We start from the raw sequence: 57,671 nt of genomic DNA, 5'->3' as shown, positions 1-57,671 counted from the left end.
GAAGTTCATAATAAAAAGCTTCACGTAAAAAATTAAACGCGAAGCTCTCTATGAAAATACAAGTTTGATTTTAATTTATACTATTCTTATTTTTCTATGAAAAAATGACTCCGCCATCAATCATAACAGCTTGCCCTGTCATGTAATCCGAGTCTGTTGAAGCAAGATAAGACACAAACTTCGCAACATCTTCAGGTGTCTCAGGTCGCCCAAGTGTAATCGATTCAGAAAACTTTTTAAATGCCTCTCCTCTTTCTAGACCCATATAATGTCCCATTTTCTCATCGATTAAATCCCACATTTGTGTGCCGACAATTCCCGGACAATAGGCATTCACTGTAATCCCAAACTGTGCCAACTCTTGTGCTGCAGCCTGCGTAAGACCTCTAACAGCAAATTTAGTAGCCGAGTAAGTACCTAACAGGCTGAATCCTTTATAGCTCGCAATACTAGCTGCATTAATGATCTTTCCGCCTTTTTGTTTTTTCATCTGTTCTGCAGCAGCTTGAAGACAATATAGAACACCGTTCACATTTATATTAAATATTTGATTCAAATCCTCTTCCGTTACCTCAAGTAAAGGTTTGATTTGGGCAATTCCTGCATTTGAAACCATAACATCCAATTGTCCAAAACGCTCAACAACTTGATTAACCATATGAAAAACTTCATTTCTATTACTAACATCAGCTTGAACAGCGAAGCTTTCACGGCCAAGTTCCTTGATTTCACTTACTACAGATTCAGCGTTGTCTAAATTAACATCGTTGATTACCACATTTAATCCATCCTGAGCTAGACGTAACGCAATAGCACGACCAATCCCACGACCTGAGCCAGTCACAATTGCGATTCTTTGACTAGTAACCATATAAATTCCCCCTTAAAATAATGATTATCAATCAAACATGTACAGCATGCCCGCTCGTACTAAGCAATGCTTCGTGAATCGATTCGGACAATGTAGGATGAGCCATTATAAGGTTTTCCAGCACATCTGTCGTGATCTCGGCATGTAACATAACCGTTCCTTGGCCAATTAATTCCGTTGCATGAGGACCTACAATAGAAATGCCAAGTATCTCATTGTATTGAGGTTCTACTAAAACCTTTACTTTTCCAATCGTTTCATTAGAAATTCGTGCTTTTCCATTTACGGAAAACGGAAATTCTCCTATTTTAATATCTCCATATTGATGTTTCGCCTGTTCTTCCGTCAAACCTACACTAGCAAGCTCAGGAGAGGTATAAATACAGCGCGGAACCGCGCGATAATTTACTATTTCAGCTTGACCGCAGGCATTCAGAGCGGCCACTCTACCTTCGTGAAAAGCGATATGTGCAAGCTGAATTCCACCGATCACATCACCGCAGGCATAAATAGAAGGAATGTTAGTTTGCATATATTCATCAACAGCTATTCCTTGCTTAGAGAAATCCACTCCAATTTCCTCTAAACCTAAGCCGTGTACTCTTGGTTTCCTTCCAATTGCAACAAGTACATAATCTGCCTGCAACTCTTGAATAATACCATCCTGAAGCTGTATAAGGACTTGCTTTTTATCCACGTTCAAATCCGTTACAGAGGTGGAGGTATGAACAGTAACACCTTCATCCGCCAATTTCCTATGTAATATTTCAGCAATATCTCGATCTTCACTCGGTAAGAGTTGTTTTCCCATTTCAACTATCGTAACCTTCGTTCCCATCCTGCTATAAATACTAGCAAACTCGCAGCCAATTACACCTCCTCCAATAATCAAAAGAGAGGAAGGAATCGATGGAAGCGACATCGCCTGACCACTATGAATCACCCACTCTCCATCAAATGGCGCAAACGGTAAAGAGATTGGTTCTGACCCGGAAGCAACAATGACTTTACTTACTTCGATTTCTTCTTGTTGTTCATTATTGTCAATCCTTAATCGTTGATTCGTTATGAAAGATGCGCTTCCTTGAATAACGCGAATTTTATTCTTTTTCATTAAATATTGAATGCCTTGAACAAGCGTTGTAACAATTTCTTCTTTCCTTTGTTGTACGACACTCCACTCTATCTCAACGGACGAAGAAAGACGAATTCCTAAATTCTCTGCATTTTTGACCAATTCATACGTATCGGCACTTTCCAATAAAGCTTTAGTGGGCATACACCCCTCATTTAAACAAGTTCCCCCTAGCGGCCCCTCTGTTATTAACAGTACATTTTGTCCCTGCTGGGCAGCAGTAATTGCTGCTACATACCCAGCAGGTCCCCCTCCTATAACGGCTATTGGTTTCACAGAATTGCTTCCCCCTTTCTATAAAAGCATCGTCAATGGCTGTTCTAAGTATCGTTTCACTGTTCGGAAAAAGGCTGAAGCAGGCGCTCCATCCAGTACGCGATGATCGAACGTTAAGCTAAGCGGCAAAAGAGTTCTTCGCTTCAATTCTTCTCCGATATAAACAGGAGCATCATAAGCAGCTCCTACACCTAGAATTCCTGTTTCAGGTGTATTCAAAATTGGAGTAAAGTGCTCAACACCGTATGAACCAAGATTGCTAATCGTAAAAGTAGAACCAGTCATTTCTTCGCTAGGAAGCTGCCCTTCACGAGCACGCTTAGCAAGTTCCTTCCCTTTTTTCGCTAGCTGTCGAACTGTACAAGCTTCCGCATTTCTTATCACTGGAACAACTAACCCTTTTTCTAAAGCAACAGCTATACCAAGATGAACAGACTCAAACAAATGAATTGTTTCATCTATATAAGCGCTGTTCATTTGCGGATGCTCTTGTAATGAAAGTACAACTGCTTTAGCAATAAAGTCTGTGATAGTAATTTTATTTTCATCATCAGTTTGGATGATTTTTGCAGATTGCTTCTGTAATTGAATTAAATCTGTTACATCAGCTTTTAGCGTAATCGTTAATTGAGCACTATTTTGTAAGCTATCCTTCATACGTGCAGCAATGACTTTACGCATGCCGGTAACAGACATTTCTTTTCTCTTCTCTACAGATGCTTGAGGAGAAATCGTTCTTTCTTGTTTAATTAGGGGCTCGGATTCTAGTTTCTTGATGGCTTCCTGTACATCTTCTTTCGTAATTCGTCCTCCTGGTCCAGTACCTTGAATCTTACTAATATCAAGATTAGCGGCCTGTGCAATTTTCCGTGCAACCGGGGAAATCTTCACGCGATCATTCGTTTTACTAATCGGAAGACTTGATGGCTCTGAAGTGTTGGATATTTCAGTCTGTTCCTTTTCTACTTTGTTTATTTGAATATCGGACTCCTTCGTCACTATTTTTTCATTTGTATTGCCGATATAACAAATTACCGTCCCAGGCGGAACACCTTGCCCTTCTGGTACAGCAATATTTAGTAATGTTCCTTCTGCCGGGGATTCAATGTCCATTTCTATTTTTTCGGAATTAATACTAGCAATTAATTCACCCTTTTCAACAGAATCTCCCACTCCCTTATTCCACTCGGAAACGACGCCCTCTTTCATAGCCATACCTAATTTGGGCATTACTACTTCTACTGCCATACTGCATTCCTCCCTTTACTTAGTCATGGGGCTGTCTAAAATGTCCTAAAATAAAAAGCATCAACGAAAAGCCAATGGACAGCCCCATTCCTTTACTGGATTTCTGAATATTGTCCTTCACGACTCCGATGAAGGACATTTTCCTGTCTGGATTCCTGGATGTTGTCCTTCATGACTTTGGGGACAGCCTTATGTTTTTCTTAGACTCCAAGAATTGATGGTTCTCCTAATAACTCTGATACAACCTTGATCACTTTTTCTGGTGTTGGTAAATAAATATCCTCTAGCGGTGGAGAAAATGGTACCGGCGTATGTGGTGCAGTAATTCGTTTGATTGGAGCATCGAGCGTATCAAAGCCTTTATCCGCAACTAATGCTGCAATATCAGTAGCTATACTGCACCTTGGGTTCGCCTCGTCTATCACAATCAATCGATTTGTCTTTGCAACAGAAGATAGAATCGTATCTTCATCTAAAGGTGATAAACTGCGTGGATCGACGATTTCCACTTCGACCCCTCTCTTAGCAAGCTGTTCTGCAGCCTGCTGAGCCGTTTGAACTTGCTTTCCAATTGCAACGATAGTCAAATCTGAGCCTGCTCTCTTGACCTCTGCTTTTCCAAGCGGAATTGTGTAATAACCCTCTGGTACTTCACCTACTGCATTATAAAGCGTCTTATCTTCAAAAAAGATGACAGGATCATTATCCTCAATTGCTGCAAGTAACAACCCTTTCGCATCATAAGGTGTAGATGGTACAACTACTTTCAATCCTGGTATACTCGTAAACAATGCATATAAGCTTTGTGAATGTTGAGCAGCGGCTCTAAACCCGGCACCGTGCATCGTACGGACTGTAACCGGTACCTGCGCTTTCCCTCCGAACATATAACGGAACTTGGCGCCCTGGTTTAAGACTTCATCCAAACAGCTCCCAATAAAATCATTAAACATAAGCTCTGCAATCGGACGTAATCCAGTTGAAGCAGCAGCCATCGCCGCTCCCATATAACCAGCCTCCGCGATCGGTGTATCTAAAATCCGCTCTCGACCAAATTCTTGCACTAACCCTTTTGTAACTCCTAATACACCGCCCCATGCTTCATCATCCTGCAGATGATCGACTTCTGCACCCCCAGCTACATCCTCTCCCATAAGAATGACATCTTCATCCCTTCTCATCGCAATCGCCATCGCTTCATTAATTGCTTGAGACATACTAATTTTTCTACTCATTCCCCATTCCTCCCTTTCAATGTTTAATAGGATACATATACATCTTTTAGTAAATCGTCTGCCTCCGGATAAGGACTTTCCTCACTGAACTTCACCGCTTGTTCAATTGCTTTTTCTACTGAACTTTCAAGAGAAATCAATTCTTTTTCAGATAAGAGCTGCTGATCCAATAAATAGTTTCTAAATTGTACAATGGCATCTTTCTCTTGCTTATGTTCTTTCTTTTCTTGGTCCACTTTATATTTCTGAGCATCTCCTTCAAAATGCCCATAATTTCTATAGGTTACGCATTCAATTAATGTAGGCCCTTCTCCTCTTCGCGCTCTTTGAACAGCCTCTTCAGCCGCCTTGTAAACAGCCATGACATCTTTTCCATCCACGCGAACACCAGGGATATTATAGCCAATCGCCCGGTCAGCTATCGTTTTACAACTAGACGCATAACTAAATGGAGTGGCTTCTCCATAGCCATTGTTTTCCGCAATAAAGATAACAGGTAGTTTCCAAATCGCCGCAAGATTAATCCCCTCATGGAAAGTCCCGTGGTTATTGGCACCATCACCAAAGAAGCAAACGCTTACATTGTCAGTCTTTTTATATTTAGCCGTTAATGCTGCACCACAAGCAAGAGGAAAACCTCCTCCAACAATGCCATTCGCCCCTAACATTCCTTTATCTAAATCAGCAATATGCATTGAGCCGCCTTTTCCTTTGCACAGCCCAGTTACTTTGCCGTAAATTTCAGCCATCATCCCATTTAAATCACATTCTTTTGCAATACAGTGGCCATGACCACGGTGAGTGCTTGTAATACTATCTTTTTCATTAAGGTGGGCACAAACACCAACAGCTACAGCTTCCTCTCCCGCATATAAGTGAACGAAGCCTGGTAAAATCCCTTTTGCAAATTGCTCATGAACTTTATCTTCAAATTGACGGATTTCTAGCATTTTTTTATACATCCAATACGCTTTTTCCTGAGATAACTTCACTTCTTTATTTTGGATCGTTTCCATTTTCCAGCCTCCTTAATGTTAATTCATTAAAGATTAATGCAAGTAATATGCCAAAGTGAAAAAACTTGAAATCAAAGAGAAATGTAGTTTTTTAATAAAAACAAAGTGAGACAAAACGGGACAGTTGTCTCGTTTTGTCTCACTTTGTTTCCCTTTTTGCTATTCCTTTGATTTTTCAAACATTCTCTAGAGACAGGACTTCAAAAATAACAAACAGGAAATAATTCCACTCTCACTATCTACTATTCTGACCTAGCATTATAAGATGGGTATGGTAAACTTGGTCTGAAAGAAGAAATATTTCACGAAGGCAACTTCCTTTTTTCTTTATATATACTGTCAGGGGTGGGACTCGCTTGTTACAGAATTTAAATCATTTTCTTGAAAAAGCGATGCCTATTATTACGCCAGCTAGTGTTGTACTCGGTGTAATCTTCGCTTATTATTTAGAGTCCTATGTCTTCCTCGTTCCTTGGATTTTTGCCTTTATTACATTCACGGGAAGTCTAGGTTCTAATTTCAAATCATTAAAGAATATTGCAACTAATCCAATGCCGATTCTTGTTGTGCTCGGAATTCTTCACGTCATTATGCCTGTTTGGGCATGGACACTTGGACATTTAGTGTTTCCTGGAGATTCCTTGACAGTTACAGGATTAGTGCTAGGTGTTGTCATTCCAACTGGGGTAACTAGCTTACTTTGGGTCACCATCTACAAAGGAAATGCAGTTTTAGCGCTTACGATTGTATTAATTGACACTTTATTATCACCAATTATCGTTCCATATAGTGTTGCTTTCTTCAGTGGTACAACAGTTGAGATGAATACAATGGCCTTAATGAAAGGGCTGATTGGCATGGTCGTTATTCCTTCTGTGATTGCCATGCTGCTCAACCAAGTCACCAAAGGGAAAAGCAAACCAATACTCGGTCCAAAGCTAGCCCCTTTTTCAAAAATGGCTATCGGTGTTTGTGTGACGTTAAACAGCGCAAAAGTAGCTCCTTATTTAAGTAAAGTCGATGCCAAGCTTATCAAAATGGCCATCATGGTCTTTCTTATTGCCTTTTCAGGTTATCTTCTATCTTGGATGATTGCCAAGTTCTTAAAATGCGATAAGGAAGAAATTGTCAGCGTTATGTATACAGGCGGCATGCGAAATATCGCAGCAGGAGCTGTTCTAGCTGTTGCCTATTTCCCAGCTGCTGTCGCTGTGCCTGTTATTCTTGGTACTCTATTCCAACAAGTTTTAGCATCCTTTTACGGAGCATGGCTTAACCGTTATTATCATAATTCCGCGAAACAAAAAGCCGCATAATGAAAAAACCGACCTTCATCGGTCGGTTTTTTCGTCTTAAAATGATTACCTATCTCATTTTGCAACTGTAATTTCACCATTGATAGTCCTTAATTTTACAACATATTTCCCTTTTCCAATTACCGTAGATCCTTCATATTTATCGAGAATACTAATGTCTCCATTAGCAACTTCCACATCAAAGGTTGTGTTGGTCGGTTCCTTTTCTGTTCGAACGATAATTTCTCCGTTTGCAGTTGTCAATTGCATCATGCGATCCAAGTCTTTCGTTTCAACTAAAATTTCACCATTCGTTGTAGATCCAATAATATCTCCTTCTACACCTTGTAAGTAAATTTCACCGTTCGCCGACTCAACGTTCACACGCTTAGCCATAATCGTATCTAATTCTATCTCTCCGTTTGCTATTTTCACTTGTAGATTATTTACCCTCATTTGTTCGATTTGAACTTCACCATTCCCGTTCTTAATGGTAAAATCTTCATATTGTTTTTCCGGTAAAAAGATTTTTAAATGCTGTGATTGGGTATGAAACCCAAAACGAAACAACCATTTTTCTTTTAATTTAAATGAAACGGAAAGGATGTCTCCTTCTACTTCTGTTGTAAAAGTTGATTCGCTCCCTTTGTATCCTTTCGTCACGAGTTCTATCTTAGCTGCAGAATCTTTTGTAGGAATAATTTCTACTCTCGCATTGTCACTATCTACCTTCAAGGCCGTAAATTCCTCTTTAATAACTTTTTCTTCCATCGTTGCATCCGCTTCAATCGTTGAAGGATAAGTGAAAAGACCTCCGACAACACCAATTGCTAACAAAATAAGAGCGATAATCGATAATTTTTTTATATTAATCATGCTTCAGCCCTCCTTTTACAAGCGATACATTAAATTGCAAATAGCGAATAAACCCTTTGGTTAACGCCTTTGTTGCGAATAACATTCCAATTCCAACAAAAATACCGATTCCACATAATCCGATAGCGCTAAATACATCAAACAACCAAAAGTCACCCATTATAATATTAAACAGCACACCTAATGGAGAAAGAATGAACGATAAAGAAACAACCCAGCCAGCAAAAAGAAGAGCTAATAACCCAATAAATGGACCCAATACAATCACAAGGTTAAAAAAGCCTAACCCGATCACCGCCCAAACAGCACGCATAATATTTCCGGCAGATGCTGAATGCTCCACTTTTTCAATGCGCGCAGAAGCTACTAGCTCTTTCGCGATTTGCTTAGGAGAACCAAGTGCCTTTGAAATTTCCTCTTCAGTCTTTCCTTCCTCTAAACCAATTGCAAAATATTCCTCATAATCTTGCAGAATCTCTTGACGTTCCTCTACCGATATATTGCTTAAAGATAACTGTAATTGATGTAAAAACTGTTCTTTATTCATGATTTACACCTTCTTTTATTAATTGATTCACACCGTTTGAAAATTGAACCCATTCTGCCAAAAGTTCATGAAGATAATTCCTGCCTTTGTCGGTTAACGCATAATATTTACGCGGCGGACCTTCTGTCGATTCCTTTAAATACGTTGTGAAATATTCTTCTTTTGTTAATCGTCTTAACAATGGATATACCGACCCTTCGGAAATTTCGATTTGATCGGAAATCTTTTGCACCAGCTCATAACCATAGCAATCTTTTTTATCCACTAAAACAAGGACACATAGTTCTAAGACCCCTTTTTTAAACTGAACGTTCACAATCTCACCACCTCTTTCTTTAAACCCTTTAGTACTATTCATTGTATAGTACCTATCAGCATCTTATACATTGATTTTAATGTATCATATGCTACTGTTCATTACAAGGTATTGTTTTATATTTTTCCAAAAATGAACTATTTTTACAAAAGAACCGATATACTAATTAAAGATGAAAGGAGTGAATGATGTGGTCAAAAAAGCTGTAAAAAAGAAGGACTATGAATTTCTATCACATGAAATGCACTACCTTGAAACAGCAGGAGTGATTTCATCTGAAGAAAAAGAGAAAATCTTAAACACGTATGAAATAAAACCGGGATCAAGTTTTATTCAGATTGTATTAACAATCGGGGCCTTACTTCTAGGAATCGGGGTTTTAAGTTTCGTTGCAAGCAATTGGATGTATCTCCATAAAGGAATTAAATTTTTCTTAATTATTGCTGGTATCATTGGGTTTCAACAAGCTGGGCTTCGTCTTGAAGCAACCTATCCCAAAACAGCTCGAAGCCTCCATTATATTGGACTATTAATTTTTGGAGCGGGCATTTTCCTTGTAGAACAAATGTTTAATCTTAGCATTAATTTTAATAACTCCTTTCTCCTATGGGCACTTGGAACCATACTTATTGGTTATTATTTAAAAGATGTACTCATTTTACTTTTTACAACACTTTTACTATTCATTTATATAAACGGCAGTATGTTTTTAGACGAAACAGCTTATCCATTTGCCATTCTGATTTTTTTACCGGCTCTTTACTGGATGTTAAAAGAGTTCCGTTTCCCAAAACGTTTCACCTTCTCTTTAAATGCACTAGCGATTAATACAATTATCTTATTGTTATTCGAATTCGTGCCGAAAATAATCGATGCTTATGAGGAAGAAATTGTTCTTTCAATTTTATTCGTACTCGGATTAGCCCTAGCCTATCTGCCGGTTCCAGAACAAGTACAAAAGATTACCCACTTACAAGGTCATCTGTTACATGGCATAACAGCGCTGTTTCTTACGTATCATTATTCGATTATCTTTGCAATTGCCTATCTTATTTTCCTTCTATATCTCGTGAATAAAGGAAGCTTAATTAGCATTGCTATTATTTGTGCACTAATCTTACGCTATTACATGGATTTCTCCTTTGATTTCTTACCAAAATCGCTTGTTTTTATCATCGCAGGCATCATTTTAATCGGTTTTGGCTTCTTCTTTGAGCATCAACGAAAGAAAGGAGAAACGAATCATGAAGAATAACCTTTTCATGCGAATACTAGTCTTTTCGATTCCTGTTTTACTCTTAATTGGATTAGCAATTCCACCTACATGGACCTCTTTAACAGGAGAAGAAATTCGATTAAAAACCGAGCCTATCGATCCGACCGATTTATTTCGCGGCAGTTATGTTACTTTGTATTATGAAATTGAACAAGTGACATCGGAACAACTATCTGACTCTGTTGTTAAAGAAATGGAGCGTAAATCAGAAGGCGATATACTTCCTGTGTTTGTTCAATTAGAAAAAGGAAGCGACGATATTTACAACGTCAAAAAGGTTACAAACAAAAAACCGTCAAGTGGCGTTTATCTAAAAGGCACCTTAAATATTCCATATGAAATACAAGTCACGCCTCCAGAATCATTTCATATTCAATACAATCTGGATAATTACTACGCTCCCAAAAAAGATGCGGAAGAAATCGAAGCTGTGACCTCCACTAAACCAGCATTAGCGATTGTCAAAGTAAAAAACGGCCGTGCTATTTTAATGGATATTATTGTTCCGTAACAAAGCCATTATAAAAAAAAGAGGGTAAATCAAATGTAGATACTTTTGATTTACCCTCTTTGTCTTGCCCCTATTCATTCACCTCCCCTCATTATTAAAAATCAGTAAAATACTCCATAAAACTAGTAACATAAACCAAAGTTTGGTAACTTAATAGAAGGAATGAATTTAATCGAAACCATAACTGCTCTTTGTCTTCTATATTGCTATAAGATAGGTCCTACTATCTATATAACTTTCAATAATAAGTCCGAAGTATTATATATACGCTATATTTTTTAATCATTATGACTGAAGCAAGATTAATATGAAAGCAAGGTGAAAAGAATGAAAAAACTAGGAAAAACACTCATTTTATCAACAAGTATTTTGATAGGCGTACCAACCGTCTCTATGATGCCACTAGGAATAACTACCGTTGAAGCGAGTTCTACTGAAAAGATTAGTAAAACCTCCTATCAAACAACAGCTAACTTAAATTTACGAGCTGGGGCCAGCACAAAAACGAAACTCATCCTTACGATTCCAAAAGGAAAAATCGTCACGTCTACTGAAAAGAAAGGGACATGGTCTAAAGTATCTTATACATACAAATCGAAAGGAAAAAATATAACGAAGACAGGCTGGGTCAGCAATAAGTATTTAAAAGAACATTATCAATATTCAACGATCAAAGCAGCCTATTTTTTCACTCAAAAACGAACAAGCCTATACTCCACACCTGACACAAAGAAAAAACAAGTGATAACCGTTTCAAGTAATAATGGCTTTTATTCGCAACAAAAGATCATTAATAGTACGGGTCAAACATGGTATCGTATTGCCTATAAAGGAAAAACCATGTACGTAAATAGCAGCGATGTGAAGAAAAACACCTTCACCTCTTTTTCAGAAAAAAAATATAAGGCAAAAAAAGACACATTTTTGTATGAATTTTATGGAAATGCCCATAAAAAACTAGTTCAAGTCCCTAAGGATGCCATTCTTTCCTCTAGTAAGAGAATTGGAGATTGGTATAGTGTAAGATATGCTGGAAAAACAGGATATGTTTATATTGGGGAATTTTCTGAGTACGCTGATGAAATCACCTATACGTATACGGACACTAGCGAAACTTTCTACATAACAACAAAAGAAGCTAATCTATATGCCGCTGCCGACTCTACAAAGGAGAAAATAGCTACTATTGCTGCTAATAATAGATTTGCTTCTACGCAGAAGGTAGAGAATAGTCTTGGCGAAACATGGTATCGTATTTCGTATAATAATCAAGATGTATATATCAACAGCCAAGATGTACGTACCGATTCCTCTTCTGACATAGACATAACAGAAGAAATAATCCCAGAAACTACATTTGTCACAACAATAGATGTAAACTTACATCAAAAGCCCGACGCAGCTTCATCTATTGTAAATACGATATCGAAAGACACAATCATTGTCGCAACAAAAAAAACATCTAATGGATGGTATCAAGTAAACAACGCAGGAAATATAGGTTATGTTTCTAGCGATATATTAAAACAAGTGAGAACGGGTGATCCAATGAACGATAGAGAAGGTTATCAATTCATAGATTTACGTACACAATCGCTCGTTACAGCCAAACAAATTGATGACTATATTGAAAAGAATTATAAATCTCATGGACAAGTCAGCGTGTTAACAGGAAAAGGTCAAGTATTCATTGAGGCAGGAAATAAATATGGCGTGAACGCTCTTTACCTAGCCGCTCATGCAATCCATGAAAGTGCTTTTGGTACCTCTCAAATTTCGTTAGGCAAAAATAATTTATTTGGTTTTGGTTCATATGATGCCAGTCCATATATCGCATCATATCGCTTCCCTTCCATCGATGAGAATATTATGTACATTGCACAACAAATGAAAGCTACGTACTTGAATGAAGTGTCTGGAGGCTTCCGCTATAAAGGGGCTTATCTCGGCTTCAGTACCAAGGATTTGAATAATAAACGGTTAGATGCTAATAGTGAGGGAATGAACTTCTATTATGCAAGTGATCCAAACTGGGGAAAAGGAATCGCAAGACATATGCAAGCAATTTTGCCATATGATAAATCCTATTACAGCAAAGCAGCAGCTAATAAAGAGATTCAAACATCACCACCCACTCCGATTGGCAGTGATATTTTCCCGGACAACATCCAAGCAAAAGCCAATCAAGATTTAGTCCTTTCTAACAGTAAAGGGGCTAATGATCGTGCATTAACACTAAAGAAAGGCTCTACTTTTACTTTACTTGAAAAAGCAAATGACTATTGGGTGAAAGTTATGGTAGAAGATAAGATTTACTGGACCAAAGATATTAACTTTGTAGAGTATAAAAAGTATATCTCTGTTCAAAACTTAGGTAGAACAACGGCAAATGATCTAAAAGTCAGAGAAGGTGCAAGCACTTCAACTGATGTCATTACTGCACTAGATATGAATACGTATGTCCACTTAGTGCTTAATGAAAATGGAACTTTAACGATGGACAGCTCAAAGAAATGGTATAAAGTCGAATTGACGGATGGCACAATTGGATGGGTGCATTCTTCGTATATTGCAAAAGAATTAAATTAATGATAGACAGGCAAAAAAATCCGAAGAGAATGTAAATTTCTCCTCGGATTTTTTCATTAAACAATACCGTTAATGAGTTCCATGTATTAGATAAATATTCTCTAAGATCTACATTACGGAATCCACTTGCTCCCATCTTCACCGTACTGCTCCCCATCGCTTATAATCTATCACCAAACGTGGTACTATAAACACATGAAGGAAAAAGGAGGAAATAATTTGAAAGCTGAAATAATCGAACGATTCACTTCCTATGTAAAAATAGACACTCAATCCAATGAAGCAAACGCAGCATGTCCATCTACTCCAGGACAATTAATCCTTGCAAATCAATTAGTGGAAGAGCTAAAAACGATTGGCATGGAAGACGTGACTATTGATACAAACGGATATGTGATGGCCACACTGCCTTCTAATACAACGAAACAAGTACCAACGATTGGATTTTTAGCCCACGTGGACACAGCCACTGATTTTACAGGGAAAGATGTAAAACCGAAAATTGTGGAAAACTACGACGGCAAGGAGATTAACTTAAATAAAGAACTCTCTGTCATTTTATCTCCGAAAGAGTTCCCTTCACTCTCTCAGTATATCGGACATACACTCATAACAACGGATGGAACAACACTTCTTGGAGCCGATAATAAATCCGGGATTGCTGAAATTATGACTGCTATGGACTATTTAATAAAACATCCGGAAATTAAACATGGAAAAATACGTGTAGCTTTTACACCTGATGAAGAAATTGGTCGAGGCCCTCATAAATTCGACGTAGATGCCTTTAACGCCAAATTTGCCTACACAGTTGATGGCGGTCCTCTCGGTGAATTAGAATACGAAAGCTTTAACGCAGCTGGTGCTAAGATTACGATTAAAGGGACGAATATCCACCCTGGAACAGCGAAAGGAAAAATGGTCCACTCTTCCAAAATTGCGATGGAGCTGCATAGCAAACTGCCTATAGCCGAGGCACCTGAATATACAGAAGGATATGAAGGTTTCTATCATCTTCTCTCTTTCAACGGAGGTGTGGAAGAAACAAAATTATCCTACATTATTCGCGATTTTGATCGAAATCAATTTAACGAGCGAAAACAGTTCATTAAACAGATTGTAGATGAGTTGCGTGAAAAATACGGCCAAGATCGTATTCTTCTTGAGTTAAATGATCAATATTATAATATGAAAGAAAAAATCGAACCCGTTAAAGAAATTGTCGACATCGCCTCTCAAGCTATGAAAAATTTAAACATCGAGCCAAAAATTTCACCTATTCGCGGCGGTACAGATGGTTCTCAATTATCTTATATGGGACTGCCTACACCAAATATATTCACAGGCGGCGAGAACTTCCACGGAAAATATGAATTCATTTCCGTCGATAATATGATAAAAGCAACCTATGTCATTATTGAGATTGCAAAGCTATTTGAAGAAGCAGGAGAATAATAAAAAAGTGCCAGATGCCTTTTCATAAGATAAGGCACACTGGCATCTTTTCATGTTATGACAATGATTGTTGGCTTCTTTCCTTTTCCTCTAACGCGCCGTAATACATATACATATTTTTACCCAATGATTTAGAATAGTACAACGCATCATCAGCATGCTTATAAAGTGCTTCTAAATCTGTTCCATCATTTGGATATAACACACCGCCCACACTAACCGTAACGTTCTTGCTATGAAGGATTTTATTCCCTTGTGAAAGTAACTCTGATGTGCTATCACAATCATTAATCCATGGTCTATTTAAGGCGTCTATAATAAAACAGGCTATTTTTTGAAGTTCTTCCTGATCACTTATATTTTCAATGACTATAGCAAACTCATCTCCACCAAACCTAGCAATAAAAGTACCTTCCGGCAAAGTCTGTTTCATATACGCAGCCACGTACTTTAATAAAATATCTCCTTTATCATGCCCCAGTGCATCATTAACTACTTTAAAATTATCCAAATCTAATAACAACATTCCAAATTTCTTTTTATGCTTCATTAAAACTTCATTGACTTCACTTTCAAATGCCGCTCGATTTTTTAAACCCGTGAGTCCATCATGAAAAGCTAAATACATCGGTTTTGCCACCATTTTTGTTATTAAAAAGGCTAAGATAATGGCTAAGATTAAGGTCCCTACAAACTGAAAGATAAATGCCAACTTATTTTTTGACAATTCCTCTTGTACGGCATCTTCATTGTATACAATCTCTACTAAACGAGTTGTGGAATGACCTCTGCTCTCAGCCGAATGATATTTTACATATTTATAGACAACATCTTTACCCTTATATGTATCGCTAAATAGTAACGTATCTTCATCATCTTCTAGCCACTCTAAATATTTTCTACGATCCACACCTAATCGATTGCCTTCTGGTGAAGATTCTCCTATTAAATATCCATCATTGTTATAAATCGCTATGTTCTCAATAAATTCGTACTTCTCTTTCAACTCTTCAATTGTTTTTAGAAAATTAAACTTATTAAAAATTTCATCATTTTGTAAATCGTACCCTAATTCAATGATATATTGATGATCTTTTGTCGGCAGATAACTAAATTTTTTCAGCTCTCCTGTTTTTTGCTGAATATCCACTCCATCATGTGTAAACCCTCCGTTTATTCTCCTATCGTCCAATAATTCTGAAAATTCTTTGCAACACTGACTAAAATTAATACCGATATCCTTTTGAAAGCTACTATGAATAATGGTATTTTCATTATTAATAATATATACATCCATACCTAATTCATTTTTTAAGGCCTTGAAATTCCACTCATTAAAGTTGCTATTCTTCTCATATTGTTCTAATAACTCCATTGAGTTTTTTTCCATAACCTTTGCAATGCTATTATCAAATATTACATAGGCTTGATCTACATCTTTTAAAACCTGAACAATATTCATTTCTACCAATTCGATTTTGGTCTCATGATCCTCTATTAATTTCTGGCTCATTCTATTCATATCAACCAATGATAATAACAAAATAAGAAGGACTGAAAAGAGAGTCATCATCATTAATAATTTCCATCTAAATTTCTTCAACAATAGTACCACGCTCTTTTTAAATTTAATAACAGAGTAGTTATACAAGGTGCTGATTTTAGTAAAGTAGATTTATTCTTAAACATATATCACCTAAAATATATAATAAATACCTTTATTTTGATATCATACCATAAAAAACATTCAGTTTATATGAATTAATCCTAGCACTTTACCCTACCCAATAAATAAAAAAATACCAGAAACCCAAAAGGTAATCTGGTACTTTTTTATTTATCGCATTCATTTATCTCGAAATTTTACGGTATAAATCATGCTCCTTTATATAGGAATAACACTCATCTGGAAGTAAAAACTCTGGATCACCATTTCTCGCTAGTTCTTCTCGGATATACGTAGAGCTAATTTCCATTGCAAGGCCTTTATCTAAAAATTGAAATCTTCCATCATCATAATTTCTTAGCAAAGCTGAAGAACTAATCGTTTTCAATATATCAATTCCATTTCTAGCCATTACAATAAATTGATTATTGGCAATTAATTGTTCATCCATCCTCCATTTCCCCTCAGCAATATCGACTAAAAGATCCGCCCCCATAATGAAAAAAAGTTCTGCTTTAGGAAAGGTTTTTTTGAAATATTCCATCGTATAGTACGTATATTGCTTCCCAGGTAAAACATGTAATTCATACGTATCTAAGAGAAAGGTCTGTTTATTCTTAATAGCTAAACGGACCATTTCTTCTCGATGTTGATCAGATGTTTGCAATTTCTTATCTACTCGTTTATGAGAGGAAGGCAAAAAGATGACAAAATCTAACTTTTTACGATGACGAACTGTATTCGCGGTCCATAGATGCACATTCGTAATCGGATCAAAGGATGAACCATACACGCCAATTCGTGCTCCCTCTTTAAATAACGCATCGACATCCTTACCTGGATTTAAATTTTCAAAGTATAATTTAGTTGCTGCCGGACTCATCCTTCCCCCTCCTTATCCTTTATGTTTCTTTCAACTTAGCTACTTTTTCTTGCACAGTAGCAATATGCTGCATTTTATTTTCCCAACACTTTGTACTAAGATCTACCGGATATTCTTCTGGATGCAAAATGCGTTTATATTCGTCCCATAATAACTTTAAGCTGTCTTTTGTATATTGTTGAATGTCATAAATATCAGGTAATTCATATACTAATGTTCCATTCACAAATATGTCATGATGCAAGTTTCTTGCTTCAAAATTCGTAACAAACTTACTAATATAAGGATGGACTGGATGGAACATTTTTAATTTTTCTTCTTCTTGAACCTGTTCTTCTTCTAAAGCAATATAATCTCCCTCAGAGCGTTTATTAGCTTGATTAATAATTCGGTACACTTTTTTCAGTCCGGGTGTTGTAACTTTTTCAGGATTAGCAGAAATTTTAATCGTATCTACCATGTTTCCAGATTCCTCTTCAATTGAAACTAATTTATACACAGCTCCAAGCGCCGGCTGATCATACGCTGTAATAAGCTTTGTGCCGATTCCCCAACTATCAATTTTTGCCCCTTGAGATTTTAAGTTCATAATCGTATATTCATCTAAATCATTAGAAGCAATAATCTTCGCCTCTGTAAAACCAGCATCATCCAACATTTGTCTAGCTTGCTTAGAAAGATAAGCCAGGTCACCGCTATCTAGCCGAATACCGATAAAATTGATTTTATCGCCTAGCTCTTTTGCTACTCGAATAGCAGTTGGAACCCCTGACTTTAACGTATCAAAGGTGTCGACTAAAAATACACAATCTTTATGACAGCTTGCATATTTATGGAAGGCTACATATTCATCTCCATACGCTTGAATCATTGCATGAGCGTGAGTACCTGAAACAGGGATTCCAAATAATTTCCCCGCTCGAACATTACTTGTCGCGTCAAATCCCCCTATGAAAGCGGCTCTTGTGCCCCAGATTGAGGCTTCCATCTCTTGAGCTCTTCTAGTTCCAAATTCCATAGCTATTTCATCGCCTACAACTTGTTTGATTCTAGAAGCTTTCGTTGCGATTAATGTTTGGTAATTGACGATATTGAGCAAGGCTGTTTCAATGAGCTGTGCTTCTGCCAACGGTGCTTCAATACGCATAATAGGCTCATTCCCAAAAACTAATTCCCCCTCCTTCATTCCCTGAATGGTTCCCGTAAACTTTACGCTGCGTAAATATGTTAAAAACTCTTCATTATATCCTAATTCATCGCGTAAATATTCAATATCACTATCACTAAAGGCAAACTGATTAATATACTCAATTACTTTTTCTAATCCCGCAAAAACAGCATAGCCATTTCCAAAGGGAAGTTTTCTAAAGTACAGTTCGAATACAGCCTTCCTTTGATGGATGCCATCACTCCAATAAGCTTGTGCCATATTAATTTGATATAAATCGGTATGAAGAGCTAAACCATCATCTCTATATGATCTTTTCATCATCTTCTCTCCTTTTACTTATTCAATTTGATCGAATTTCAGCACCTAAACTATTTACAAAGTGCGTTAATGCCCATTTATGTCCCTCTTCGTTAAAACTAGCTACTGCTTTTTCATGTACGACGATATGATATCCAAGATTATAAGAATCTACTGCTGTATGCAGCAGACAAATGTCTGTACAAACACCAACTAAATGAACTTCTGTTATTCCTCTTTCACGAAGCTTAAGATTCAAATCCGTTCCTGCAAAAGCGGAATATCTTGTTTTGTCCATCCAATATACATGGGCCTCATGTTGATACTGTTCGTATAACGATTGCAAATGTCCGTATAATAATCTGCCCGATGTTCCTTTGATATTATGAGGTGGAAATAAACTTGTTTCCGGGTGAAAAGGATCCTCTTTCTCATGGGCATCAATCGCAAAAACGACAAAATCACCTTGTTCTATAAACTCTTTTGTTAGACTAACAATCGTTTCTTCAATCTTTTCTGCTGGCTCTCCTACCGGCAAAGCTCCATTAACAAAATCATTGGTGTAATCAATATTAATCAATGCTCTTTTATTCATTTATACCCTCTCCTCTTGTATTTTATATTAATGATTAACTAAACGTTAATTATTTTTTAAAAAAAAGAGAAACAACTCGGCACATCTTCTCTTTTTCGGAAGCTTATTTATAAATACTCTTCACAGGTTTTTGATCATTAAACCGATAAAGCTTTGTTTTAAACTTTGAATTTCTTTGAGTTGTTTTTGGATTTCCTTCTTTATCACACACTAATTCAATAAACGGTAATTTGGGTGCTTTTCTCCAAAAGAATGGTTCCGATTTTACTACTTCATCCACTATATCTTCTGCGACAGATAAAATAACGCTTCGCAGCTCTGACAATGTAAATTCTTCAGGTAAGAACTCCCTGGCCAACGTTGTTTGAACCATATCTAATTGAATGATAGTCAAGGCATCTTTTATAATCTTTTGATGATCAAAAGCCAAAGGTAAGGTAAAGACTTCTTCTATAGTAAACAATTCCACTTCGGCGGCATCATCTCCTGCTTTGCGCATAGATAATAAATACTCTGGCACGACTGCATAATGAGAATTCGTAATAATCCAACCTCTGGGATCTCTTCCTTCCTTATCATATACCCCAAAATGTTTTACGTGAATATTAGTCACACCTGTTTCTTCTTCAAGCTCTCGCCGAGCAGCTTCATATGCCGTTTCTGTACTATCAATAAAGCCGCCAGGTAAGGCCCATTTCCCTCCTTCAATATTCGGTTGCCCTTCACTATTTTTTAAAGAACGTTTGATTAACATCACCTTTAACGTCCTTCCATATACCGCCTCTTCATCTTGAACAATTGTAAAAATTACGTTATCACTCGTATAGCCATCAGGCGTCTTATATTGACTTACCTTATATTCTTTAAGTGCTTCCTCAGGTTTTACGAACTCCTCTGACATACCTTTCACCTCATAACAAACATTCAAACTTTTTATACATCCGTTTCATTTATTAATGTTTAACTAATCGTTAATCAAATAATACAACATACATAATCTTTTTGCAAACCCTTTTATAAAAAACGAATAAAAACCAGGTGCTGCTTTATGCAGTCACCTGGCTCTTGTTCTTACGCTTTACTCTTCCACTGTTCTCCTAAGATCTTCTCATTACTTGCTCCTGAACTCAGCCCAACATATTTATAATTCGGCGTAAAGCTTGAGAATTTAATCGGGCAAGCTATCTGCCTTTCATTTCCTCCATGGACATTCGGAACATCGACAAGCATGCCGCGCGCTTTCATATGCGGATGCTCACAAGCTTCTGCAAAGGTTAAAACGGGCTCGACACATGCTTCAATTTCTGTAAAAATATCATGCCACTCGGCAAACGTCTTTGTTAGGAAAGCCTCTCGAACAATTGCTTTAAACTCTCGAATCTGTTCCGGTTCCTGACTCATACTCATCTCAAATAGTTCAGGACGCTCGATGCCTTCGCACAATCGTTTCCGAAATACAGGCTCTAAACTGCCTACGGAAACATATCGACCATCTTTGGTTTCATAAAAATCATAGAATGTACCGCCATTTAACAGCATGTCCTCTGGCTCCAAATCGATTCCATCATTTAAATACGTGGGTGCAGATAATGCGTTTAATGTAAAGCTGCAGTCTGTCATACTAATATCAATATATTGACCTTCTCCCGTTTGCTCCCTATATAAAGCGGCCGCTAAAATGCCCGCTACTGCATGCATTGAACCGCCTGCGATATCAGCAATTTGGGTGCCATTCTTCGCTGGTCCTTCTTTTTTCGTGCCAGAATAGCTCGATAAACCAGCCATGGACACATAGTTAATATCATGACCTGGGCGATTTTTATAAGGACCTGTTTGTCCAAACCCTGTAATTGAGCAGTAAATTAGACGCGGATTGATTTGTTTCAAAGTTTCATATCCTAGTCCTAAACGCTCCATCACACCTGGGCGAAATTGTTCTAGTATAATATCATATTCTTCCACTAATTTTTTAACTGCTTCAATCGATTCTTGCTTTTTTAAATCTAACGTAATAGACTGCTTAGAACGATTTAAGTATGGATCCATTGCCCATGCTTCTACACCAGAAGGCCTTTCAACCCGAATTACATCAGCTCCCAAATCAGCTAACAGAAGCGTAGCAAATGGCCCCGGCAGCAATGTTGAAAAGTCTAATACTTTTAAATTGGATAATAGTGTCATTACCTTCTCCCTCTCCGAAACATATTCCATATTAAAAAACTAACTTGTATATAGTTTCTATATTTATACAAATTATCCTTTTAAAACCACAAGAATAACTGATAATCCCCTCTAAATTTAGGATATTTTGTAGAAATATAAGGAAATAAGAAACATATTCCCTTATGGATATTAGTCTCTTTCCAAGAATGAGAAGATGAATGCCGTTTTTAATTATGTTAAATACGAATATAAAAAAGCAGCGAGCTCCAAACCTGCTGCTTTTTTTATATTCCTTTACGCTAAATGAGATTGTGACACACAAGAGTCTTTCCACTTTTGCAATTGCTTCATTCCCCTTTGAGAACGCAGCTGCTCTTTGGCCAGCGCAATTCCCTCTTCAATCGTCGGGGCAGCACCAAAAAGATAATAGCGAATACCTGTATTAAAGAGAACTTGCTTGTAATAATAATTCAATTGTTCCGATGTCTCGCCGCTTAATAAAGCGAGAATAATATCAGCTTGTTCTTTACGAGTCAGCTTTTCCTTCTTTTCTTCCTCAAACAGACCATACTCATCAGGCTTGACAATGAAGGAATCCAACTCATTATTCTTTAATGTATAAATAAAACTGTTGCGATGAACGGGCAAATCTTCAGAACCCTCTACCCCTTGAACAATATAAACATTTTCATAAGGTAGGCTAGCAAAAATCGGGGCAATCTTGACAATTGCTGTTCGATGAAATGCCCCCATCATCAACGATTTTGCATTGGATATATTCAAAAGCTTCTCCACTGTGTTCATTAAAGTACGAACACCCAACTCTTCACGAATGGAGCGCAATTGTGCTAAAGACGGACAAAATCGATCTGCCCAAGCAAATCCAATGTTAGCAGAATCGATGGTTTCAGAAAGAGATTGGACATCTCGATTTGTGTTTACCCCTAGTTCTTCCACAATTTCCTTAATAGACGTTCCATACCTTGGCGGTAATGATTCACTACTATGCAAAAAAGCTGGAAGACCACTTTCAGCTAATAAAATAGAGGCTGGTACTGTCGCAGCAAATAAATTTCTGCCTGTATACGCTCCAGCAAAATCGACTATACAATCACGGATAGACTCTTTTATAGTTAGCTTGTCCGTATTCTCTTGAAAAGTCTGAACAAATGCCAGTAACTCTTCTGGAGACTCCATCTTAATACGCTCTGCAATAAAATAAGCTGCAATTTGAGCATCTGTTGCTTTTCCTTCTACGATGAAACGCGCAAGCTCTCTCGTTTGTTCATAGGAAAGATCTTTTGCACCACGCTTGCCTCTGGCTACTTCTTTGATCCATTGTTGCAATGTATTTCACCCTCTTAACTTAAACATATTCATCACTCTGTATATAATTAAGCATACTGGGCTAAAACCATTCCTTCCTCTTGTAACGCTTCATTCACCCGGTCTGCCAAAATTTCTCTAAGGTATGGATGGAATCCCAAGTAATCACATAGAGTAATATCCTTATCTGATTGTACCATATCAATTGTTTTTTCTATACCTTTAATTAGCAGACCTGTAAATAGTAAATATGGAATGACTATAATGGAATCTACATCTCTTGCAAGGGTTTCTTCTAACAAGTCTTCAAAACGAGGCTTTGCTGCGGCTAAAAAACATGGAGCCACATAAGAGAAGTTAGTTTTATTGTGGAAAAGGTGAATAATTTCTTCAAAATTTCGAATTGTATCTGCATCACTACTTCCGCGTCCCACCAATAGAATTGCTGTATTCTCATCTATAACGGTTGTCTTTTCTTGAATTCTTTCTAATAAAATGTCCACAATTCTTTCATGAACGCCAAAAGGCTTGCCAAAAGAAATTTTCACATGGGGATAACGAGCTTGTAGAACTTCTAGTTCCTCTGGTATATCCTTTTTAACATGTCCCGCCGCTAATAACAGAACAGGAATAACCGCTATTTCTGTTGCTCCTTGTTCAATACACCGGGTAAAGCCTTCTTCTATTGTCGGATGAGCCAATTCTAGAAAACTAATTTCTTGAATCGGCACTGACACTAATTGTTGCGTTTTTTGAACAAATTCAATGGCTTGCTGACATCCTTCCTGTACTCGACTGCCATGGCATACATATAAGACCGCCTTCATACGCTTTCCCCTTCTAAAAACCATTTAGATTCCACTAAATTAGCTTCCTTAAACCAAGCAATTTTCTCTCTTACTTTCACTACTTCTCCAATAATAATCATACTCGGATTTTCAATCTTTTTCTCTTTCACAACTTCTACAATCGTACTAAGTGTACCCGTTACCGTACGCTGTTCCGCCTTTGTTCCCCAATGAACTAACGCGATTGGCGTATCAGCGCTCTTTCCATTATTAAGCAATGATTGACAAATATATGATAGATTGCCGACTCCCATATAAACCACGAGAGTATCTACCCCTTTCGCCAACCCTTCCCAATTGATATTGGTAGGCTTCCCTTTTACACCATGACCCGTTATAACCGCAAATGAATTTCCATACTCGCGGTGTGTAACGGGAATTCCCGCATAAGCTGGTGCTGCAATTCCTGATGTAATACCTGGAACAATTTCAAAAGGAATACCATTCTCCACTAACGCCTCGGCCTCTTCAGCCCCTCGACCAAATACAAAAGGGTCACCACCTTTTAAACGGGTGATAACTTTATCTTGTTTTCCGCATTGAACTAATAGAGCATTAATCGCTTCTTGTTTCATCGTATGATTATTCGGAAGTTTACCACAATAAATAAGTGTGGCATCCGGTTTCGCTTCCTCTAATAAACATTTATTAACTAGACGATCATATAAAATAATATCCGCTTCTCGAATACACTTTAATGCTTTAATCGTAATTAAGTCAGGATCTCCAGGACCCGCTCCAACTAAGTATACTTTTCCCATCTGCTGTCCCTCCTTAGCTTACCATTCTCTCTCGCTTGCCTTTATCGTTCTTCACCTGTTCTTTCCCTTTGTTCACTTCTCTGCTTCGGTATGTGACGTATAAAGCAAGTCCAGTAAATAACAAACCACCAACAAGGTTCCCAAGTAACACTGGGGTTTGGTTCCATATCCACCAATGAGACAGCGTAATATCCGCGCCTAACATCATTCCAGCGGGTATAACGAACATATTGACGACCGCATGTTCAAATCCTTGAGCAAAAAACAGTAAAATAGGCAGCCACATCGCAACGATTTTTCCAAGAGTTGCTTGTGATGTCATGGCCATAACAGCTCCTAACGCCACCATCCAGTTACAAAGAATTCCCTTTACAAAGACAATAAGCAATCCTGCAGTCCCTAACGCTGAATAGCCTAGCGTTTTTGCTTCAGCAACCTGAATAATCTTTTGGGCTACAGCATGGTCCGTCACATGCCCCAAATGAGTAGCGGCAATCACATATAACATCGCATAAAAAGAACCGCCAATAACATGGCCAACGATTACCCAGAACCAGTTGGTCAGCATTTCTTGCCACGTTGCCTTCTTTTCTAAAACAGCTAAAGGAATTAAAGCAAAATTCCCTGTAACCAATTCTAGTCCAAGCAGAATAATAATTACAAAACAAGCGGGGAAAAGCAGTGCACCTACAATCCCCATTTGTGTTTGTGTTTCTGCAGTAAAGGCTAGAGTGGTGCCAAAGCCGAGAAGTGCCCCGGCTAATGCCCCTCTTATTACAAGGTCTCGAACGGGAAGCTTTGACTTAGCAGCTCCTGCTTGAACCATATTTTTCACAACTTGTTCTGGCTGTACGTACGTCATCGTGGACTTCCCTCTTTCCTATATTCCTATCTGTCTATATTACTATTTATCTAGAACAATATAAACATCTTCATTTTCTATTTCAACCTTAAATGTATTTACACATCCTCTATCCGGTTTTTGAACTTCCCCATCGCAAACATTGATTTTCCAATCATGCATCGGGCAAAAAACATGCTCTCCGCTTACCATTCCTTCCGCAAGCACGCCCCCTTTATGAGGACAACGATTTTCAATCGCTCGAATTTTACCATTTGCTAAATGAAAGAGCGCAATTTCGTGAGAACCGACACGTACCGTCTTCCCAAGATCTTTTGGTAATTCACTCACTGTTGCAACCTTGATTCGCTGAAGGGTTTTTTCCATAGTCATTTCCTCCTCGTTTTTCATTTGACTCCCGCAGGCACTTTTACACTTTGATATAAATCTTTTAAGATTCTATCGCTGTTAAGCGCTTCTTTCCATGGATCTTGTAATACAGATAATGCTTCATTTAACCGTTGGTTTAACTCGATTCGGTTTTGTTTATCTTCAATAACGGCTCTGATAGAATCAAGACCCATTCGCTCTACCCATACAGAAGTTCTTTCTAAATAGACAGCCGTCTCACGGTAGTATTGGAAATAGGCACCTGTTATTTCAATTACTTCATCACTTGTTTTTACTTTACATAATAGATCTGCTGCCCTTAAATGCGTACCACCGTTTCCTCCCACATAAATTTCCCATGCACCATCTACACCAACAACACCAAGATCTTTAATTCCTGATTCTGCACAGTTACGCGGACAAGCGGAAACAGCCATTTTAAACTTATGCGGTGTGCCTACACGCTCGAATTTCTTTTCTAAAGCAATACCTAAGCCCATAGAATCTTGTGTACCAAAGCGACAGAAGCTTTCCCCAACGCAAGTTTTCACTGTTCGAAGTGTTTTTCCATAAGCATAACCAGATGGCATATCAAGATCTGCCCAAACCTTTGGAAGGTCTTCCTTCTTCACACCAAACATATCAATTCGCTGTCCACCGGTCACTTTTAATAATGGAACATTGTACTTATCCGCAACATCTGCGATTTTCCGTAATTGATCTGAATTTGTAACGCCTCCATACATTCTTGGTACAACAGAGAATGTACCATCCTTTTGAATATTGGCATGAAGACGCTCATTTACATAGCGAGATTCTCTTTCATCCTTATATTCTAGTGGATTAACCATACCTAAATAATAATTCAAAGCTGGTCTACATTTAGAACACCCTTCACTCGTCGTCCATCCTAGAACACTCATCACTTCACGAGTATGAGTCAAATTCTTTTCGCGAATTTCAGCTATAACGTCATCTCTAGATAATGTTGTACAGCTACAAATTGGTTCCTTTTGATTTGATTTACTAAATGCATCCCCTAACGTACATTCCAAAAGATCCGCAACTAACGATTTACAGCCCCCGCATGACCTCGAAGCACTCGTACAGCCTTTGACCTCTTCAACACTCGTTAACCCTTGAGACTCGATCGCTTGAACAATATCTCCTTTTGTAACACCATTACATCCACAGATGATTTCCTCATTAGGCATTGTAGCAACAAGACTAGCACCTGCTTCTTCCCCTTTTTCCGCTTCCAAATATTCTGTAACATCTGCACGTTTATTAATGAAACTTAGTAATTTATTGCCTTCCTTTGTATCGCCGAACAAGACGGCCCCTATTATTTTCCCATCTTGAATAAGGACGTTTTTATATGTTCCCTCCCAATCATTAAAAGATTTAATTGTTTTCGTCTGTTCATTTTCAAAAATTTCCCCCGCCGAAAAGACATCCACACCTGAAACCTTTAATTGTGTAGAAAGCACTGTTCCTTCATATGGATCTCCTTCTATTCCACAAATTCTTTTCGCTAATACCTTCCCTTGTTCATAAAGCGGAGCAACTAATCCATACACTACACCACGATGTTCCGCACATTCGCCCACTGCGTAAACATTCGGGATGTTTGTTTCCATGTAATCATTGACGATGATTCCTCGATTAACTGGAATCTCACTATCTATAGCAAGTTGAATATGCGGCTTAATTCCAACCGCCATTACTACTAAGTCAGCTTTAATTTCTTCCCCATCACTAAAACGAAGCCCCTCAACATGTGTGTTACCAATGACTTCTTGCGTATTTTTTCCAAGTAAAAAGTTCATGCCTTGACCTTCTAATTCCTTTTGCAATAATTTACTAGCTGCTGGATCCAACTGTCGATCCATTAAATAATCAGAAAGATGAACTACGTCAACCTCCATCCCTAAATCCAACAGACCTCTCGCCGCTTCAAGACCTAACAATCCCCCACCAATTACAGCTGCTTTTTTATATTTATTAGAATATTCCATCATCTTTTCGCAATCTTGAATATCCCGAAAACCAGTTACGCCTTCTTTATCCACTCCCGGAATTGGGAGAATAAAAGGAAGCGACCCTGTAGCCAAAATTAATTGATCATAGCGAACTTCGCGATTTTTATCGGAATAAACGACTTGCTTCGCAGTATCAATATGTGTCACTGTTTCACCCGTATATAATTGAATACCGTTCTCCTCATACCAATTCCAATCATTTAAAGTAATATCATCAATCGTCGTATCACCTTGTAATACTTTTGATAATAGGATTCTATTATAATTCGGATGAGGCTCACTTCCGAAAATGGTTATTTCAAAATGGTTTGGTTGAATTTTCAACATTTCTTCGATACATCGAACTCCGGCCATACCATTCCCGATTAATACGATTTTTTGCTTTAACATGTAAGGTCCCCCAATCAATTTAGGAAATGAATATAGTCCAAATTATAAACAGCTCAACAAGAATGTTCCACAGTATTGTCAGTAAATCTAACATCATTTTTTAAAAGTACTCTCTTTACAGAGTACCGCTTACGTTAAACAAGTTGGTTCCCCACAGAGATTTCTAAATATAAACTCCCTTCTATATAAATTAGGTATTTTTTATGAACAATGTACCAAATTTCTCATTACGTTATATTTAGTGACACAATTCCGTCATAAATAGTGTATAATTTATTTAAATCTGAAAAGTTGAATAAGTTTGAAGAATTAAATAATTATTCTTTTCGAGGTGAATGAAGATGGATAAAGATATATCCTATAAAGATAAAAAGGTTATTTCTATCGGAGTTATGCGTGAATTAACAGGTCTGTCAGAAAGACAAATTCGTTATTACGAGGAAAGAAAGCTTATTTTTCCTGAAAGATCCAGCGGCGGGAACCGTAAGTATTCTTTTTCAGATGTGGAGCTATTAATGGAAATAGCCAATAAAATCGAGGACGGTGTCCAAACATTTGAAATCCGACAAGAAATAGCAAAAGAAAAGAAAAGAGAAGAACAACAAGCTGTTCGCAAGAAAATGTTACAAGGGCAATTAAACGCACAATTTGGTATTAGAAACTATAAATGAAGGCTCTATCTATATGAAACAAACAATCTCCTTATATATCGACATCACGATTACCACTATACATTTTAATTTATCGAAAAATTGAAACTTTTCATCTATTTACTTATTCTAAAGTTGCAGCATGTTTCTCCTTGTAACCCAAATAACGAACCCGGTACCTTTACTGGCTTATTTTCATGCAAGAATCTGTTCAATAATCATGTAATGTTTAATTCTTAGCCTCATAACCTTTCAACACACATAAACCAAATATCGTATAAATCGACACTATTCATAAATATAGCCAGTACAGAAAGAGCAAGAGATGTACCTTCAAAAAAGATGTTAGATTTCCTTACGCAAGTATAGCAGACCCTTATACCAAACTATATACTTGCATTAATCATTATTTGAAAAGGAGAGACTAACACATGAAATTATCCAATTTAACAAAAAATGGTCACGCACCTTCCTTGCTCGCTTCATTTTTGTATTTCGACGTTAGTTTTATGATTTGGGTGTTACTCGGTGCACTCGGTGTGTATATCACCGAAGATTTTAATTTATCTCCCGCTGAAAAGGGAATGATTGTAGCAATTCCTATTCTTGCTGGTTCTTTCTTTCGATTAATACTCGGTGTCTTAACAGATCGAATCGGCCCACGACAAACAGCAATTGGCGGAATGCTTGTCACTATGATTCCTCTATTATGGGGATGGTTATTCGGAAACTCCATGTCAGAACTTTACTTTATCGGAATATTACTCGGTGTTGCTGGAGCAAGCTTCTCGGTAGCACTTCCAATGGCAAGCCGCTGGTACCCTCCTCACTTACAAGGATTAGCAATGGGGATTGCTGGGGCAGGGAATAGCGGAACCGTTCTCGCAACGTTATTTGGTCCACGCCTAGCAGAACACTTTGGCTGGAACGGAGTAATGGGGGTTGCCTTAATTCCACTCACACTCGTTTTAATCACTTATGTATTCATTGCGAAAAATCCACCTACACAACCTGAGCCACAGCCACTCAAAAATTATTTAACTGTTTTCAAATTAAAAGACACTTGGTATTTCTGTCTTCTCTACAGTGTAACATTTGGTGGATTCGTTGGATTAACTAGCTTTTTAAGCATCTTTTTTGTCGATCAATACGATTTATCAAAAATTCAAGCAGGAGATTTTGTTACATTATGCGTAATCGCCGGTAGCTTTGTCCGTCCGATTGGTGGTTTTATTTCTGATAAAATTGGCGGGGCGAAGCTATTGAACTTCTTATTTATCATTCTTGCTTTATGTATGTTTGGAATCAGCACACTTCCATCTCTTACGATTGTTACGATGTTATTATTTTTAGGCATGATGTGTCTCGGAATGGGAAATGGAGCAGTTTTCCAAATAGTGCCTCAGCGCTTTCAAAAAGAGATTGGCGTTATTACCGGTATTGTCGGGGCAGCAGGAGGCGTAGGCGGATTCTTCATTCCAAATCTACTCGGCTCACTAAAGCAAATCACCGGCACATATGCAACTGGATTCGCTGTTTATGCTTGCATCGGAATCGCAGCTCTTATTCTGTTAACAGTTGCACAAATTTCATGGAAAAAAACGTTAGCTCTAAAAGAAAAAACGGCTTAATTATAGAGAAAGGCAAAACAAATAAGGTAACTTATAAGAGGCTTGCACCTCCATAAGTTACCTTATTTCATTCTATTGATTTTTAACTTATCCAACTAGAAAACAAACAAGTAAGTCAGGATTTTCTCTTATTCGTCCCATCCCCTAATATAAGACGTCTCTATTCTTTGCAATTTATGGCGGTTTGCTCGGTTCCTTCGTCAGAATAGTGATGCGCGGATCTGCACATACATTCCATACGTTACAAATAGCATCTAATAACTCCTGCTTCACTTCCAATTAAACTTTTTAAATTAAATCCATTTGAAGATAAACGTGCGCGTGTACAGGAAGAACAAAATGGCTTAGAGGTGGAGGTAATAAAACCGACATCACTTTCGCTGTCTTTATATTAATAACGCTTCACCCCTTCTCCAAAGCCCCCACTCTATAGGCTCTAACTCCTATTCTATACTCAGTTGTTCACCCATTTCTTTTTTAGCCTCTTTATAACTTACCAGTGTAATCCCACGCTCTTTAAAAATAGTTTTTCTATCCTCATCTCCTACCCACAGGCGGAATAAAGTTCACAAGCCCCATTTATTAATACGATTCCATAAAAAAAGAAGACTTCGGCTATCAGCCTCCATCTTCTTTCCTCATGGTCCTTTTTCATTTTAGCTTCTATTTACACAACTGGAGCTATCTTTACTGCACTCACTTTAAAGCCTGGCATCCTGCATGTAGGATCTAATTTCTCCGAAACAAGACAATTCACATTTTGCGAATCAGCCCAATGAAATGGTACAAAAACGGTATCAGGCCGAATTGTGTCTGACCATTTACTTCTAACAATAATGCTTCCTTGCTTAGATTCAATCTTCACTAAAGATTGATCTTGAATATCATACTTCCTTGCGGTATTTGGATGGATTTCCATATAAGATTCGAAATTCCTAGCTGAAAGCGAAGAGCTTTTTCTCGTTTGTACACCTGTTAAATAATGAGACATCACCCGTCCTGTTGTTAAGTACAATGGAAACTCCTCAGTTAACTGTTCTTTTGGAACTTGAGGGCTATTTGGTACAGACACCATAGATGCTAAACCGTCAGGATGGGCAAATGATTGTTCAAATAACCGCTCTGTTCCTTTATGATCAAGTGTTGGACATGGCCATAAAAGGCCGCCCTCCTTCCTCAAACGCTCATAAGTTATTCCATAATAATCTGCTATTCCTCCCCGACTCGCTGCTCTTAATTCATTAAAAACTTCCTCAGCAGATGAAAACGAAAAATACTCCCCTTTTCCAAGCACACGGGCAATCTCACAAATAATTTGCCAGTCATGCTTTACTTCTTCGGGAGTCGGCCAGCTTGCTTCTCGCAATGTAACTCGCCCCTCTACATTTGTCATCGTCCCCTCATCTTCTAAATAAGACGAAGTAGGTAAAATTAAATCTGCCAATCTAGCAGTTTCTGAAATAAACATATCTGCTACTACAAGAAACTTTAACTTATTTAATGCTTTTTTCACGAAGTTAGCATTAGGATTGGAAACAATCGGATTTGAACACATTAAAAACATTCCTGTAATCTCGCCATCATGAATTTTCTCCATCATTTCATAAGCGGATACACCTTTTCTAGGTATCTCATCTTGATGAATTCCCCACACACTCGCAATATAGGCTCGATGTTCCTCGTTCTCAATGGAACGATATCCTGGAAGTTGGTCTGCTTTTTGACCATGTTCTCTTGCTCCCTGACCGTTGCTCTGTCCAGTAATCGCTCCATAGCCGCAGCCCCATTTTCCAAGTTTACCTGTAGCAATTAGAATATTTAAGAAATTACGAACAGCAATAGATCCATCCGTTTGTTGTTCAACCCCTCTTGCTGTAAAAATCATGCCCGTTTCTTTTTTCCCAAACATCGTAGCAGCCTTACGGATGTCGGCTGCAGGAACTCCCGTCAATTCTGAAATCTCCTCCAAGGTAAAAGAAGAAACATGCTCCTTTACTTCCGTAAAACCTTTGGCTCTTTCTTGAACGAATGTTTCATCCACATAATTTTCATCAATAATCACTTTTAATAAGCCATTGGCTAAAGCAGCATCCTTTCCTGGTTTAACCTTCAAGTGTAAGTCTGCTATTTTCGTTGTCGCCGTTTCTCGCGGATCAATCGCAATAATAAACGCGCCATTTTCTTTCGCTTTTTCAAAGTAAGGCATGATAGTCGGTTGACATTCAGCAATATTTGTCCCCGCTAAAATGATACACTGTACAGATGGAATTTCCGCTAAACTGTTCGTTAATCCTCTGTCCATCCCAAAGGTTTGACTAGCGGCAGAAGCTGCGGCCGACATACATAAGCGCCCATTATAATCAATATATTTGGTCTTTAACGCTACGCGTGCAAACTTCCCTAATAAGTAAGCTTCCTCATTTGTAATCGACGCGCTGCCATATACACTTAGTGCATTCATCCCATCTTCAGACTGAATTTTCGTGAAATTTTCTTTAATATGATTTAAAGCTTCCTCCCAAGAAATGCGAGTAAATTCTCCATTTACTTTTAATAAAGGATATTTAATTCGCTCGTGATGCAAAGCGTGCTGATGAGCATTCATTCCTTTTATGCATAAGCGTCCTTGAGAAGTCGGATTGTCTTTTCCAATAGTCATATACTTTTTTCCTGTGACAATCGTTTGTTCGATAAATTGCATTTTACATTGCATACTACAGTATGGACATTGAGTATCATATAGCTTTTCCGACTGCACCTGTTTTTGTTGATTGCGAAAGTATTTTAATAACATTTCAGTCATAGCGTCTGCTCCTTTTTTTACTTAGGTTAATCACTTTTTACTGACATGATTGCTCTTTCTAATGTAAAATCCATCGCTCCTCAATGACTCCTTACTAAATTGGGTTTACGTTGAGAAATATCAAATTCTAATCGCTGACAGAGTTGATTGCGAAACTCTCTTGCAAACAACACTTCACGTATGTGTATTAAACCAATTCGATCAACCCACTGTCCTATATATTCTAAATAATTAGCCGTTTCACGATAATATTGAACAAAGGCACTAATCATCTCTTGTGCTTCCTCGCTTGTCTCGGCAACATATAATAATTCGCCAACACGCCCATTACGCCCGCTATTTCCACCAACATACATTTCCCATCCTCTATGAATAGGAATAAATCCTATATCTTTTGTTAACACTTCTTCACCGTTATGCAGGCAAGAAGCGATACTCAACCTCACCTGATTAGGCGTTTTTAGAAATTCTAATCTCTTGTCTACATCAATAGCCAATTGAAAAGCTGGATGTTGATTACATTGACACGTACCCTCGCCTAACTCTACTTTTACATTTTGGACTGCATGTTGATCAATAGAACGTAACGACATATTCAATTCTGCACAGACATACGGCAGCTGCTCCTTTGTTATTCCAGTTAAATGAATTCTTTGTTCACTTGTTACAGCAACGTTTGGTATTTGATACTTCTCTACGATGTCTGCAATTTTTCTTAATTCCTCTGCGGTTGTCATCCCCCCATACATTTGCGGAGTAACAGAGTACGTACCGTCTTGTCGCAAAGTAGCATTCATATGATCTGCTATAAACAGAGCTTCTTGTTTACGCTCATATTCCGGATAAATCATGCCTAAATAATAATGTAATGCGGCACGGCATATAGCACATCCTGCTGAATGCTCCCAATTCAATCCATCGGTTACTTCTTGTATAGATGTAAAATTTCTCTGCTGTATTTCCTGCACCACTTCATCTTCTGTTAATGATGTACAAGCACACATAGTCTTTTGTTCGATCACTTCATCAAAGGAATCACTTTGAATATACGCCAGCAATTCTGCTACTAACGGTTTACAGCCTCCACAAGAACCCGAAGCTTTTGTACATACTTTCACTTGTTCAACGGTTGTTAATCCTTCCTTTTGAACCGCTTCAATAATCGCTCCTTTTGACACACCATTACATTGACAAATCATATCGCCATGAGCCATAGAAGCAACTTGACTTTCACATCCTTCAGATGATTGAAACAGAGCGACTTTTTCCATCTCAGATACATCTCTTTGTTCAAGAATCATATCTAGCAGCCTTGGTCCATCACTTGTATCACCAAACAAGACGGCCCCAATCATTTTATTATCTTGAAGGACAATCTTCTTATATACTCCATCTAACTCATCAAAAACTGTAATAGATTTCGTCGTTTCACCATCAGTAAATTGACCAACCGAAAATACATCCACACCTGATATTTTTAGCTGTGTAGAGAGTACAGAGCCTTGATACCCATCACATTGTATACCGCAAATCTGCTTTGCTAGTACTTTACCCTGCTCATAAAGAGGTTTTACAAGACCGTAAACCATCCCTCGATGTTCCACACACTCACCGACAGCGTAAATATCAGGTATATTCGTCTCTAAATAATCATTGACGACGATTGCACGATTTGTTTCGATTCCACTTTCCTTCGCTAACTGAATATTCGGACGAACGCCCACAGCCATCACAACTAAGTTAGCTTCTACTTCCGTTCCATCTTTAAAACGTAAACCTTCTACACGGCCGTTACCAAAAATCTCTTGAGTCTCTTTTTCTAACAGAAAGTTCATCCCTTGAGCTTCCAATTCCTTCTTCAGCATATTGGCCGCTGTTGAATCAAGCTGTCTCTCCATTAAATGACTCGCAATATGAACAACACTCACTTCCATCCCAAGGTTCAATAATCCTCTTGCCGCTTCTAACCCTAATAACCCTCCGCCAATTACAACAGCTTTCTTATAGCGCTTCGATCCTTCCATCATTTTTTGGCAATCTTCAATTGTACGAAATGTCATAACTCCTTCTTTATCTGCGCCTGGGATAGGGATAAGAAATGGAACAGAACCAGTTCCCATAATAAGCTTGTCATAATCTACTTCTCTTTCTTTATCCGTTTTTATCATTTTTTTCTCTATATCAATCTGTACAACTGTTTCTCCGGTAAACAGCTGAATGTTATGCTCTTCATACCAATCGCGGTCGTTTATTGCAATATCTGTAAATGACGTACTGCCCTGTAATACAGTCGACAATAAAATTCGATTATAATTAACATGCGGTTCGCTTCCAAAAACCGTAATATCATAAGTATCGGGGGCATTTTTTATAATTTCTTCAACACAGCGTACGCCCGCCATTCCGTTCCCAATCAACATCAGCTTCTGTTTATGCATTCTAAAACCTCCAGTAAAAAAAGATGATACCAACCAACCAACAGATATTTTTCTTAGCCTACCACAAAATACAATTTTAAAAATTAAATATGTCATGTTTTCTCACACGAAATATACGATAGCTAGCCCTATCATTTTGGCCAAAATAAAACAGCCTGAGTTCTAAATTTAGAACTCAGGCTTAAGTGTCACAGTGACTTTTTAAAATGTGGGTAATCTGTGGATAGTTTTGTGAATAATTCTATTTTTATTTAAATTTAATCGTCATCATTATCGTCATCGGCTTCATCCTCATCGTCGTCATCATCGGCTTCGTCGTTATCGTCATGGTCATTGTCGTTATCGTTATTACTATTGTTATTGTTGTTATTGTTGTTATTGTTGTTATTGTTGTTATTGTTGTTATTGTTGTTATTGTTGTTATTGTTATTTTCGTCATCATCGGCTTCGTCGTCATCATCTTGCTTAGAATTAACAGAGATAGAGGATACAACTCCTGTATGTCCCTGCACATAGATATTAGCATCTGCCGTTTGACCATCAATGGTTACTTTATAGTGTGTACCTGTTGAAGTTTCTACTGTAGATATCTTCGTAACTTCACCTTTAAATTGTTTCAATGCGATATCTTTTGCTTCTTGTTTTGAAATAACAGGTGTTTCCACTTGATCCTTCACTTCATGATTGGCTACTATCTTTTTTTCATTTAAATCATACTCAATCTGATAGTATTTTTGATCTTTCTCTACAATAGCTTCTACAAAAGGTCGACCCTCCTTATCCATTTGTTTAATCTCCTGTACGCGGCCGTTTAGTTCATTTTCTATATTCTTTTTCGCCTCATCAACAGTTAATGCGATTTCTTTCTTCTCAACAAGTCGGACATTGCTAACTTTCTCCGTTTGCCCATTTACATACAAATTATAGATTCCTTGATCGTTTTCAAGCGAAATTTGATAATTGTCCTTTTCAGCATGTACTGTTGTATTTAACACCTTTCCACCGTATAGTTTCGTTGCAATTTGTTCAGCATCTTGTTGAGAAATCATCTTAGGAGAATCTTTTATAAAAACTTGAAATAAAGTGAATGACAACCCTAAAACAATAAACACAATTAGTACAATCTTCACTTTCATTATCCACACCTCCTATTTGGGCAAGATAATCGTAAAGGTCGACCCTTTTCCTTCGACACTTTCTAAGGTGATATGCCCACCATGCTGTTCAACAATACGTATCGCAATCGATAACCCTAAACCAGACCCTCCCGTTTTACGACTTCTCGCTTTATCTACACGGTATAATCGATCGAAAACATGCGCTTGAGCTTCTAACGGAATTCCCACGCCCTTATCCGTCACACTAATGTTTACACTGTCTTTCCTGTCTTTCAATTCCACAGTAATATGATTATCGCTATATTTCTTCGCATTATCTAATAAAATAACTAGTAATTGAATAAAGCTTTGTTCATGTATTTTCATTTGAATGCTCGATTGTTCATTCCTTATATAAATGTCATGCGCAAAAGCTTGCTGCAATCGTTGAATCGTTGTTTCGACGATTGGTACGATGTTCATTACTTCTTTTTCATTTTCAATAACTTCTTCGGATTTCGCTAATTGTAATAATTGCTCAGTTAAATACTTCATTCGATTCGCTTCCGATCCAATCGACTCAATCGCTTCTTCCAATACATCAGGACGCTCTTTCCCCCAGCGTTTCAATAATTTCACATAGCTATCAATAACCGTTAAAGGAGTCTTAAGTTCGTGTGAAGCATCTGATACAAATTGTTCTTGCTTTGTATAGCTTTCTTCTAACTTACTAATCATTCGATTGAATGTCATAGCCATTTCCGTTAATTCATCTTTTGTACGGTTAGTGATTGTAATTTGTTCAAACGATCCTTCTTCTTCAATGGTTTTCATCGTTTGCGTAAGACGTTGAATCGGTAACGAAATCACCCGACCTAAAAACCCACTTGTTACAAATAATATAATAATGACAATAATTGTTGCGAATACTAATACCCATTTCAACTCATGAATCGTATCAAACAGAAAATCAACATTTTCGACTATTTGTAAATTAATAACTTCTCCATTTTCATCGATTGTAGGAATGGAGACACCTACAAACATAGATTCTTCATAGGAAAAAACATCTTCAATTTGATCATCATTATACATACTCTTTATATCCAAATAATCATCATCCGTTGTCACTTGTCTAATCGGATGACCCTTTCTATCGACGGTACGGATAATACCATCGCTTATTAAATACGCCTCTAATACTTGTTGCATAGAGGCATCTTTATTTGTATTTAACTCTTCTATAATATTATGGGAGGTATTTACTAAACGATTGTGCTCCGACGTAATTGCCCTATTTTGAAAAATCAAATAAATCGACGTATTCGCTATAATAAGTAAAACAATTAATACAACAGTTGTTGATAACTGTATACGAGTTCGTAATTTCATACACTAATCCTTAATCATATAACCGACACCCCGAACAGTATGAATCAACTGTTCTTCCTTCGAGTCCGTTAATTTTTTTCTTAAATAACGAATATATACATCCACTACATTTGTATCTCCATAGTAGTCAAATCCCCATACTTGATTTAAAATTTGTTCTCTTTCAAGCGCTCTATTTTTGTTTGCCACTAAATAAAGCAGAAGATCATATTCCCGTGGCGTTAATTCTATATTTCTTTCACCTTTATATACTTCTCTCGTATTTGTATGAATAGTAATAGAATGACAATGAAGGATATTCAACTCTGATTGGGAAAGTTCACTTTTATGCTTAAAACGTAGATTAACCCGAATTCTAGCAAGCAATTCTTCAATTTCAAATGGTTTTGTCATATAATCATTCGCGCCCAAGTCAAGTCCGTTCACCTTATCGTAGACAGAACTGCGTGCCGTCAACATAATCACAACGATTTCATTGCTCATATGACGAATTCGTCTTAATACTTCCATGCCATTTAACTCAGGAATCATCACATCTAAAATGACTAAGTCAATCTCTTTCTGCTCGACAATAGACAGCCCTTCTCGCCCTGTATGGGCCACACTTACTTCATATCCTTCGTACTCTAATTCTAACTGAATCACTCGTGCAATTTTTTCATCATCTTCAATGATTAATATATGATGGTTCATTCCTTCACCTCTTATAAATCCATCCCCGCCCACTGCCAATAAGAAAAGTAAAACATCATTGTAATTAAAATATAAAGGGGCATTAGAACCGCACTCACTTTAACTAAATATCTCGTATCATACGAAATGTCCCCTTCTTCATAAAACAGTAATAACGCTTTCGAACTAACAGGAAACGTTACACAATAATTCATACCTATTAAGCCTAAAAAAACAACTGTCGCAGCATTCACTCCGATTGTTTCACTAAAAACTATTAAACTCGGAATAAAAACGACAGCACGCGTTGTATGAGAAGTAATGTACAAATGACTTGTGACGGTTACAAGTAAAATAACAAACACAATTAACCATTCTGGTGCCCCCACCAACAAATGTAATATATGAAACATCTTTTGTTCAATCCAATGAACGACCCCTGTATCTACTAATACTTTTCCAAGTGCAGTTGCGGCAGCGACAAATATAATCAAGTTCCAAGAGACTGATTTCATCCCTTGTTTCCAACTAACGACACCATAATTCGGCAACATAAATAGAACGGCACCAATCATGGTAATCAATGCGATACCATACCCATGAAGACTTTCTGTCACCCAGCCTATAATTAAAAACGCGATTAACATCACAGTCTTTCTTTCACTTTTATTCAAAGGCTGTCTCAATACAGGAATTTCCTGTATCTTTACGTCTTCCATATCCTTTGACCCATCTTTCGGCCACAACATCCATTTTATTATAGTAAATGAAATAAGTGTAATAAATAGAGCGAATGGACTACCCCATATCAACCATTGTATATATGAAATCGATTCACCGACCGTATTTTCAAGCAAACTAATTCCAATAATATGAGATCCTGCACCAATTAAAGTAGCCGATGTACTCATTAATATAATAACGGGTGCCATAATCGCCAACACACTTTGTTCTTTCGGAGAAAATTTCGAATGAAGCTGTTTGATAATAGGCATCGATAAAGCTGCTCTTCCTGAAGTAGACGGAATAAAAAAAGCGGATCCGAACAAAATCGAGGTGATACCAAACAGTGCATAACTTTTTTGTTTGGAACGGCTCAGTAAGTACTGGCTATATCGTTCAGCTAATCCCGACTGTTTCACTGCCTCCCCAATAATAAACGAGCCAATCATTAACCACACTACTTCCTCCGCGAGCGCATTATATAATAATTCCGGATTTCCTGCCTTTAATAGGATAATGAATAAAATAAGCACAATGGCTACAAAACCAGCAGGAAACTTCGTCACAATCCACAAGGTCATTGCTGATAAGAAAGCAAATAAGGATACTTTGGCACGGTAATCCAGCTCATCAATCAGCATAATAAGCACTAAGAAAAAAACATGCACACTTAGTATAGCTAAAAGCTTGATAGATACTTGATTGAGCCACGTATAGATTCGCTTTTGTTTTGGTACGTATTTGTCCATTCTCGTAATCATATGACTAAATCCTTTCTCTAATCAGCTTCTTCTCGGCCATTTCTAAGCCAATGACGATTTGTCTTAACACAGATTCTGTACTTTCTTCAATCCATTTCGGTGCTTTTATCATCGCTTTTTCTAAAGATGTCGGCTTTTGAATAATGCTTAAATAAGCATCGATACCTGCCTGATAGTTTAAAGCGGCTCCTTCACCAATCGTACCGGTAATAGCAATGACCGGGATGTTATGTTTTTTAGCAATTCGTGCAACCTCTGACGGAATCTTTCCATTTGGCGTTTGAAAATCTAAACTTCCTTCCGCTGTCATGACCACATCTGCCGTCGCAATTTTTTCTTCTATACGAATGTAGTCCATAATAATATCAAAGCGAGGGTGCAATACAGCACCTGTAAAAGCAATCAGTCCTGCTCCTAGCCCACCCGATGCTCCGCCCCCTGGAAGTAATCGGACATCCATCCCTAACTCTTCTTGAATTAAAGAAGCATAATGCTCTAACGCTGATGATAATTGCTCTACTTGTTGGGATGTTGCTCCTTTTTGAGGACCGAAAACACGTGCGACCCCTTTCTCTCCGCATAACACGTTCTGCCAATTACAAGCAACATCGACGGTCACATTCCCTAGCCGTTGATCTAGCTGTGTTGTGTCAATCGAATCGACCTTTATCAAATCCTCTCCACCATGGACTTCGATTATTTGTTTGTCCTTATCTAAAAATCGAACACCTAATGCTTGAGCTAATCCTGCTCCTCCATCGGATGTACCTGAGTCACCGCAACCGATGAGAATATGGTCGACACCAAAATCGAGGGCAGAACGAATCAACTCTCCTACACCATATGTTGTCGTTTTTTAACGGATTCCTTTGATTGCGCGGCACCAACTTTAACCCTGCAACAGCAGCCATTTCAATCACAGCTGTTCGTCTATCACCCTCCACAAAGATTCCAAAGTAACTGATAATCTTCTCTCCTACCGGACCCGTCACTTCTCTATAAATAAGCTCTCCATCTTTTAAATTCACAATTGTTTTGGCAAACCCTTCTCCTCCATCAATCATCGGAACAACTTCTAAATCAAACGTTTGATTAAATTTTCTTGCCCCTCGCTCCATCGCTAACGCCACTTCCTCCGCATCCAAACATTCTTTAAATCCTGACGGAACCATTACAATTCTCACTCAACATTCCTCCCCTAAAAACCTTTCATTACTTTATAAGATATGGCCAAAAAGCTAATAGAAATTTAGAGAAATGTTAAGAAATGATTAGAAAGTGAATTAAAATCAATTAGTTAACGAAACATATGAACCCTTCCCATACATTCGTTAAAATCGAAAATATCAACAATATTCATTAACCTAGCCAAAAGTTTATACGAAAAAAGGATAGATAATCGCTAATATCATTCACGATTATCTACCCTTCTCTTATTCTTCATATCCGTTTTATCAAATTCTGAAACTAGTAAAGTGATAAAAAACGCGCTCTAAAAAAGGATTTTGGCTAAATAGATAACAATCGCTACAGTAATACTACTAAGGATAGTTGTAAGCAGGACAGCCTGCGAAGCGACATTTGGATAATTATCATATTCAAGTGCTAGCAGTGCACTGTTTCTTGACGTCGGAAAGGCACTAGCAATAAAAAGTGCCTGCGCAATTGTACCAGATAAACCAAGTCCAAAAATAACTAACCATGCAATACAAGGAGAAAGAACAAGACGGCCAATGACTATCCACACAATTGGTCGAGAAATACGGGTAATTTTTAAATAAGCTACTTGGGCCCCCAGTGTGATAAGAGCAATGGCCGAAAAAGCATTAGACGTATTTTCAATTGGTTTCCATAAATAATCAGGAATATCAACATGCATCCAGCGCAGTAAAACAGCAAGTAACAAGGCATAAATAACTGGTAACTTGAGAATTTTCCAGACAATATCCTTCCCGCTGCTTTGAGCGGAAACTGAATTATAAAACCCATATGTAAAGGTAAGTAAATTTTGAAATATAGAAACGATGATTTGGATTGCCATACCGGCCGGATTAGAAGAAAAAACAAGTTCACTTACTGGTAGACCATAGTTTCCTGAATTGCTTAAAACAAAACTATTTTTAAAAGTAGATGACAACTGGCGATCGAATCGATTTACTTTAGCAAGCAGACTGCTAATCATTATAAGAAGTAAATTAAAAAACAATAAAAATAAAAGCGTTTGACCAATTAAATTTCCAGATATATCACTTTTGTAAATATTAACAAAGCATACAGCTGGGAGCAAAACATAAATCGTTAACGTTGATAATGTAGATAAGCTGAGTTTCAATAAACGATGCAGACATATCCCTACCCCAATCAACGCGAATAATGGAAAAATAATATGTAATAAAATCTGATAAAAAATTCCCACTCCGCTCACCTTTTTCTAAAACATATAATAGAATACTAAACCGTTTTTTGTTATAAACGACCGAATCAACGAGTTATTTTTCTTATGTTGCAATGAAAGCAAAGAAGCAAGCGATTGTCACCGCTTGCTTTTACTCGATTGACCTTCTTCATCGACTATTTTATAAAGGAATTATCCCTAATACGACTGCAACCACCATCATGACAATGGTTGATCCGCACGCCCATTTTAAGAAAGAACCTTGAAGTTTACCAAAATCCTCCCCTACCATCCCAACTAATAAATAGGTGGACGGAACAAGAGGACTTAATAGATGAACCGGTAAACCAAAAAGAGAAGCTCTCCCAATTAAAGCAGGATCAATCCCATATGCAGCTCCCGCCTTGGCAAGCAGCGGCAGAACACCATAATAAAAAGCGTCATTGGACATAAAGAAAGTAAATGGTGCACTAATAATCGCAGTGATTACAGCAAAATGCGACCCCATTGCGTCCGGGATATGCTTAATCAACGAGTTTGCCATGGCATCTACCATTTCAGTCCCTGCAAGAATTCCAGTGAAAATTCCAGCTGCAAAAATCATCGAAATAACTGATAAAGCATTATCTGCATAATTCGCTACACGTTCCTTTTGATCACTCATTTTTGGATAATTAATTGTAATGGCAATCGCAAAACCAATCATGAACAATACAGCTGACGGTAATAACTCCATAATGAGCGCTACCAAAAGAACTACTGTTAATACATAGTTAAAAACGATTAATTTAGGACGTTTAAGATGCGCATCCTCTACTGCAGCAGCATGTTGAGCCGCAATCTTGTAGTCAAACTCTATTACACCAATTCTCTTTCTTTCCTTTCTACCAAGAACAAAAGCCATGAAGAGAACAAATAAAATACCGCCAATCATAGCAGGAATAACAGGTGTAAAAACATCAGACATTTCAAGATTCAAAGCTGTCATCACTCGTGCTGTCGGTCCTCCCCAAGGAAGGAGATTCATGACTCCTGAGGCTGAAACAGCAATCCCTGCTAGAATAAGTGGTTTCATGCCAATTCTTTTATAAAGAGGAAGCATAGCAGAAATCGTAATCATGTAAGTCGTCGTTCCGTCCCCATCTAACGAAATAAGAAGAGCCAAAACCGCTGTTCCGATAGCAATTTTTACAGGATCACCTTTTACAAGCTTAAGGATTGTCCTTATAATTGGATCAAAAACTCCAGCATCAATCAAAATACCAAAGAAAAGAATAGCAAATAAAATCATAATACCTGTTGGGGCAACGCTTTTAATCCCTTCTAGCGCCATAGGACCCATTTCGCTGCCAAATCCACCTATAAGAGCAAAGACAATTGGTACGACAATTAAAGCAATCATAGCCGAAAGTCGCCCTGTCATAATTAAAATCATAAATACTAAAATCATTAAGTACCCTAATAAAGCGAGCATTTTGATCACTCCTTATCTACTAATTTAGATAAATTGTAATCTATGAGACTCCGTTTGTAAGCGTTTGCAATTTACTGTTTATTAAAACTATTACGTTAATTTTGTTCATTATGTTCACGGAAAACTTTAACAGTACCATCATAAGGCAATGTTTAGTTTTTGAGCTCATTTCATAAAAAAGAACAGCCAGCAGTCCTTCATGAAGGACTGCTTAGCCATTCTTTCATCAAATCTTATAATATCTACGCTCAGGCCTGCCTACTACACCGTATACAACTTCCGCTTTACATTCCTGCACAGAAATCAAATATTCCAAATAGCGCCTTGCTGTCGTTCTTGAAGCACCAATCTGTCTGCTCACTTGTTCTGCTGATAATCCAATAGAGCTTTTCTCAAGTACTATTCTTACTTTCGATAAAGTAATATCATCGACTCCCTTTGGTAAAGAAGTCTCCTTATTTACCGCGCTTGGAGGCGTGCCTTTTTTAAAAATACGATCAATAAATTCCTGATTAATTTCTTGGTCAGTTTGCATAAGATGGTATTTATTAAGATATTCTTCAATAATTTGCTGAAAATGCTCTATCTTTACTGGTTTTATCAAGTAATACTCCACACCATAGCGAAGTGCCTTTTCCAGTATTTCTTTATCGGTTGCTGCTGTAATCATAATAATATCGATATGCTTGTATTTTTGCCGAATAATCGGAAGCAAATCAGAGCCAAGTTGGTCTGGCATATATACATCAAGAAGAAGGAGATTAGGTTTCTTTTGCTCCAAAATTTCAATAGTCTGTTCTGCATTCAAAGCTTTACCAACCACTTCTATTTCTTCGAACCTATCAAGAAACTTCTCATGAATATCTGCTACCCGAAAATCATCTTCTGCGATGACCGCTCTTATTTTAACCATTTTTCTTCACCTCTCTGTTCTTAGGAAGATAAACTGTAAATATGGTATTTTCTTTTTCGCTTTGTACCTCGATAATACCACCTAGCTCTTTTACTGCATGGTCAACGTTTGAAAGTCCATAACCCCTTGGAAACTTACCCGTTTTCGAAGTGAATCCCCTTTCAAAGAGAAGCGAGATATCTTCTACGTCTATTCCCTTTCCATTGTCACTAATTTCAAAAATAATATCCTCTCCGATATCAGTGGCAAAAAATGTTACAATCGGTTCCTCAATGCCAAAAACAGCCTCAAAGGCATTATCTATGATGTTACTAAGGATTAAAGTAAGCTCGGATAATGTTATATGAGTCGGCAATGCCTCTAAATAACTTTGCGTATCGATTTCAAAAGTAACTTTCTTTTCCGATGCTTTACCTAACTTTCCTAATAAAATAGCCTGAACCTTTGTATCTTTTATCTGTTCGAATACAATTCGGTTTAAAGATTGAAGTTCGGACGTCTCACTTTGTATCATATCTATAGCCTCTTTATATTCCCCTAATTGTATTAATCCAGATAGCACATATAATTTATTAGTAAACTCATGTGTCTGCGCCCTTAAATCCTCTGAATATACTTTAACTTCTGATAATGTATTAACCATTTGCTCTATTTCTGTTTTATCACGAAACGAAGCAACTACACCACTTACATGTTCACCATCAAAAATGGGGGTGCAATTGACAATAACCGTTTTATGCTTCCACGTCATTTCTTTATCGATTTGTGGCTCTGCTGATTTCAACACTTCGTACAAATAAGTAGAAGGAAAATAACCATCCACTTTCAAATCGCGGACAGAACCTTTTATATCTAACAGTTTTTTAGCTGGTTGGTTCATAGATGTAATTACTCCATTTCGATCAATGGCTAAGATTCCCTCTTTCACAGAATGGAGTACAGCATTTTTTTCTTTATATAGGTTAGCAATTTCCATTGGCTCTAATCCTAATGTATCTTTACGTATACTTCTGGCAAGCATATAACTGCCGATTATAGATAAAAGAAGCGCTATGACTGATACAACAATTTCTTTAGACACATCTTCAAAGATTTGTTCACGAACATCTTCCACTAAAAATCCGACTGAAACAATTCCGATTATCTCGCCGTTCTGATTAAAGATTGGTGATTTTCCACGCATAGAAAGTCCAAGGGAACCTCTTGCTTCTGAAATATAATACTCACCTTTTTGAATGGCTCGTTCATTATCTCCACCTATCATATGTTTTCCTATTTCTGATGCTAGCGGATGGGAATAACGTATTCCATCTGCATTTCCTACGACGATAAATTCGGCACCCGTTTCATGACGGATTTTTTCTACAATAGGTTGGATCTTCTCGGATGGATTCTTTGATTCAATGGCCTCGATGATGGTCGGCATAAAAGAAATAGTTTTCGATAGCTCTAAGGCTAAGCGGCCTTTATCTTCTACTATTTGCCTTCCTTCCATGTAAGTAAAGAAAGTCGTTAATAGGAGGATTAGAAATAAGCTTAATGATAATACTAATCCAAGAATTTTGGTTTGAAGCGATACTTTCCACATTTTCATCCTCTATCTTCACTCTCTTTTTTATTCTTAAGTGTACTTTTGAAGGAACTCACCTTTGATTTACTCCTCATTTTATACATATTTTGTTTAGAATTTAACTTGACCGTCCATTTTCAGAAGCTATGGACAGCACAAATACAACCCCATTCCAGATGACTAAATTATATCAAAAAGGATAAAACGCGTCACAGTGACATTTCTAGTTGTGGATAAGTTGTGGATAAGTTGTGGATAAGTTGTGGATAAGAATATTATAAAAGGGGTTCTACCATATCACCATCAAGTGTAACCAAAACGAAAGAAAGGACTAAACTGTAAGTATAAGCATACTTATAGTTTAGTCCTTTTAATATCTAAATTTTACCATAGTTATTTTTCGGTATAAATAACACAGATAATGAAGCTATGATCCCCGCAAAAGCAAAAACATAGAAGTTCATCACAAGATCGAATTTCCAAGACATAAACAAGCCAACCAAAATAGGACCTAAAATAGCTCCTATCCTACCAAATCCAAGTGCCCACCCTAAAGCTGTAGCACGATTTTCCGCATCAAAATATTTGGAAATATATGCATTTAAGATTAACGTTGTTCCGATGGTTCCAAAACCTGCGATTCCTACAAGGCTATAAACAATTAGCATCGATGATTTTAAGCTTAATAAAGCAATTGAAATTCCCGCCAGGAAATATGAAATACTGATCACTTTTTTTGAGCCCCAGCGATCTGCTGCTACACCAGCTAAAAGAGCACCCGCGGCTGCTGAAAGGTTAAGCATCAATAGAAGTCCTAGACTTGAACCAAGCGGGTAACCAGCTTCTCTCATCATTTTAGGTAACCACGTTGTCAATCCGTAAATCATAAATAACCCCATAAAAAAGGTAGCCCAGAAAAATAAAGTTGCCCGAATGTTCTGTTTCGAGAAAAGTGTCGCTACCGTGTTGGGTTTACTTTTCCCTTTCTGTCCTTTATTCGAAGGCTGATTTTCTTTTATGGACTCGATAGAAATATTATAGCGATTGGCAATACGCTCTGCCTCTGTGTATCTATTTTTAGCTACGAGAAAATCGAGTGATTCAGGCAAATATTTGAGAATGAAAGGAACAACGAGAATCGGTACCGCACCAACCCAAAACATTAAGCGCCAACCATATTCACCCATGAAAAACATTGCAACTAGAGCCGAAAATACACCTCCCAATGCATATCCCGTATACATGATTGCATACATCATTGACCTGCGTTTAATAGGGGAATATTCAATAGTTAGGGCAGAAACTGTAGGAATGATACCACCGCATCCAATCCCCCCAATAAAGCGATATAATCCGAACATTTCAGGAGAAGGTGCCATCGCTGAAAGAGCCATCATGATAGAAAATAGAGTTAAAGAAAAAACCAGGATCTTTTTACGTCCAAAAATATCCGTAAGAGTTCCCACACATACTGCTCCTATTAACATCCCAATAAGGGCATAGCTTCCAATAGAACCCGCCTGCGCTGCAGATAATGACCATGCTGGATATTCCATTAACGTTGGAAGTACAGCACCGTAGATAGCTAAATCAAAACCTTCTGCAAGCATGCAAAACCAACAAATGGCTACAACAAGATAAGTAATACCAGAAATTGATTTCCTTTCTAAGTTATTCAATTCTTGTTGAGAATTTGTTTCGTTCTTCGAATAAGAGGAATCTACTGAATGTGAATTTCGGCCCATTTAAACAGCTCCTTTTGATAATTATTGCTCATTATTATCATTAAATTGTTCCCGTTATCTGTCGTAGATGTTTCTAATCCTCAACCATCTTACATTTCTAGGGGATTCAATTACTTGTATCTTGCTATTTAAAAATGAAACCGTCTAGAAGGTTGGTCAGATATTTAATTGAAAATAACGCTGGGCTTCTTCAACAATCTTGTGATTTGCTAATTTTTCTTTTATAATTTCTTTTCCTTTGACTATGATTAATGTGTTCCCTAGCAAGGTGATACGCCCCTCTTCTGTCACTCTAGAAAGGAAATAATCCTTATTAAATATAGATTGGGGAGATGTTTCGGTCAGAACACATATCGGGTAGATACTGTCTATAGTCCATTTATTTAGAGGAGCTTCAAATCGATACAAAATTTCCCATCCAGTACTAGTTTCTTTTTGCAAGTAGAACAACAATTTCTCTTCATCTTTTTTCACCCTGTAATTTCCATCAGAATCTATAACTTCTTCTCCACTCATAGGTACTGGAATTCGAGGGCACTTACCTCCAAGCCCTACATCCACTAGATATTCCTTGTTATCTACAGGGACGACCATGAAAAGATGTGCGTTTTCGATTGCCCAAATTTCATCTCTAACATGTACGGTTCCTGCCATTAGATAAGGATTGAAACCGAGCTGTGTTAACAGGTGATAAAACAATCCGTTCAATTCATAACAGACCCCTCCACGTTGAAAGAGCACAATTTTCTTATAGAGATCTTCTGTATTTAAAGAGAGGGGCTTTTTATTAAGGATGTCTAGGTTCTCAAAGTGTACGTTAAGAACATGTTGTTTTTGTAAATGGACCAAATACTCAAAATCTAGCATATCTTTCTTAACAGCTTGAATACGATTCAAATATTTTATTATTTCGATGTTCATCACCTACAAACCATTATAATTTGGTTAGTTTTCCTATATAAAATATACTTCATCGTTATAATGAGCTATCAGATTGAAAAACTAACATGTATGAATAAAATATTGGAACAGCGCAAAGTAGAAACTACTAAGAACCTTAATGTTTTCATAGATTCTATAAAAACATTAAGGTTTGCTCACTATTTACAAGTGAATGATACACTCCCTAATTCTGCAAATTGAGCGAGGATAGAATCTCCAGGTTGGAAGGCGATGGCTTCGGATATGGCACCGCTTAGCACAATGTCCCCTTTCCTTAAGCCCTTTCCGATTTCCCCCATTTTATTAACTGCCCAAGCAACGGATGTGGCAGGGTGCCCCAAAACAGCGGCACCTGCTCCTACCGTAGCTACTTCTCCGTTTTTAGACATAAACATTCCTAATTCCGCCAAATTGAGATTAGCAGGCGATATCCATTTATCCCCTATTACAAAGCGAGCCGAAGAGCAATTATCCGCAATAACATCCACAAGGGTGAATTTAAAATCTAAATATCGGCTGTCGATAATTTCAAGTGCCGGAGCAACATATTGGGTTACACTTAATACATCAGCTGCAGTAACATTGGTTCCCTGAAGATCTTCTCCAATAAAGAAAGCGATTTCCGGTTCGGCCTTCGGATGGATGAGTTGATTAAACTCAAGAGGAGCCCATTCGAAAGCAAGCATATCATCTGTCAAATAGCCGTAAATGGCTTCGTGAACCCCCATCATCTCCTGTTTGGCCTTACTTGTTAAACCAAGTTTTAATCCAATTCGCCGAGCACCTTCTTGTTCTTTTTGTTGAATCAATTTCTCCTGTAAGATATACGCTTCTTCGAAAGTCAAGTTTGGATATTTATCTGTGATTTTTGTAACTTCCCGGCGTTCCTTTTCCGCTGATAAAAGATATTCAACGATTTCTAAATCTGCTCCTTGAGTAATTGCCATTATTGCACCCCCGATTTTTGGGATTTAGCCAATTCAGCAGCCATGTCAAGAATCATATCTTCTTGACCCCCAACCACGTTTCTCTTTCCAAGTTCCATCACTTCACTTCTTTCCAACTTATACATAAGATCGGTACCGATCTTACCTGAACCGATAATCACTGCTTTAACTTTACTCACATAAACTCCCCCCATTTACTCAAAAGCTACAGAAACCGAACCAAGCGGACCAAAATGAGCTGAAATGGTATCTCCTCGCTTAACAGTCAATGCCCCAGAAAGTGCTCCAGGCAGAATTAACTCACCTGCTTTAAGCTGAATACCAAACTCGTGCAATTTATTCGCCAACCATGCGATCGCCTGTGCAGGATGCCCAAGCACAGCAGCCCCAGAACCTGTTGCTACGAGATCTTCATTATTATAAAGAGCCATACCAACACTGCGTAAATCTAAACCGTCTATCGTACTCTTCTTGTCCCCAACCACTACTTTGGCTGAAGAACCATTATCAGCGACAGTATCTATTAATTGAATCTTCCAATCAGTAATACGACTATCAATAATCTCAATCGTGGGTACCACATGCTTAGTGGCCATTAATACATCCAGATAAGTGACGTTCGGACCAACTAGATCTTGCCCAAGGATAAAACCAATTTCCGCCTCTACTTTCGGACTAATCATATCGCTAATTTTGACTTTCTCCCCATCTTTAACCTGCATATCATCCAACAAATGGCCATAATCCGGTTCATTGACTCCTAGCATTTTCTGCATTGCCACACTTGTAAGCCCTACTTTCTTGCCAATAACCCGATGTCCTTCTGTTCTCTTTTTCTCCATGACTTTTAGCTGAATTTGGTAAGCGTCCGTCACACTCAATTCAGGATATTGCTGTGTAAGTGGATCTAGTGGATGCTTACTTTGCTCTGCTTCTATCAATTTATCTGCTAATGCTTCTAATAATAAACTCAAGAGAATCCCCTCCCTTTCTGATAATATAAAGAGTGACGCTTAGCCACTCTTTATATTTTGCTTCTATAATTTCATCGTAATAGTTTTTGCTTCCGTGTAGAATTCAAAACTATGACGTCCACCTTCTCGACCGATTCCGCTCGCCTTTGACCCTCCAAAAGGAGTTCTCAAATCTCTGTAATACCAGCAATTGATCCAGAACAAGCCAGAATTGACTCGGGAGGCAACTCTGTGAGCTCGCTGTAGATCATTCGTCCAGACCACACCCGCAAGACCGTAAATCGAGTCATTGGCAATGCTCACTGCCTCTTCTTCTGTTTTAAAAGGAATCACAACAAGTACAGGACCAAATATTTCATCTTGGGCTACTCTCATTTTGTTATCTACATCGTAAAGAACAGTAGGCTCATAGAAGTTTCCTTCACCTAATCCCACAATTCGCTTACCACCAATTGCTAGTTTTGCCCCTTCAGACATTCCGGATTGAACATGATGATCTACTGTTTCTAAATGACTGCGGGAAACTAGAGCTCCCATATCGGTAGTTTCATCCAACGGATCTCCAACCTTAATCTTCTTGACAGCATTAACAAACTTGTCTAAAAATTTATCATAAATGCTTTCTTGTACTAACAAGCGAGAACCGGCCAAGCAGATTTCCCCTTGATTTCTAAAAATAGCTTCAATCGAACCTTTTACCGCCTCATCTAGATCTGCATCTTCAAAAACGATATTGGCTGACTTCCCGCCCAATTCAAGCGATACAGGGATTAATTGGGAAGCAGCGTTTTTCATAACCGTTTGACCGGTCGTCGTTTCCCCAACAAAAGAAATACGGCGTACATATGGGTTTGTGGACATTGCAGTACCGACGGTTCCACCCGGTCCAGTAATAATATTTAAGACACCTGGGGGAAGTCCTGCTTCATTAGCAATTTCCCCTAACATAACCGCACTGAGTGGTGTATAAGAGGCCGGCTTCACAACGACTGTATTTCCGGCAGCCAATGCTGCAGATACCTTCCATGTCATTTGCATAAAAGGAAGATTCCATGGAATGATCAAGCTAGTCACACCTGCTGCTGCATACTTTGTATAGGACATATGTTTAGATTGTTGATAATTCTCTTGGTGGACATATTTAGCCATTTCAGCAAAGAAACGTAAATTAGATGCCGCCCTAGGAATATCAAATTCTCGACTCTCTTTAATTGGCTTTCCAACATCTAGCGTTTCAATAAGAGCCAACTCATTTACTCGTTCCATAACTAAATCAGACATTCTACAAAGAATTTTCGATCTTTCCTCAACCGGCATTTCACTCCAAATACCACTTTCGAACGTACGTTGTGCGACCTCAATCGCATACTTAACATCTTGCTCACCAGCATTTGCCACTGAAGCAAGTTTCCGGTTTGTTGAAGGATCAATCGTATCGAATGTCTCACCTGATATCGCATTAATATATTCACCGTTGATAAAAAGTTTTGCGTCTTTCACTTTCATTTGATTTCCCTGTAAAGAGCTCATTTGTATCCTCCTATTCCTCTATCTCTAAGATCATTTCCACTTCGACCGCATTATTATGTGGGAGTTGGCCCATTCCAACAGCCGATCTTCCATGTTTCCCTTTCTCGCCGAATACTTCTACCAACAAATCTGAAGCACCATTCATTACTTGGGGCTGATTAGTAAAATCAGGAGTACTATTCACAAACCCTAATATTTTAACAATGCGTTTTACTTTACTTAGTTCCCCGATCTCTTGTTTTACGACTGTCAAGAGATTCATCATGCACTGCTTAGCAGCATCATATCCAACTTCAATCGTTACATCCTTACCGAGCTTGCCGCGATACTCATCGGTACCTTGTCCAGACGTAAAAATCAAGTTTCCTGTCCGTACACAGCTGACATAGTTCCCAGCCGCTTGACGCGGTGCAGGTAGTACTAATCCTAGTTCTTCCAATCTTTCTTCAGGTGTCATCGTTTGGTTTTTCATTATTTAATCACCGCTTTTTCCATATTTAAAAATTTAAGAGCATTCTCTCCAAGCATAGCTAGCTTTTGTTCTGAAGTGAGTGCCATGGCATCGTCAATAACCTGGCCCGGTGGAACTTCTCGAAGTAAGAATGGGTAATCCGACCCCATAATCACTCGATCATGTCCAAAATTTTCAACGAGATATTTGATATTCACTGGATCATTTACAATCGAATCAAAATAAAACTTCTTGGCATAATAACTTGGAGGTTTGTCGATTAGTCGTAAATGCGGCCATACTTGCCACCCTTTATCTAATCGAGGAAGAATGAATGGGAAAGATCCTCCGCCGTGAGAAAAGCAAATTTTTAACCTAGGAAACTTCTCCATCACACCGCCCAATATTAAACTAGCTGCTGCTAGGGCCGTTTCACTAGGCATGCCGACCGTGTACATTAAATTGTGACGGGGCATTCTTTCTCCTCCTAACGTCTCCCATGGGTGAACAAATAGAGGAACCTCCCACTTCTCACACATTTCAAAAAATTCAACTAATGAAGGATCATCTAGATTTTTTCCATTTACATTAGTTCCAATTTCAATCCCCTTTAAGCCCAACTCGTGAATACAGCGATCCATCTCTCGAATAGCAAGAGTTGCATTTTGCAATGGGACCGTACCTAGTCCAATAAATTTTGTTGGATACTGATTTACTGTTTCTGCGATAAAGTCATTTTGAATACGGGCCATAATTTCCGCTTCTTCAGCAGGCGCCCAATAAGAAAATGTTACAGGAATAGGGGATAAAACCTGCATATCCACCTTTTCTCGTTCCATGTCTTGAATTCGCTTTTCAGGGCTCCAAACTTGATCTGTCACTTCTCGAAAAACTTTTCCCGCAACCATAATATTGGCTCCACAGGAACAAGTTCGTTGTAGGACAGGCCATCGATCTCCTTGAAATTTTTTTAAGAAATCTGGAATACTCTCTGGAATAATATGTGTATGAAAATCTACTCGCATTTCCATTCCCCTGCTTCCGTCGACATAACATGTCCACAATTTTTACATGTCCGGAGTTCAAGGCTACTGTTAAATCCATTAATTGCTTCTTTCACTTGCGTTTCAATATTGGTTAGCTGAACATTTACTCGATGCATCTCATGATCACACTTATCGCAGAACCAGACAAAGTCCTCACTCTCTCCTTTTGCCCTGTTACGTTCTATTACAATACCAATAGTATCAGCAACCCTATGCGGAGAATGGGGAACATTTGGAGGAAGCCAAAATAACTCTCCTTCCTTTACAGTTATTACCTCCCTCTTCCCTTCTTCATTGATGATTTCTACATAACAATCCCCCTTTAGCTGATAGAAAATTTCTTCTGATGGGTCTACATGGAATTCACGTCGTTTATTCGGGCCCCCAATAACTTGAACCATCAATTCTGCATCTTTCCAAATCACTTTATTATTCACTGGAGGTTTAAGTTGATCTTTATTTTCCTCAATAAATTTCCATAAATTAATGGTATTAAAAGTTTTATTCAAAGTACTCATAGTTTTAATCACTCCATATATGTTTTTTATTGTTTCATTGTTTGATTTTTGTGAGAGCTTAAGATCCATATCGCCTTATTTAAATTTGTCACCATTACCCTCTTCTTTTTTGAACCGTTTCTCCCCCAATGGCCCAATGTATTGATGGAATTTCATGAATTAAAATCCTAATACTTTCGGGGGATACCCCTAACGTTTCAGATACCGTTTGTGTTACATTTTCAATCAAGCGGTTTTTTATTTCTTGATCTCGACCCTCTATAATTTTCATTTCAACGATAGGCATTGAAGTACTCCCTATAAAGAATTATAAAAATAAATTTTTATCATCCAGACTACGGGTGAAAAGGATTTCCCAATATACTGTTTCATTACTTAGGCTTTTAATGCTTTTTGCATAAAGACTACTTCTTTTGCCAAATCCGAAATTCTGCTTAATACTTCTTCATCCACTATTTCATTCTGCTTATTGAAATGGTCGGTATGAGCGTAAACAGAGCCCGGTGCTACGAAGGCCCGAAAATAACCAGCAATTGGTTTTAATTGATTTTCAATCACTAAGTAATGTTGATAAGTTCCACCTGTAGCAATAAACCCCATTACTTTATTGCGTAGAATTTGCGGATGCACCAAGTCAAACAAGTTTTTAAGCGCCCCAGAGAGAGAGCCTTGAAATATCGGGGTACCGATAATATAGAAATCAGCAGACGAAACAATGTCAACAACCTTTTTTGTATCATCCGAATAACTGGAAAGGTCACGTCCATCACACAAGGAAACAGAGTAATTTCTCAAGTCCAACAATTCCACGTCAACTTCCGGATGTGTTTTTTTAACTTCCTCTAAAATCTTCTGTACAACAACGCATGTTTTCGCCCCAATAACAGTTCCAGATATTCCTAATAATTTCATTTGAGATCCTCCTTGAACGCCCTACACTCCCCTTAGGTATCCATCTGTTATCGCCATCCGGGGGGGAGACAGAGCATAATGTTCCTTCGTCTCATTCCGTTACCGTCCCAACAGAGAAAGGGATTCTTGAATGTTTCCTGTTGATATCAGTTTTCGTATTCTGGTAGACGAAATAACCTTACCCTTTGAGCAACAAACAGGCTGATTAACTCGAACCTGGAAATACTGTTCAAGTAGTTGAATATCTCCTTCTCGATTTCCTCCAAATCGGAAGTCACTTCCTACTATGATTTCTACTGGACTAAATTTCTTTAAATCTTCAATAAAATCTATAGGGGGACGCATTGTGTAAAATTCATCAAACCGTGCAATCACAACATGATTGACCCCTAACTTATCTAATAAGACCAGTTTCTCTTCAACCGTAGTTAAAATACGAACCCCTTGAAAATAAAATCGAGGAGGGGGATCAAATGTATATATCAAACTTGGTACTCCTAGAATCTTAGCTCTTTTCACAGCTTCTCTAATCACAGCTTGATGCCCTTGATGAACCCCATCGAACGCGCCAATTGCTATGACCGAGCTTGGCAGTGTTAACATTCCTTCTGCATGTGTTTCTATATCCTCCACCTCCTCCTTACATAAAACCAAAGTATTACTTGTTTATTAGTTCTTCCAACTTGCTAACTTGTAATGCTTCATCAACCATGTCAAACGTACGTTGACGTTTAATTGTATTATAAAAAATGGCTTTCTTCCGTATCGGATCACCTGTATAATAACGTTCATATTGGAGTAAACGTTGTCCAAACGCTTCCCCGCACAAATCCCAAGCAAGTTTGAATACGCTTACACGATCGATTGCAGAAACTCCCGCTCTTCCTACATAATAGCGATCCATATCTTCTCTCAGCTCTGGATCTTCAAAATCAGCACCAGTTGGACTCAACAATAATCCGCCAGCCCCTATTGTTTGCATCAGTTCAATCGCACGGGGATACATCGTCGGCAAGAAACCTCGAATTGTTTCAAGAGGTACCCAATTCGGAATAGCCTCACCCTCTGGTGTAATCTCATACTCATGCTCAGCAACAAGCATTAATGCTCTAATAGATTCCACAGCTTGGATTAACTCACCAAGTTTTTCCTGTACATGTAAAAATGTATCTACTCCGATTGAGTCAGCTAACCTGCATGCTACTTCGGTAGCAAATTGAATTTTCAAGAGCCCTCTCACTGCTGATTGATGAGCAGGTTGCAGGGCGATTCCCGTTTTGGGATAAAGAAGGTTTGCAGCCTCAATATTGTTATAAATAAACACTCGATCCCAAGGAACTAAAACATCTTTAAAGACTAACAGAGCATCCATTTCTTCAAAGCGTGATGCCAATGGATGGTCAAATAATGGACGCTTCCCATCTTGCATCGGTTCGCGGCAAATAATTCGAAGTCCTGGTGTATCAATTGGAAGTGCAAATGATAGCGCATAACGTTCATCACCCGGTTTGTATCCTGGGAAGGTATAAATAATAACCTCATCTGTTATAGGAGCAAGTGTAGCCAAAAATTTAGCACCTCTCACAATAAGTCCTTCAGGCGTCTCTTCAACAGCTCCTAAATGAGAAAACATATCCTGTTGCTCATGAGAGGATTTGCTTCGGTCATTTTGAGGATTGATAATGGCATGCGTTAAAAACAAATCATTATCGCGAACATGTCGATAGTAATTGCGCATATTTTCAGCCCACTGCTGATTGTACTTTTCAAAAAAGTTAGCATTACTGTACAAAGAAGTAATTACCACATTTAAAAAGTCTGGAGATCTTCCCATTAAACCAAAAGTAGCCTTTGCGAAGGCCTCAAACGCTGCTCTACGCTTAGTTAAGTCTTCATAGTTTTTTGGAACCAAAAACGCATTGTTCACTCTTTCTCCAGTTTCTTCACAGATATGAGTAATCTTATCTTGATATTCCGGATCATGTTGCATATCATATAGCTTGGCGATTTCAAGTACTGTCTGTTTTAATACTGGGTCATCTAACACGCTTTCAACCTTTTTCCCCGC

The 57,671-nt window shown here is 37.9% G+C and carries 50 protein-coding genes and 2 pseudogenes (1 of these 52 running past the window's edge); 7 read left to right on the top strand and 45 right to left on the bottom strand.

Annotation, left to right across the window (positions count from 1 at the left end; all coding sequences use genetic code 11):
- Window positions 1-94 precede the first annotated feature (94 nt).
- The 5 genes from BAOM_RS02565 to BAOM_RS02545 form a co-directional block, all read right to left on the bottom strand.
- On the bottom strand, window positions 95-871 hold the full coding sequence (locus tag BAOM_RS02565; RefSeq protein WP_127758930.1) for an acetoin reductase: 777 nt from the start codon (window positions 869-871) through the stop codon (window positions 95-97).
- Between the two features lie 31 nt (window positions 872-902).
- The gene (gene lpdA, locus BAOM_RS02560; RefSeq protein WP_127758929.1) at window positions 903-2,282 is read right to left on the bottom strand and encodes a dihydrolipoyl dehydrogenase; all 1,380 of its coding nucleotides are present in this window, start codon (window positions 2,280-2,282) and stop codon (window positions 903-905) included.
- Window positions 2,283-2,300: 18 nt separating this feature from the next.
- Window positions 2,301-3,530: a dihydrolipoamide acetyltransferase family protein gene (locus BAOM_RS02555; protein WP_127758928.1), complete on the bottom strand. Its 1,230-nt coding sequence runs from the start codon at window positions 3,528-3,530 to the stop codon at window positions 2,301-2,303.
- A gap of 200 nt (window positions 3,531-3,730) precedes the next feature.
- Entirely contained in the window at window positions 3,731-4,765 is a 1,035-nt protein-coding gene (locus BAOM_RS02550) for an alpha-ketoacid dehydrogenase subunit beta (protein WP_127758927.1), read from the bottom strand.
- Window positions 4,766-4,788: 23 nt separating this feature from the next.
- Window positions 4,789-5,781 carry a thiamine pyrophosphate-dependent dehydrogenase E1 component subunit alpha gene (locus BAOM_RS02545; protein WP_127758926.1) on the bottom strand — a complete coding sequence of 331 codons (993 nt, stop codon included), beginning with the start codon at window positions 5,779-5,781 and terminating at the stop codon, window positions 4,789-4,791.
- Between the two features lie 356 nt (window positions 5,782-6,137).
- Between BAOM_RS02545 and BAOM_RS02540 the strand changes: the two genes are divergently transcribed.
- A complete protein-coding gene (locus BAOM_RS02540; RefSeq protein ID WP_180319815.1) occupies window positions 6,138-7,097 on the top strand; it encodes a bile acid:sodium symporter family protein in 960 nt (319 codons plus the stop codon).
- Between the two features lie 54 nt (window positions 7,098-7,151).
- Here the strand turns inward: BAOM_RS02540 and BAOM_RS02535 are convergent, their stop codons facing one another.
- From BAOM_RS02535 to BAOM_RS02525, 3 genes are read right to left on the bottom strand one after another with little or no spacing between them, the layout of a single operon-like run.
- A complete protein-coding gene (locus BAOM_RS02535; protein WP_127758925.1) occupies window positions 7,152-7,952 on the bottom strand; it encodes a DUF4097 family beta strand repeat-containing protein in 801 nt (266 codons plus the stop codon).
- Window positions 7,945-8,499: an HAAS signaling domain-containing protein gene (locus BAOM_RS02530; protein WP_127758924.1), complete on the bottom strand. Its 555-nt coding sequence runs from the start codon at window positions 8,497-8,499 to the stop codon at window positions 7,945-7,947. The genes BAOM_RS02535 and BAOM_RS02530 overlap by 8 nt, the downstream gene beginning before the upstream one ends.
- Window positions 8,492-8,815: a PadR family transcriptional regulator gene (locus BAOM_RS02525; RefSeq protein WP_119115954.1), complete on the bottom strand. Its 324-nt coding sequence runs from the start codon at window positions 8,813-8,815 to the stop codon at window positions 8,492-8,494. The genes BAOM_RS02530 and BAOM_RS02525 overlap by 8 nt, the downstream gene beginning before the upstream one ends.
- A 190-nt stretch (window positions 8,816-9,005) precedes the next feature.
- On the opposite strand from BAOM_RS02525, the gene BAOM_RS02520 reads away from it, so the two are divergent.
- The 4 genes from BAOM_RS02520 (at window position 9,006) to pepT (ending at window position 14,646) form a co-directional block, all read left to right on the top strand.
- Complete coding sequence (locus BAOM_RS02520; RefSeq protein WP_164853113.1) at window positions 9,006-10,070, top strand: DUF2157 domain-containing protein; 1,065 nt, start codon at window positions 9,006-9,008, stop codon at window positions 10,068-10,070.
- A complete protein-coding gene (locus BAOM_RS02515; protein WP_127758922.1) occupies window positions 10,060-10,602 on the top strand; it encodes a GDYXXLXY domain-containing protein in 543 nt (180 codons plus the stop codon). Before BAOM_RS02520 ends, BAOM_RS02515 begins: the two co-directional genes overlap by 11 nt.
- Window positions 10,603-10,929: 327 nt before the next feature.
- Window positions 10,930-13,191 carry an SH3 domain-containing protein gene (locus tag BAOM_RS02510; RefSeq protein ID WP_127758921.1) on the top strand — a complete coding sequence of 754 codons (2,262 nt, stop codon included), beginning with the start codon at window positions 10,930-10,932 and terminating at the stop codon, window positions 13,189-13,191.
- A 219-nt stretch (window positions 13,192-13,410) separates the two neighbouring features.
- A complete protein-coding gene (gene pepT / locus BAOM_RS02505) occupies window positions 13,411-14,646 on the top strand; it encodes a peptidase T (RefSeq protein WP_127758920.1) in 1,236 nt (411 codons plus the stop codon).
- Between the two features lie 55 nt (window positions 14,647-14,701).
- Here the strand turns inward: pepT and BAOM_RS02500 are convergent, their stop codons facing one another.
- The 12 genes from BAOM_RS02500 to nirB (BAOM_RS02445) form a co-directional block, all read right to left on the bottom strand.
- The gene (locus tag BAOM_RS02500; protein WP_127758919.1) at window positions 14,702-16,252 is read right to left on the bottom strand and encodes a GGDEF domain-containing protein; all 1,551 of its coding nucleotides are present in this window, start codon (window positions 16,250-16,252) and stop codon (window positions 14,702-14,704) included.
- Between the two features lie 244 nt (window positions 16,253-16,496).
- Window positions 16,497-17,195 carry a nicotinate (nicotinamide) nucleotide adenylyltransferase gene (gene nadD / locus BAOM_RS02495; RefSeq protein ID WP_127758918.1) on the bottom strand — a complete coding sequence of 233 codons (699 nt, stop codon included), beginning with the start codon at window positions 17,193-17,195 and terminating at the stop codon, window positions 16,497-16,499.
- 19 nt (window positions 17,196-17,214) lie between these two features.
- Window positions 17,215-18,684: a nicotinate phosphoribosyltransferase gene (locus BAOM_RS02490; protein ID WP_127762419.1), complete on the bottom strand. Its 1,470-nt coding sequence runs from the start codon at window positions 18,682-18,684 to the stop codon at window positions 17,215-17,217.
- A 22-nt stretch (window positions 18,685-18,706) separates the two neighbouring features.
- Complete coding sequence (locus BAOM_RS02485; protein WP_127758917.1) at window positions 18,707-19,258, bottom strand: cysteine hydrolase family protein; 552 nt, start codon at window positions 19,256-19,258, stop codon at window positions 18,707-18,709.
- Window positions 19,259-19,361: 103 nt separating this feature from the next.
- Window positions 19,362-20,159 carry an NUDIX domain-containing protein gene (locus BAOM_RS02480; protein ID WP_127758916.1) on the bottom strand — a complete coding sequence of 266 codons (798 nt, stop codon included), beginning with the start codon at window positions 20,157-20,159 and terminating at the stop codon, window positions 19,362-19,364.
- 170 nt (window positions 20,160-20,329) lie between these two features.
- Window positions 20,330-21,439: a CaiB/BaiF CoA transferase family protein gene (locus BAOM_RS02475; protein ID WP_127758915.1), complete on the bottom strand. Its 1,110-nt coding sequence runs from the start codon at window positions 21,437-21,439 to the stop codon at window positions 20,330-20,332.
- Between the two features lie 276 nt (window positions 21,440-21,715).
- On the bottom strand, window positions 21,716-22,768 hold the full coding sequence (locus BAOM_RS02470; RefSeq protein WP_127758914.1) for an anthranilate phosphoribosyltransferase: 1,053 nt from the start codon (window positions 22,766-22,768) through the stop codon (window positions 21,716-21,718).
- Window positions 22,769-22,815: 47 nt separating this feature from the next.
- Window positions 22,816-23,574: a sirohydrochlorin chelatase gene (locus tag BAOM_RS02465; protein WP_127758913.1), complete on the bottom strand. Its 759-nt coding sequence runs from the start codon at window positions 23,572-23,574 to the stop codon at window positions 22,816-22,818.
- A complete protein-coding gene (gene cobA, locus BAOM_RS02460; RefSeq protein WP_127758912.1) occupies window positions 23,571-24,356 on the bottom strand; it encodes a uroporphyrinogen-III C-methyltransferase in 786 nt (261 codons plus the stop codon). The genes BAOM_RS02465 and cobA overlap by 4 nt, the downstream gene beginning before the upstream one ends.
- Before the next feature lie 13 nt (window positions 24,357-24,369).
- Window positions 24,370-25,218: a formate/nitrite transporter family protein gene (locus tag BAOM_RS02455; protein WP_127758911.1), complete on the bottom strand. Its 849-nt coding sequence runs from the start codon at window positions 25,216-25,218 to the stop codon at window positions 24,370-24,372.
- Window positions 25,219-25,260: 42 nt separating this feature from the next.
- The gene (gene nirD / locus BAOM_RS02450; protein WP_127758910.1) at window positions 25,261-25,584 is read right to left on the bottom strand and encodes a nitrite reductase small subunit NirD; all 324 of its coding nucleotides are present in this window, start codon (window positions 25,582-25,584) and stop codon (window positions 25,261-25,263) included.
- A 20-nt stretch (window positions 25,585-25,604) separates the two neighbouring features.
- The gene (gene nirB / locus BAOM_RS02445; RefSeq protein WP_127758909.1) at window positions 25,605-28,019 is read right to left on the bottom strand and encodes a nitrite reductase large subunit NirB; all 2,415 of its coding nucleotides are present in this window, start codon (window positions 28,017-28,019) and stop codon (window positions 25,605-25,607) included.
- Window positions 28,020-28,360: 341 nt separating this feature from the next.
- On the opposite strand from nirB (BAOM_RS02445), the gene BAOM_RS02440 reads away from it, so the two are divergent.
- Together BAOM_RS02440 and BAOM_RS02435 are read left to right on the top strand one after the other, a co-directional pair.
- Window positions 28,361-28,690: a MerR family transcriptional regulator gene (locus BAOM_RS02440; protein ID WP_127758908.1), complete on the top strand. Its 330-nt coding sequence runs from the start codon at window positions 28,361-28,363 to the stop codon at window positions 28,688-28,690.
- A 410-nt stretch (window positions 28,691-29,100) separates the two neighbouring features.
- The gene (locus BAOM_RS02435; protein ID WP_127758907.1) at window positions 29,101-30,300 is read left to right on the top strand and encodes a nitrate/nitrite transporter; all 1,200 of its coding nucleotides are present in this window, start codon (window positions 29,101-29,103) and stop codon (window positions 30,298-30,300) included.
- Between the two features lie 241 nt (window positions 30,301-30,541).
- On the opposite strand, the pseudogene BAOM_RS25430 reads toward BAOM_RS02435, so the two are convergent.
- The 25 genes and pseudogenes from BAOM_RS25430 to BAOM_RS02310 form a co-directional block, all read right to left on the bottom strand.
- Window positions 30,542-30,676 (bottom strand): annotated as a pseudogene (locus BAOM_RS25430) (GTP 3',8-cyclase MoaA); the annotation flags it as partial.
- A gap of 291 nt (window positions 30,677-30,967) precedes the next feature.
- Window positions 30,968-33,103, bottom strand: a complete 2,136-nt coding sequence (gene nasC, locus BAOM_RS02425; RefSeq protein WP_127758906.1) for an assimilatory nitrate reductase catalytic subunit NasC — start codon at window positions 33,101-33,103, stop codon at window positions 30,968-30,970.
- 80 nt (window positions 33,104-33,183) lie between these two features.
- The gene (gene nirB / locus BAOM_RS02420; RefSeq protein WP_127758905.1) at window positions 33,184-35,541 is read right to left on the bottom strand and encodes a nitrite reductase large subunit NirB; all 2,358 of its coding nucleotides are present in this window, start codon (window positions 35,539-35,541) and stop codon (window positions 33,184-33,186) included.
- A gap of 257 nt (window positions 35,542-35,798) precedes the next feature.
- Complete coding sequence (locus BAOM_RS02415) at window positions 35,799-36,677, bottom strand: PepSY domain-containing protein (RefSeq protein ID WP_127758904.1); 879 nt, start codon at window positions 36,675-36,677, stop codon at window positions 35,799-35,801.
- 12 nt (window positions 36,678-36,689) lie between these two features.
- Complete coding sequence (locus tag BAOM_RS02410) at window positions 36,690-38,030, bottom strand: sensor histidine kinase (RefSeq protein WP_127758903.1); 1,341 nt, start codon at window positions 38,028-38,030, stop codon at window positions 36,690-36,692.
- A 3-nt stretch (window positions 38,031-38,033) separates the two neighbouring features.
- Complete coding sequence (locus BAOM_RS02405) at window positions 38,034-38,723, bottom strand: response regulator transcription factor (RefSeq protein ID WP_127758902.1); 690 nt, start codon at window positions 38,721-38,723, stop codon at window positions 38,034-38,036.
- Between the two features lie 11 nt (window positions 38,724-38,734).
- A complete protein-coding gene (locus BAOM_RS02400) occupies window positions 38,735-40,186 on the bottom strand; it encodes an SLC13 family permease (protein ID WP_127758901.1) in 1,452 nt (483 codons plus the stop codon).
- A gap of 4 nt (window positions 40,187-40,190) precedes the next feature.
- Window positions 40,191-41,370: pseudogene (locus BAOM_RS02395) on the bottom strand (glycerate kinase family protein).
- A gap of 308 nt (window positions 41,371-41,678) precedes the next feature.
- Window positions 41,679-42,602 (bottom strand): AEC family transporter, encoded by a 924-nt coding sequence (locus tag BAOM_RS02390; protein WP_127758900.1) that lies wholly within the window; start codon window positions 42,600-42,602, stop codon window positions 41,679-41,681.
- Between the two features lie 160 nt (window positions 42,603-42,762).
- Window positions 42,763-44,055, bottom strand: coding sequence for a CitMHS family transporter (locus BAOM_RS02385; protein ID WP_127758899.1), 1,293 nt, complete (start codon window positions 44,053-44,055; stop codon window positions 42,763-42,765).
- A gap of 226 nt (window positions 44,056-44,281) precedes the next feature.
- The gene (locus tag BAOM_RS02380; protein WP_127758898.1) at window positions 44,282-44,968 is read right to left on the bottom strand and encodes a response regulator; all 687 of its coding nucleotides are present in this window, start codon (window positions 44,966-44,968) and stop codon (window positions 44,282-44,284) included.
- Window positions 44,961-46,556, bottom strand: a complete 1,596-nt coding sequence (locus tag BAOM_RS02375) for an ATP-binding protein (RefSeq protein ID WP_306821286.1) — start codon at window positions 46,554-46,556, stop codon at window positions 44,961-44,963. The genes BAOM_RS02380 and BAOM_RS02375 overlap by 8 nt, the downstream gene beginning before the upstream one ends.
- Window positions 46,557-46,915: 359 nt before the next feature.
- Window positions 46,916-48,283, bottom strand: coding sequence for an MFS transporter (locus BAOM_RS02370; RefSeq protein ID WP_127758896.1), 1,368 nt, complete (start codon window positions 48,281-48,283; stop codon window positions 46,916-46,918).
- Window positions 48,284-48,439: 156 nt separating this feature from the next.
- Window positions 48,440-49,204 (bottom strand): arylamine N-acetyltransferase family protein, encoded by a 765-nt coding sequence (locus tag BAOM_RS02365; RefSeq protein WP_257467572.1) that lies wholly within the window; start codon window positions 49,202-49,204, stop codon window positions 48,440-48,442.
- Between the two features lie 179 nt (window positions 49,205-49,383).
- On the bottom strand, window positions 49,384-50,172 hold the full coding sequence (locus BAOM_RS02360; protein ID WP_127758895.1) for a 2-keto-4-pentenoate hydratase: 789 nt from the start codon (window positions 50,170-50,172) through the stop codon (window positions 49,384-49,386).
- Window positions 50,172-50,351, bottom strand: a complete 180-nt coding sequence (locus BAOM_RS02355) for a hypothetical protein (RefSeq protein ID WP_127758894.1) — start codon at window positions 50,349-50,351, stop codon at window positions 50,172-50,174. The genes BAOM_RS02360 and BAOM_RS02355 overlap by 1 nt, the downstream gene beginning before the upstream one ends.
- A 15-nt stretch (window positions 50,352-50,366) precedes the next feature.
- A complete protein-coding gene (locus BAOM_RS02350; RefSeq protein WP_127758893.1) occupies window positions 50,367-51,146 on the bottom strand; it encodes a 2-keto-4-pentenoate hydratase in 780 nt (259 codons plus the stop codon).
- Window positions 51,147-51,209: 63 nt separating this feature from the next.
- Window positions 51,210-52,676, bottom strand: coding sequence for an aldehyde dehydrogenase (locus BAOM_RS02345; protein WP_127758892.1), 1,467 nt, complete (start codon window positions 52,674-52,676; stop codon window positions 51,210-51,212).
- A gap of 10 nt (window positions 52,677-52,686) precedes the next feature.
- The gene (locus tag BAOM_RS02340) at window positions 52,687-53,148 is read right to left on the bottom strand and encodes a RidA family protein (RefSeq protein ID WP_127758891.1); all 462 of its coding nucleotides are present in this window, start codon (window positions 53,146-53,148) and stop codon (window positions 52,687-52,689) included.
- Complete coding sequence (locus BAOM_RS02335) at window positions 53,148-54,152, bottom strand: amidohydrolase family protein (RefSeq protein WP_127762416.1); 1,005 nt, start codon at window positions 54,150-54,152, stop codon at window positions 53,148-53,150. The genes BAOM_RS02340 and BAOM_RS02335 overlap by 1 nt, the downstream gene beginning before the upstream one ends.
- Window positions 54,143-54,691 carry a 3-hydroxyanthranilate 3,4-dioxygenase gene (locus tag BAOM_RS02330; protein ID WP_127758890.1) on the bottom strand — a complete coding sequence of 183 codons (549 nt, stop codon included), beginning with the start codon at window positions 54,689-54,691 and terminating at the stop codon, window positions 54,143-54,145. Before BAOM_RS02330 ends, BAOM_RS02335 begins: the two co-directional genes overlap by 10 nt.
- Window positions 54,692-54,785: 94 nt before the next feature.
- Entirely contained in the window at window positions 54,786-54,977 is a 192-nt protein-coding gene (locus tag BAOM_RS02325) for a 2-hydroxymuconate tautomerase (RefSeq protein WP_127758889.1), read from the bottom strand.
- Window positions 54,978-55,066: 89 nt separating this feature from the next.
- Window positions 55,067-55,603, bottom strand: coding sequence for an NADPH-dependent FMN reductase (locus BAOM_RS02320; protein WP_127758888.1), 537 nt, complete (start codon window positions 55,601-55,603; stop codon window positions 55,067-55,069).
- 99 nt (window positions 55,604-55,702) lie between these two features.
- The gene (locus BAOM_RS02315) at window positions 55,703-56,236 is read right to left on the bottom strand and encodes an FAD synthetase family protein (protein WP_373995314.1); all 534 of its coding nucleotides are present in this window, start codon (window positions 56,234-56,236) and stop codon (window positions 55,703-55,705) included.
- 25 nt (window positions 56,237-56,261) lie between these two features.
- A protein-coding gene (locus BAOM_RS02310) for a 4-hydroxyphenylacetate 3-hydroxylase family protein (protein WP_127758887.1) crosses the window boundary here: on the bottom strand, window positions 56,262-57,671 show its 3' portion. 66 nt of this gene lie beyond the right edge of the window; 1,410 of the gene's 1,476 nt are visible here — the last part of the coding sequence; the start codon falls outside the window, past its right edge; the stop codon is at window positions 56,262-56,264.

The sequence above is a fragment of the Peribacillus asahii genome, from assembly GCF_004006295.1.
GTDB lineage: Bacteria > Bacillota > Bacilli > Bacillales > DSM-1321 > Peribacillus > Peribacillus asahii_A.
The sequence above is the reverse complement of the archived record's forward strand: the minus strand, read 5'-3'. Positions and strand labels throughout refer to the sequence as shown.

Excerpts from the sequence above, each read along its gene's own strand:
- BAOM_RS02400 (WP_127758901.1), bottom strand. The coding sequence starts at position 40,186 with ATGATTACGAGAATGGACAAATACGTACCAAAACAAAAGCGAATCTAT.
- BAOM_RS02385 (WP_127758899.1), bottom strand. The coding sequence starts at position 44,055 with ATGCTCGCTTTATTAGGGTACTTAATGATTTTAGTATTTATGATTTTA.
- BAOM_RS02565 (WP_127758930.1), bottom strand. The coding sequence starts at position 871 with ATGGTTACTAGTCAAAGAATCGCAATTGTGACTGGCTCAGGTCGTGGG.
- BAOM_RS02510 (WP_127758921.1), top strand. The coding sequence starts at position 10,930 with ATGAAAAAACTAGGAAAAACACTCATTTTATCAACAAGTATTTTGATA.
- BAOM_RS02480 (WP_127758916.1), bottom strand. The coding sequence starts at position 20,159 with ATGTCAGAGGAGTTCGTAAAACCTGAGGAAGCACTTAAAGAATATAAG.
- BAOM_RS02335 (WP_127762416.1), bottom strand. The coding sequence starts at position 54,152 with ATGCGAGTAGATTTTCATACACATATTATTCCAGAGAGTATTCCAGAT.
- BAOM_RS02410 (WP_127758903.1), bottom strand. The coding sequence starts at position 38,030 with ATGAAATTACGAACTCGTATACAGTTATCAACAACTGTTGTATTAATT.
- BAOM_RS02360 (WP_127758895.1), bottom strand. The coding sequence starts at position 50,172 with ATGGCAATTACTCAAGGAGCAGATTTAGAAATCGTTGAATATCTTTTA.
- BAOM_RS02380 (WP_127758898.1), bottom strand. The coding sequence starts at position 44,968 with ATGGTTAAAATAAGAGCGGTCATCGCAGAAGATGATTTTCGGGTAGCA.
- BAOM_RS02465 (WP_127758913.1), bottom strand. The coding sequence starts at position 23,574 with ATGAAGGCGGTCTTATATGTATGCCATGGCAGTCGAGTACAGGAAGGA.
- BAOM_RS02340 (WP_127758891.1), bottom strand. The coding sequence starts at position 53,148 with ATGAAAAACCAAACGATGACACCTGAAGAAAGATTGGAAGAACTAGGA.
- nirD (WP_127758910.1), bottom strand. The coding sequence starts at position 25,584 with ATGGAAAAAACCCTTCAGCGAATCAAGGTTGCAACAGTGAGTGAATTA.
- BAOM_RS02490 (WP_127762419.1), bottom strand. The coding sequence starts at position 18,684 with ATGAAAAGATCATATAGAGATGATGGTTTAGCTCTTCATACCGATTTA.
- BAOM_RS02320 (WP_127758888.1), bottom strand. The coding sequence starts at position 55,603 with ATGAAATTATTAGGAATATCTGGAACTGTTATTGGGGCGAAAACATGC.
- nadD (WP_127758918.1), bottom strand. The coding sequence starts at position 17,195 with ATGAGTCCGGCAGCAACTAAATTATACTTTGAAAATTTAAATCCAGGT.
- BAOM_RS02415 (WP_127758904.1), bottom strand. The coding sequence starts at position 36,677 with ATGAAAGTGAAGATTGTACTAATTGTGTTTATTGTTTTAGGGTTGTCA.
- BAOM_RS02530 (WP_127758924.1), bottom strand. The coding sequence starts at position 8,499 with ATGAATAAAGAACAGTTTTTACATCAATTACAGTTATCTTTAAGCAAT.
- BAOM_RS02375 (WP_306821286.1), bottom strand. The coding sequence starts at position 46,556 with ATGTGGAAAGTATCGCTTCAAACCAAAATTCTTGGATTAGTATTATCA.
- BAOM_RS02365 (WP_257467572.1), bottom strand. The coding sequence starts at position 49,204 with ATGAACATCGAAATAATAAAATATTTGAATCGTATTCAAGCTGTTAAG.
- nirB (WP_127758909.1), bottom strand. The coding sequence starts at position 28,019 with ATGTTAAAGCAAAAAATCGTATTAATCGGGAATGGTATGGCCGGAGTT.
- BAOM_RS02370 (WP_127758896.1), bottom strand. The coding sequence starts at position 48,283 with ATGGGCCGAAATTCACATTCAGTAGATTCCTCTTATTCGAAGAACGAA.
- BAOM_RS02485 (WP_127758917.1), bottom strand. The coding sequence starts at position 19,258 with ATGAATAAAAGAGCATTGATTAATATTGATTACACCAATGATTTTGTT.
- nirB (WP_127758905.1), bottom strand. The coding sequence starts at position 35,541 with ATGCATAAACAGAAGCTGATGTTGATTGGGAACGGAATGGCGGGCGTA.
- BAOM_RS02545 (WP_127758926.1), bottom strand. The coding sequence starts at position 5,781 with ATGGAAACGATCCAAAATAAAGAAGTGAAGTTATCTCAGGAAAAAGCG.
- BAOM_RS02515 (WP_127758922.1), top strand. The coding sequence starts at position 10,060 with ATGAAGAATAACCTTTTCATGCGAATACTAGTCTTTTCGATTCCTGTT.
- BAOM_RS02440 (WP_127758908.1), top strand. The coding sequence starts at position 28,361 with ATGGATAAAGATATATCCTATAAAGATAAAAAGGTTATTTCTATCGGA.
- BAOM_RS02345 (WP_127758892.1), bottom strand. The coding sequence starts at position 52,676 with ATGAGCTCTTTACAGGGAAATCAAATGAAAGTGAAAGACGCAAAACTT.
- BAOM_RS02455 (WP_127758911.1), bottom strand. The coding sequence starts at position 25,218 with ATGACGTACGTACAGCCAGAACAAGTTGTGAAAAATATGGTTCAAGCA.
- nasC (WP_127758906.1), bottom strand. The coding sequence starts at position 33,103 with ATGACTGAAATGTTATTAAAATACTTTCGCAATCAACAAAAACAGGTG.
- BAOM_RS02330 (WP_127758890.1), bottom strand. The coding sequence starts at position 54,691 with ATGAGTACTTTGAATAAAACTTTTAATACCATTAATTTATGGAAATTT.
- BAOM_RS02435 (WP_127758907.1), top strand. The coding sequence starts at position 29,101 with ATGAAATTATCCAATTTAACAAAAAATGGTCACGCACCTTCCTTGCTC.
- BAOM_RS02405 (WP_127758902.1), bottom strand. The coding sequence starts at position 38,723 with ATGAACCATCATATATTAATCATTGAAGATGATGAAAAAATTGCACGA.
- cobA (WP_127758912.1), bottom strand. The coding sequence starts at position 24,356 with ATGGGAAAAGTATACTTAGTTGGAGCGGGTCCTGGAGATCCTGACTTA.
- BAOM_RS02475 (WP_127758915.1), bottom strand. The coding sequence starts at position 21,439 with ATGACACTATTATCCAATTTAAAAGTATTAGACTTTTCAACATTGCTG.
- BAOM_RS02550 (WP_127758927.1), bottom strand. The coding sequence starts at position 4,765 with ATGAGTAGAAAAATTAGTATGTCTCAAGCAATTAATGAAGCGATGGCG.
- BAOM_RS02325 (WP_127758889.1), bottom strand. The coding sequence starts at position 54,977 with ATGCCTATCGTTGAAATGAAAATTATAGAGGGTCGAGATCAAGAAATA.
- BAOM_RS02555 (WP_127758928.1), bottom strand. The coding sequence starts at position 3,530 with ATGGCAGTAGAAGTAGTAATGCCCAAATTAGGTATGGCTATGAAAGAG.
- BAOM_RS02535 (WP_127758925.1), bottom strand. The coding sequence starts at position 7,952 with ATGATTAATATAAAAAAATTATCGATTATCGCTCTTATTTTGTTAGCA.